General features: G+C 72.1%; 49 protein-coding genes. 20 read left to right on the top strand and 29 right to left on the bottom strand.

Annotated features, from left to right (window positions below; genetic code table 11):
* Positions 1 to 50: 50 nt before the first annotated feature.
* From ACWF79_RS29375 to ACWF79_RS29360, 4 genes are all read right to left on the bottom strand, one after another.
* Positions 51 to 602: a SixA phosphatase family protein gene (locus ACWF79_RS29375; RefSeq protein WP_453731191.1), complete on the bottom strand. Its 552-nt coding sequence runs from the start codon at positions 600 to 602 to the stop codon at positions 51 to 53.
* A gap of 77 nt (positions 603 to 679) precedes the next feature.
* Complete coding sequence (locus tag ACWF79_RS29370; protein ID WP_453731190.1) at positions 680 to 886, bottom strand: hypothetical protein; 207 nt, start codon at positions 884 to 886, stop codon at positions 680 to 682.
* A gap of 186 nt (positions 887 to 1,072) precedes the next feature.
* Positions 1,073 to 1,189 carry an SGM_5486 family transporter-associated protein gene (locus tag ACWF79_RS29365; RefSeq protein WP_261992078.1) on the bottom strand — a complete coding sequence of 39 codons (117 nt, stop codon included), beginning with the start codon at positions 1,187 to 1,189 and terminating at the stop codon, positions 1,073 to 1,075.
* A gap of 17 nt (positions 1,190 to 1,206) precedes the next feature.
* A complete protein-coding gene (locus ACWF79_RS29360; protein WP_453731189.1) occupies positions 1,207 to 2,559 on the bottom strand; it encodes a CynX/NimT family MFS transporter in 1,353 nt (450 codons plus the stop codon).
* Positions 2,560 to 2,695: 136 nt separating this feature from the next.
* Here ACWF79_RS29360 and ACWF79_RS29355 point away from each other — a divergent pair, with 136 nt between their 5' ends.
* The gene (locus ACWF79_RS29355) at positions 2,696 to 3,403 is read left to right on the top strand and encodes a FadR/GntR family transcriptional regulator (protein WP_453731188.1); all 708 of its coding nucleotides are present in this window, start codon (positions 2,696 to 2,698) and stop codon (positions 3,401 to 3,403) included.
* On the opposite strand, the gene ACWF79_RS29350 is transcribed toward ACWF79_RS29355, so the two are convergent.
* From ACWF79_RS29350 to fabG, 3 genes are all read right to left on the bottom strand, one after another.
* Positions 3,345 to 3,752 carry a hypothetical protein gene (locus tag ACWF79_RS29350; RefSeq protein WP_453731187.1) on the bottom strand — a complete coding sequence of 136 codons (408 nt, stop codon included), beginning with the start codon at positions 3,750 to 3,752 and terminating at the stop codon, positions 3,345 to 3,347. The genes ACWF79_RS29355 and ACWF79_RS29350 overlap by 59 nt on opposite strands.
* Positions 3,753 to 3,914: 162 nt before the next feature.
* Positions 3,915 to 4,691 (bottom strand): enoyl-ACP reductase FabI, encoded by a 777-nt coding sequence (gene fabI / locus ACWF79_RS29345; protein WP_453731186.1) that lies wholly within the window; start codon positions 4,689 to 4,691, stop codon positions 3,915 to 3,917.
* A gap of 5 nt (positions 4,692 to 4,696) precedes the next feature.
* Positions 4,697 to 5,401 carry a 3-oxoacyl-[acyl-carrier-protein] reductase gene (gene fabG, locus ACWF79_RS29340; protein WP_453731185.1) on the bottom strand — a complete coding sequence of 235 codons (705 nt, stop codon included), beginning with the start codon at positions 5,399 to 5,401 and terminating at the stop codon, positions 4,697 to 4,699.
* A 205-nt stretch (positions 5,402 to 5,606) separates the two neighbouring features.
* Here fabG and ACWF79_RS29335 point away from each other — a divergent pair, with 205 nt between their 5' ends.
* From ACWF79_RS29335 to tyrS, 3 genes are all read left to right on the top strand, one after another.
* Positions 5,607 to 7,127 (top strand): TldD/PmbA family protein, encoded by a 1,521-nt coding sequence (locus tag ACWF79_RS29335; protein ID WP_453731192.1) that lies wholly within the window; start codon positions 5,607 to 5,609, stop codon positions 7,125 to 7,127.
* Between the two features lie 82 nt (positions 7,128 to 7,209).
* The gene (locus ACWF79_RS29330; protein WP_453731184.1) at positions 7,210 to 8,604 is read left to right on the top strand and encodes a metallopeptidase TldD-related protein; all 1,395 of its coding nucleotides are present in this window, start codon (positions 7,210 to 7,212) and stop codon (positions 8,602 to 8,604) included.
* 53 nt (positions 8,605 to 8,657) lie between these two features.
* On the top strand, positions 8,658 to 9,935 hold the full coding sequence (gene tyrS / locus ACWF79_RS29325) for a tyrosine--tRNA ligase (RefSeq protein ID WP_453731183.1): 1,278 nt from the start codon (positions 8,658 to 8,660) through the stop codon (positions 9,933 to 9,935).
* A gap of 142 nt (positions 9,936 to 10,077) precedes the next feature.
* Here tyrS and ACWF79_RS29320 read toward each other — a convergent pair whose 3' ends face one another.
* Positions 10,078 to 10,353: a GlsB/YeaQ/YmgE family stress response membrane protein gene (locus ACWF79_RS29320; RefSeq protein WP_453731182.1), complete on the bottom strand. Its 276-nt coding sequence runs from the start codon at positions 10,351 to 10,353 to the stop codon at positions 10,078 to 10,080.
* Between the two features lie 180 nt (positions 10,354 to 10,533).
* Here ACWF79_RS29320 and ACWF79_RS29315 point away from each other — a divergent pair, with 180 nt between their 5' ends.
* Both ACWF79_RS29315 and ACWF79_RS29310 read left to right on the top strand, forming a co-directional pair.
* Positions 10,534 to 10,878, top strand: coding sequence for a DUF3099 domain-containing protein (locus tag ACWF79_RS29315; RefSeq protein ID WP_453731181.1), 345 nt, complete (start codon positions 10,534 to 10,536; stop codon positions 10,876 to 10,878).
* A 191-nt stretch (positions 10,879 to 11,069) separates the two neighbouring features.
* A complete protein-coding gene (locus ACWF79_RS29310) occupies positions 11,070 to 11,336 on the top strand; it encodes a hypothetical protein (protein WP_453731180.1) in 267 nt (88 codons plus the stop codon).
* On the opposite strand, the gene moaA is transcribed toward ACWF79_RS29310, so the two are convergent.
* From moaA to ACWF79_RS29295, 3 genes are all read right to left on the bottom strand, one after another.
* A complete protein-coding gene (moaA, locus tag ACWF79_RS29305; RefSeq protein WP_453731179.1) occupies positions 11,319 to 12,308 on the bottom strand; it encodes a GTP 3',8-cyclase MoaA in 990 nt (329 codons plus the stop codon). The genes ACWF79_RS29310 and moaA overlap by 18 nt on opposite strands.
* A gap of 149 nt (positions 12,309 to 12,457) precedes the next feature.
* Positions 12,458 to 14,086, bottom strand: a complete 1,629-nt coding sequence (locus ACWF79_RS29300; protein ID WP_453731178.1) for a solute symporter family protein — start codon at positions 14,084 to 14,086, stop codon at positions 12,458 to 12,460.
* Positions 14,083 to 14,454: a DUF485 domain-containing protein gene (locus tag ACWF79_RS29295; RefSeq protein WP_453731177.1), complete on the bottom strand. Its 372-nt coding sequence runs from the start codon at positions 14,452 to 14,454 to the stop codon at positions 14,083 to 14,085. The genes ACWF79_RS29300 and ACWF79_RS29295 overlap by 4 nt, the downstream gene beginning before the upstream one ends.
* Before the next feature lie 282 nt (positions 14,455 to 14,736).
* On the opposite strand from ACWF79_RS29295, the gene ACWF79_RS29290 reads away from it, so the two are divergent.
* Together ACWF79_RS29290 and ACWF79_RS29285 are read left to right on the top strand one after the other, a co-directional pair.
* Positions 14,737 to 16,275, top strand: a complete 1,539-nt coding sequence (locus ACWF79_RS29290) for a S8 family serine peptidase (protein WP_453731176.1) — start codon at positions 14,737 to 14,739, stop codon at positions 16,273 to 16,275.
* Between the two features lie 80 nt (positions 16,276 to 16,355).
* The gene (locus ACWF79_RS29285) at positions 16,356 to 17,687 is read left to right on the top strand and encodes a CoA transferase (protein ID WP_453731175.1); all 1,332 of its coding nucleotides are present in this window, start codon (positions 16,356 to 16,358) and stop codon (positions 17,685 to 17,687) included.
* Here ACWF79_RS29285 and ACWF79_RS29280 read toward each other — a convergent pair.
* Genes ACWF79_RS29280 through ACWF79_RS29270 form a run of 3 tightly spaced genes read right to left on the bottom strand, consistent with a single transcriptional unit; the run spans position 17,677 to position 20,309 of the window.
* Positions 17,677 to 18,720: a zinc-dependent alcohol dehydrogenase family protein gene (locus ACWF79_RS29280; protein WP_453731174.1), complete on the bottom strand. Its 1,044-nt coding sequence runs from the start codon at positions 18,718 to 18,720 to the stop codon at positions 17,677 to 17,679. The two genes, ACWF79_RS29285 and ACWF79_RS29280, sit on opposite strands and share 11 nt — an antisense overlap.
* An 18-nt stretch (positions 18,721 to 18,738) precedes the next feature.
* A complete protein-coding gene (locus tag ACWF79_RS29275) occupies positions 18,739 to 19,431 on the bottom strand; it encodes a lysoplasmalogenase (protein ID WP_453731173.1) in 693 nt (230 codons plus the stop codon).
* On the bottom strand, positions 19,428 to 20,309 hold the full coding sequence (locus ACWF79_RS29270; RefSeq protein ID WP_453731172.1) for a sterol desaturase family protein: 882 nt from the start codon (positions 20,307 to 20,309) through the stop codon (positions 19,428 to 19,430). Before ACWF79_RS29270 ends, ACWF79_RS29275 begins: the two co-directional genes overlap by 4 nt.
* Before the next feature lie 150 nt (positions 20,310 to 20,459).
* Here ACWF79_RS29270 and ACWF79_RS29265 point away from each other — a divergent pair, with 150 nt between their 5' ends.
* Positions 20,460 to 23,489 carry an NACHT domain-containing protein gene (locus ACWF79_RS29265; protein ID WP_453731171.1) on the top strand — a complete coding sequence of 1,010 codons (3,030 nt, stop codon included), beginning with the start codon at positions 20,460 to 20,462 and terminating at the stop codon, positions 23,487 to 23,489.
* An 8-nt stretch (positions 23,490 to 23,497) separates the two neighbouring features.
* Here the strand turns inward: ACWF79_RS29265 and ACWF79_RS29260 are convergent, their stop codons facing one another.
* Genes ACWF79_RS29260 through ACWF79_RS29240 form a run of 5 tightly spaced genes read right to left on the bottom strand, consistent with a single transcriptional unit; the run spans position 23,498 to position 28,456 of the window.
* Positions 23,498 to 24,211, bottom strand: coding sequence for a VIT1/CCC1 transporter family protein (locus ACWF79_RS29260; protein ID WP_453731170.1), 714 nt, complete (start codon positions 24,209 to 24,211; stop codon positions 23,498 to 23,500).
* Positions 24,212 to 24,235: 24 nt separating this feature from the next.
* On the bottom strand, positions 24,236 to 25,459 hold the full coding sequence (locus ACWF79_RS29255) for an amidohydrolase family protein (RefSeq protein WP_453731169.1): 1,224 nt from the start codon (positions 25,457 to 25,459) through the stop codon (positions 24,236 to 24,238).
* Positions 25,459 to 26,751, bottom strand: coding sequence for an amidohydrolase family protein (locus ACWF79_RS29250; RefSeq protein WP_453731168.1), 1,293 nt, complete (start codon positions 26,749 to 26,751; stop codon positions 25,459 to 25,461). Before ACWF79_RS29250 ends, ACWF79_RS29255 begins: the two co-directional genes overlap by 1 nt.
* Before the next feature lie 11 nt (positions 26,752 to 26,762).
* Positions 26,763 to 27,647: an SDR family NAD(P)-dependent oxidoreductase gene (locus ACWF79_RS29245; protein ID WP_453731167.1), complete on the bottom strand. Its 885-nt coding sequence runs from the start codon at positions 27,645 to 27,647 to the stop codon at positions 26,763 to 26,765.
* The gene (locus ACWF79_RS29240) at positions 27,647 to 28,456 is read right to left on the bottom strand and encodes an acetoacetate decarboxylase family protein (protein ID WP_453731166.1); all 810 of its coding nucleotides are present in this window, start codon (positions 28,454 to 28,456) and stop codon (positions 27,647 to 27,649) included. Before ACWF79_RS29240 ends, ACWF79_RS29245 begins: the two co-directional genes overlap by 1 nt.
* Before the next feature lie 97 nt (positions 28,457 to 28,553).
* Between ACWF79_RS29240 and ACWF79_RS29235 the strand changes: the two genes are divergently transcribed.
* The 6 genes from ACWF79_RS29235 to ACWF79_RS29210 all read left to right on the top strand — a co-directional run bounded on the left by ACWF79_RS29235 (position 28,554) and on the right by ACWF79_RS29210 (position 34,022).
* Positions 28,554 to 29,189 (top strand): TetR/AcrR family transcriptional regulator, encoded by a 636-nt coding sequence (locus ACWF79_RS29235; RefSeq protein ID WP_453731165.1) that lies wholly within the window; start codon positions 28,554 to 28,556, stop codon positions 29,187 to 29,189.
* 122 nt (positions 29,190 to 29,311) lie between these two features.
* Complete coding sequence (locus tag ACWF79_RS29230) at positions 29,312 to 30,286, top strand: DEDDh family exonuclease (protein ID WP_453731164.1); 975 nt, start codon at positions 29,312 to 29,314, stop codon at positions 30,284 to 30,286.
* A gap of 54 nt (positions 30,287 to 30,340) precedes the next feature.
* The gene (locus ACWF79_RS29225; RefSeq protein ID WP_315894602.1) at positions 30,341 to 30,574 is read left to right on the top strand and encodes a hypothetical protein; all 234 of its coding nucleotides are present in this window, start codon (positions 30,341 to 30,343) and stop codon (positions 30,572 to 30,574) included.
* A gap of 49 nt (positions 30,575 to 30,623) precedes the next feature.
* Complete coding sequence (locus ACWF79_RS29220; protein WP_453731163.1) at positions 30,624 to 31,424, top strand: SURF1 family cytochrome oxidase biogenesis protein; 801 nt, start codon at positions 30,624 to 30,626, stop codon at positions 31,422 to 31,424.
* Positions 31,425 to 31,476: 52 nt separating this feature from the next.
* A complete protein-coding gene (locus ACWF79_RS29215) occupies positions 31,477 to 33,261 on the top strand; it encodes a glycoside hydrolase family 15 protein (protein ID WP_453731162.1) in 1,785 nt (594 codons plus the stop codon).
* A gap of 5 nt (positions 33,262 to 33,266) precedes the next feature.
* A complete protein-coding gene (locus tag ACWF79_RS29210) occupies positions 33,267 to 34,022 on the top strand; it encodes an SDR family NAD(P)-dependent oxidoreductase (RefSeq protein WP_453731161.1) in 756 nt (251 codons plus the stop codon).
* 77 nt (positions 34,023 to 34,099) lie between these two features.
* Here the strand turns inward: ACWF79_RS29210 and amaP are convergent, their stop codons facing one another.
* The 5 genes from amaP to ACWF79_RS29185 are packed head-to-tail and all read right to left on the bottom strand — an operon-like array spanning position 34,100 to position 36,341.
* Positions 34,100 to 34,687, bottom strand: coding sequence for an alkaline shock response membrane anchor protein AmaP (amaP, locus tag ACWF79_RS29205; RefSeq protein WP_453731160.1), 588 nt, complete (start codon positions 34,685 to 34,687; stop codon positions 34,100 to 34,102).
* Positions 34,684 to 35,313, bottom strand: a complete 630-nt coding sequence (locus ACWF79_RS29200) for a DUF6286 domain-containing protein (protein ID WP_453731159.1) — start codon at positions 35,311 to 35,313, stop codon at positions 34,684 to 34,686. Before ACWF79_RS29200 ends, amaP begins: the two co-directional genes overlap by 4 nt.
* A complete protein-coding gene (locus ACWF79_RS29195; RefSeq protein WP_453731158.1) occupies positions 35,310 to 35,660 on the bottom strand; it encodes an Asp23/Gls24 family envelope stress response protein in 351 nt (116 codons plus the stop codon). Before ACWF79_RS29195 ends, ACWF79_RS29200 begins: the two co-directional genes overlap by 4 nt.
* Positions 35,661 to 35,666: 6 nt before the next feature.
* Positions 35,667 to 35,858, bottom strand: a complete 192-nt coding sequence (locus ACWF79_RS29190) for a hypothetical protein (protein ID WP_453731157.1) — start codon at positions 35,856 to 35,858, stop codon at positions 35,667 to 35,669.
* A 30-nt stretch (positions 35,859 to 35,888) separates the two neighbouring features.
* Complete coding sequence (locus ACWF79_RS29185; RefSeq protein WP_453731156.1) at positions 35,889 to 36,341, bottom strand: Asp23/Gls24 family envelope stress response protein; 453 nt, start codon at positions 36,339 to 36,341, stop codon at positions 35,889 to 35,891.
* 57 nt (positions 36,342 to 36,398) lie between these two features.
* Here ACWF79_RS29185 and ACWF79_RS29180 point away from each other — a divergent pair, with 57 nt between their 5' ends.
* Positions 36,399 to 37,100: a hypothetical protein gene (locus ACWF79_RS29180; RefSeq protein WP_453731155.1), complete on the top strand. Its 702-nt coding sequence runs from the start codon at positions 36,399 to 36,401 to the stop codon at positions 37,098 to 37,100.
* 54 nt (positions 37,101 to 37,154) lie between these two features.
* On the opposite strand, the gene ACWF79_RS29175 is transcribed toward ACWF79_RS29180, so the two are convergent.
* The 3 genes from ACWF79_RS29175 to ACWF79_RS29165 form a co-directional block, all read right to left on the bottom strand.
* Positions 37,155 to 37,952 carry an enoyl-CoA hydratase/isomerase family protein gene (locus tag ACWF79_RS29175; RefSeq protein ID WP_453731154.1) on the bottom strand — a complete coding sequence of 266 codons (798 nt, stop codon included), beginning with the start codon at positions 37,950 to 37,952 and terminating at the stop codon, positions 37,155 to 37,157.
* A 120-nt stretch (positions 37,953 to 38,072) separates the two neighbouring features.
* Entirely contained in the window at positions 38,073 to 38,294 is a 222-nt protein-coding gene (locus ACWF79_RS29170) for a helix-turn-helix domain-containing protein (protein ID WP_006123601.1), read from the bottom strand.
* 322 nt (positions 38,295 to 38,616) lie between these two features.
* Positions 38,617 to 40,215 carry an ABC-F family ATP-binding cassette domain-containing protein gene (locus tag ACWF79_RS29165; protein WP_453731153.1) on the bottom strand — a complete coding sequence of 533 codons (1,599 nt, stop codon included), beginning with the start codon at positions 40,213 to 40,215 and terminating at the stop codon, positions 38,617 to 38,619.
* Between the two features lie 265 nt (positions 40,216 to 40,480).
* On the opposite strand from ACWF79_RS29165, the gene ypfJ reads away from it, so the two are divergent.
* Together ypfJ and ACWF79_RS29155 are read left to right on the top strand one after the other, a co-directional pair.
* Positions 40,481 to 41,371 carry a KPN_02809 family neutral zinc metallopeptidase gene (gene ypfJ / locus ACWF79_RS29160; RefSeq protein WP_453731152.1) on the top strand — a complete coding sequence of 297 codons (891 nt, stop codon included), beginning with the start codon at positions 40,481 to 40,483 and terminating at the stop codon, positions 41,369 to 41,371.
* Positions 41,372 to 41,444: 73 nt separating this feature from the next.
* The gene (locus tag ACWF79_RS29155; RefSeq protein WP_453731151.1) at positions 41,445 to 41,846 is read left to right on the top strand and encodes a VOC family protein; all 402 of its coding nucleotides are present in this window, start codon (positions 41,445 to 41,447) and stop codon (positions 41,844 to 41,846) included.
* A gap of 75 nt (positions 41,847 to 41,921) precedes the next feature.
* Here the strand turns inward: ACWF79_RS29155 and ACWF79_RS29150 are convergent, their stop codons facing one another.
* Positions 41,922 to 43,430: a hypothetical protein gene (locus ACWF79_RS29150; protein ID WP_453731150.1), complete on the bottom strand. Its 1,509-nt coding sequence runs from the start codon at positions 43,428 to 43,430 to the stop codon at positions 41,922 to 41,924.
* A 157-nt stretch (positions 43,431 to 43,587) separates the two neighbouring features.
* Entirely contained in the window at positions 43,588 to 44,715 is a 1,128-nt protein-coding gene (locus ACWF79_RS29145) for an alpha/beta hydrolase (protein WP_453731149.1), read from the bottom strand.
* Positions 44,716 to 45,091: 376 nt separating this feature from the next.
* Between ACWF79_RS29145 and ACWF79_RS29140 the strand changes: the two genes are divergently transcribed.
* Together ACWF79_RS29140 and ACWF79_RS29135 are read left to right on the top strand one after the other, a co-directional pair.
* On the top strand, positions 45,092 to 46,357 hold the full coding sequence (locus ACWF79_RS29140) for an anion permease (protein ID WP_453731148.1): 1,266 nt from the start codon (positions 45,092 to 45,094) through the stop codon (positions 46,355 to 46,357).
* Between the two features lie 13 nt (positions 46,358 to 46,370).
* Positions 46,371 to 46,592, top strand: a complete 222-nt coding sequence (locus ACWF79_RS29135; protein ID WP_453731147.1) for a hypothetical protein — start codon at positions 46,371 to 46,373, stop codon at positions 46,590 to 46,592.
* The last annotated feature ends 48 nt before the right edge of the window (positions 46,593 to 46,640 follow it).

Raw genomic sequence — 46,640 nt, 5'->3', positions numbered from 1 at the left:
GGTCACCTCTCGGTGACCGGGCCTTCCGCCGTCCGCGAGGGGTGTACGGATCAGCTGTGCGGTGCCCAGTAGTCGACGAGGGTGCCCACGCCGTGCTCCACGGACTTCCAGGAGCCGTCGAAGGTGAGGACGGAGAAGGCGGCGGTCGGGAAGCCGCCCCGGTTCATCCGGGCCAGCGCGTCGCCCTCGGCCGAGCCCGCGAGGGCGTCGGAGAGCGCGTGCATTCCGGGGTTGTGGCCGATGACGACGAGGGACCGCACCTCGTCGGGGACCTCGTTGACCAAGGCGATCAGATCGCCGAGCGAGGCATCGTACAGCCGCTCCTCGTACACGGTCCTGGGGCGGTGCGGCAGCTCGTGCACGGCCAGCTTCCAGGTCTCACGGGTCCTGACGGCGGTCGAGCAGAGGGCCAGATCGAAGGTGATCCCTGTGTCGGCGAGCTTGCGGCCGGCCACGGGCGCGTCCGTGCGGCCGCGCTCGGCGAGCGGTCGCTCATGGTCGGACACCTGGGGCCAGTCGGCCTTGGCATGCCGGAGCAGCACCATCGTGCGGGGTTCGGGGGGTCCGGGGGGTGTCCCCCCGGAAGTCGCTGCGACGCTCATGCGCTCCAGCTTCCCATGAAACGGGCTGCCGGGCGCAGGGTGTTGGGCCGGACCGCGGGCGGTGGGCGGACGGAGGGTCAGTGGGGCAGCGACTGCTGGATCTGCACCAGGAGGCGGCCGACCGTGGGCTCGCCACCGGTCGCGGAGGCGCCGCTCGAGCCCGCTATGAGCAGGAAGAGGGCGACGAACGCGGCCACGGGCAGAGCCAGCGCCCACCAGGGCAGCCGGGTGTCGACACCGCCGACGGACGGGGACGGGGTCCGGGTGTGCGTACGGGCCGACATGGCCGCCTCCGGGGGTCGGGACAACGTCCGCAGCGGGTGACTGCGGCGATGTCTCCACGCTACGGAGCGGCTCGCGGCGGGCCCATCCGGTGATCCACCTACTTCACCCTGACACTCACCCCCTAGGGGATGGTGGGGTTGACCCCACCCCGTGCCGGGCGCCGACGGACGGTCACCCGGCGGGGGTCACGGGGAGGCGATGGTGGCGATGACGGCGATCACGACCGAGATTCCGAGCATCGCGCCGAGCACGAGCAGGAGCTTCTTCTGGCCGTTCTGGGGGTTCGGGTCGAGCACTGGCATGGAGACAGTCTCGCATCTCAGCATTCGTCCTCAACGGTCCGGTCCCGTCCGGCGAGGGTGCCGATGATCATCTGCGGGACCATCAGTCCGGCCATCAGCGCGATGGGCAGGCCCCAGCCGCCGCTGTGCTGGTAGAGCACGCCGACCAGGAGCGGCCCGGGGATGGAGATGAGGTAGCCGACGCTCTGCGCGAAGGCGGAGAGCCGGACGACACCGGCGCCGGTGCGCGAGCGCAGCCCGATCATGGTCAGCGCGAGCGGGAAGGCGCAGTTGGAGACGCCGAGGAGCAGCGCCCAGGCCCAGGCGCCCGCCGCCGGGGCGAGGTAGAGGCCGCTGTAGCCGACGAGGCCGCACAGGCCCAGCGCGATGACGATCGGGCCCTGGGTCTTGAGGCGGGTCGCGAGGCCGGGGATGACGAAGGCGAGCGGGACGCCCATGACCATCGTGACGGCGAGCAGCACACCGGCCGTGCCGGCGGGGACTCCGGCGTCGCGGAAGATCTGCGGCATCCAGCCCATGGTGATGTACGCGCCGGTGGCCTGGAGGCCGAAGAAGGCGCCGAGGGCCCACGCGGTGCGGCTGCGGGTGATCCGGAGCGGGGCGCTCGCGGAAGCCGGGGCGGCGGGGCCCTGGGCGCTCCGGGACCCCTTGGCGGCGGTCTCCGTGGCGGTGCTGTCCGTGGCGGGGCCGGTCGTCGACGTGGTCGCCCGGTCGCGTACGAGCGGGATCCAGGGCAGGACCGCGAGAGCCGCGAGGGCCGCCCAGACGCCGAGTCCGGTGCGCCAACTGCCGCCCAGCGCCTCGGTCATGGGCACGGTCGCGGCGGCGGCCAGGGAGGTGCCGAGGGCGAGCGCCATCGAGTAGAGCCCGGTCATGGTGCCGACGCGGCCGGGGAAGTACCGCTTGACGATGACGGGCATGAGGACGTTGCTGACGGCGATGCCCATGAGGGCGAGGGCGCTGGCGGCGAGGAAGCCGACGGTGCCGGAGGCGAAGGGGCGGACCGCGAGGCCCGCGAAGATCGCCGCCATGCCGGCGCAGACGACGGCCGTGGGGCCGAAGCGGCGGGCGAGGCGGGGTGCGGTGATGCCGAAGATCGCGAAGCAGAGCGGGGGGACGGAGGTGAGGACGCCGGCCACGCTGCCGCTCATGTGGAGCCCGTCGCGGACCTCTTCGAGGAGGGCGCCGAGGCTGGTGATGGCGGGGCGGAGGTTGAGCGCTGCGAGGACGAGAGCGACGACGACGAGCCGGGTCACCCACAGGGCCGGGCGGTCCGGTGCGGGAGAATGCGCGGTGGTGGCGGCCGTGCTGGGGGCGTGGGTACGGGCCGGTGGTACGGCGGTCGTCAGGGTCTTCGGCTCGTCAGGCATGGCGCCATCATAGAATCATGGGATGATTGGTTGTCCAATCCTGAACCAATCACGAACCCCTCTCGACCCGTCTCGAACCCCATCCGGGACCAACTCGAACGACCGGAGCAGATCCGGAACGAATGGAAGGTGCTCCATGGTGCTCGGCTCTCCCCGGCGTTCCGGGCTCTCCGATCAGGTGATCACCGAGCTGCGGAACCAGATCACCTCCGGTGAATGGCCGGTCGGGTCCCGGATCCCGACCGAACCGGAGCTGGTCGACCAGCTGGGCGTGGCCCGCAACACCGTGCGCGAGGCGGTGCGGGCGCTCGCGCACAACGGGCTGCTCGACATCCGGCAGGGCTCGGGGACCTACGTGGTCGCGACGAGCGAGCTGGCCGGGGTCATGCACCGCCGGTTCGCCGATTCCGACCCCCGGCACATCGCGGAGCTGCGCTCCACGCTGGAGTCGTCGGCGGCGCGGCTCGCGGCGCACCGGCGCACCGACCGTGACATGAAGCAGCTGGACGCCCTGCTCGCGGGCCGCGAGGAGGCCTGGGCCTCGGGCGACGCCGAGCGGTTCGTGACGGCGGACGGCGCCTTCCACCACGCGGTGGTGGTCGCCTCGCACAACGAGGTGCTGACCGAGCTCTACGCGGACCTCGGCCACGTCCTGCGGCAGTGGCTGCGCGACGACCTGGGCCAGGAGCTGCGGCCGGAGCACCACATGGACCATGGGCGCCTGGTGGAGGCGATCCGGTCCGGCGACGCGGAGACGGCGGCGGCGGAGGCGGCCGGGTATCCCTTCATGTGCGTCCGGGACCTGGGGCCGGTGACGGGGGCTGTCCGACCGGCTGGTGGGTGAGCCAGGCGGAGCGGACCTCCTTCCAGCAGCGGCCGCTGAGCTGGGCGTAGGCGGTCGGGCCGACGTCGACGGGGGCGCTGTCGGTGTCGACGTCCCACCAGCGGTCGCACTCGACGTGCAGCCGGACGCGGTCGGTGGTGGGGTACGGGTTCTGGCAGTAGGCGCTGACGTGGGAGCCGTCGACGACCGTGCGGCAGGAGGCCCCGAACTCCTCGTCGTCCCGTGCCACCGGCGCCGGGGTCTCGTCCGTCGGGGCGGGAGCGGCACGGACCTCGGCGGCGACACAGAGCCCGGCGAGGAGTGCGGCGGCCGAGGCGAGAGCGGCGGCCCTGCGGTGCGACACGCGCATGCCCGTACCTCCTCCCCACCAGTAGCCGGATGTCACGCTCTGACCCAGTTTGGGGCGGGTGGCCGGAGTTTTCGACTCGGGCCGAGGGCTCCGGTACGACGAAGGCCGGGCGCCCCCTGACAGGGGCGACCCGGCCTTTCGTACGGCCGTACGGGTGAGTGCTTACGCGCCGATCGCGTGCAGACCGCCGTCGACGTGGATGATCTCGCCGGTCGTCTTCGGGAACCAGTCGGAGAGCAGCGCGACGATGGCGCGGCCGGTCGGCTCCGGGTCCTGCAGGTCCCACTCCAGCGGGGAGCGGGAGTCCCACACCGAGGCCAGATCGCCGAAGCCGGGGATCGACTTCGCGGCCATCGAGCCGAGCGGACCCGCCGAGACCAGGTTGCAGCGGATGTTCTGCTTGCCGAGGTCGCGCGCCATGTAGCGGCTGGTGGCCTCCAGGGCGGCCTTGGCCGGGCCCATCCAGTCGTACTGCGGCCAGGCGAACTTCGCGTCGAAGGTCAGGCCGACGACCGCGCCGCCCTCGCTCATCAGCGGCAGCAGCGCCATCGTCAGCGACTTCAGGGAGAAGGCGGAGATGTGCATGGCCGTCGCGACGGACTCGAACGGCGTGTTCAGGAAGTTGCCGCCGAGCGCGTCCTGCGGCGCGAAGCCGATGGAGTGCACGATGCCGTCGAGCCGGTCGCCGAGGTGCTCGCGGACCTGGCCCTCGAGGCGCGCGAGGTGCTCGTCGTTGGAGACGTCGAGCTCCAGGACCTTGACCTTGTCGGGCTCGGGCAGCTTCTTGGCGATGCGCTCCGTCAGCGTCGGCCGCGGCCAGGCGGTGAGGATGATCTCCGCGCCCTGCTCCTGGGCCAGCTTGGCGGCGTGGAAGGCGATGGAGGACTCCATCAGCACACCGGTGATCAGGATGCGCTTGCCCTCGAGAATTCCGCTCATGGTGATCAGTGACCCATGCCCAATCCGCCGTCAACCGGGATGACGGCTCCAGTGATGTACGAGGCGTCGTCCGAGGCGAGGAACTTCACCGCGGCGGCGATCTCCTCGGGCTGCGCGTAGCGGCCCAGCGGCACCTGGGACACGATGCCCGCGCGCTGCTCCTCGGTCAGAACCGCGGTCATGTCGGTGTCGACGAAACCGGGGGCGACGACATTGAACGTGATGTTGCGCGAGCCGAGCTCACGGGCCAGGGAGCGGGCGAAGCCGACCAGGCCGGCCTTGGAGGCGGCGTAGTTCGCCTGCCCCGCCGAGCCGAGGAGGCCCACGACCGAGGAGATCAGGACGACGCGGCCCTTCTTGGCCCGCAGCATGCCGCGGTTGGCGCGCTTGACGACCCGGAAGGTGCCGGTCAGGTTGGTGTCGAGGACGGTGGTGAAGTCGTCCTCGCTCATGCGCATCAGGAGCTGGTCCTTGGTGACCCCGGCGTTCGCCACCAGGACCTCCACCGGACCGTGCTTCTCCTCGATCTCCTTGTACGCCTGCTCCACCTGCTCGCCGTCGGTGATGTCGCACTTGACGGCAAGGAAGCCGGCCGGCGGCTCACCCGACCGGTACGTGATCGCGACCTTGTCGCCGGCCTCGGCGAACGCGCGGGCGATGGCGAGGCCGATGCCCCGGTTGCCTCCGGTGACGAGAACCGAGCGGCTCAACGGATCACCCTTTCGATCTTTCAACAGCGGTCTGGATACCGAAAACCTATCGGTCCGGCCTCGGGCACGAGGGATCGGCCCCTGACAGTGGCGTACGAATGTCACTGTCGGGTCCCTACATAAAGCTCTGGGCGTGGCGGCCCCAAGCGCGACATGATCGGGGGCGACCGGTCTCATACGACAGGAGACAGCTGTGCCCTCAGGGATCCATTCGATCGACGCGGCCTTCACGGCGCTGCCGCTGCGGGCGCTGGCCGACGCGGCGCTCGCACGCGCGCGTGCCCTCGGCTGCGACCACGCGGACTTCCGGCTGGAGCGGGTGCGCAGCGCCACGTGGCGGCTGCGGGACGCCAAGCCCTCGGGTTCCTCGGACACCACGGACCTCGGCTACGCGGTGCGGGTGGTGCACGGCGGGGCGTGGGGGTTCGCCTCCGGGGTGGATCTGACCATGGACGGGGCGGCGCGGGTCGCCTCGCAGGCCGTCGCCATGGCCAAGCTGTCCGCGAAGGTGATCGCGGCGGCCGGCTCGGACGAGAGGGTGGAGCTGGCCGAGGAGCCGGTGCACGCCGAGAAGACCTGGATCTCCTCGTACGAGATCAACCCCTTCGACGTCCCGGACGCCGACAAGAGCGCGCTGCTCGCCGACTGGAGCGACCGGCTGCTGCGGGCGGACGGCGTGGCGCACGTGGACGCCTCGCTGATGACCGTCCAGGAGAACAAGTTCTACGCGGACACGGCGGGCACGGTCACCACCCAGCAGCGGGTCCGGCTGCACCCGCAGCTCACGGCGGTCGCCGTGGACGGGACGACGGGCGAGTTCGACTCGATGCGGACGATCGCGCCGCCGGTCGGTCGGGGCTGGGAGTACCTGACCGGCACGGGCTGGGACTGGGACGCGGAGCTGGAACAGATCCCGGGGCTGCTCGCGGAGAAGATGCGGGCGCCGAGCGTGGAGGCAGGGACGTACGACCTGGTGGTCGACCCGTCGAACCTCTGGCTGACTATCCACGAGTCGATCGGCCACGCCACGGAGCTGGACCGGGCGCTCGGCTACGAGGCGGCGTACGCGGGGACCTCGTTCGCCACCTTCGACCAGCTGGGGAAGCTGGCGTACGGCTCGTCCATCATGAACGTGACGGGTGACCGCACCGCCGAGCACGGCCTCGCGACGATCGGGTACGACGACGAGGGCGTCGAGGCGCAGAGCTGGGACCTGGTGAAGGACGGCACGCTCGTCGGGTACCAGCTGGACCGGCGGATCGCGAAGCTGACGGGCCTGGGCCGGTCGAACGGCTGCGCGTTCGCCGACTCGCCCGGGCATGTGCCGGTGCAGCGGATGGCGAACGTCTCGCTCCAGCCGGATCCGGGCGGTCTGTCCACGGAGGATCTGATCGGCGGGGTCGAGCGCGGGATCTACGTGGTCGGCGACCGCTCGTGGTCGATCGACATGCAGCGCTACAACTTCCAGTTCACCGGTCAGCGCTTCTTCCGCATCGAGAACGGCCGGCTGGCCGGGCAGCTGCGGGACGTCGCGTACCAGGCGACGACGACGGACTTCTGGGGCTCGATGGAGAAGGTCGGCGGCCCGCAGACGTACGTCCTGGGCGGCGCGTTCAACTGCGGCAAGGCCCAGCCGGGCCAGGTCGCGGCCGTCTCCCACGGCTGCCCCTCCGCCCTCTTCCGGGGCGTCAACATTCTGAACACGACGCAGGAGGCCGGTCGATGAGCTCGCGCCACATGATCTGCCGGGGGTCCGGGGGTCGCCCCCCGGGCAAGCACAGTCTGAACACCACGCAGGAGGCCGGTCGATGAGCTCGCGTTCCACCAAGCCGTACGAGATCGTCGAGCGGGCGCTCGAGCTGTCCCGGGCCGACGGGTGTGTCGTCATCGCCGACGAGGAGTCCTCGGCCAACCTGCGCTGGGCGGGCAACGCGCTGACGACGAACGGGGTGACCCGCGGCCGTACGCTCACCGTCGTCGCCACCGTGGACGGCGCCCAGGGCACCGCGTCGGGGGTCGTCTCGCGCTCGGCGGTGACCGCCGAGGACCTGGAGCCGCTGGTGCGGGCCGCGGAGGCCGCCGCCCGGGCCGCGGGGCCCGCCGAGGACGCGCAGCCGCTGATCGAAGGCGTGGACGCCTCGCCGGACTTCACGGACGCTCCGGCCGAGACCGGCTCCGCCGTCTTCACGGACTTCGCGCCCGCGCTCGGCGAGGCCTTCGCCCGCGCCCGGGCCGGTGGCCGCGAGCTGTACGGCTTCGCCCACCACGAGCTGACCTCGACCTACCTCGGTACGTCGACGGGGCTGCGGCTGCGGCACGACCAGCCCACGGGCACGCTGGAGCTCAACGCCAAGTCCCCGGACCGCTCGCGGTCCGCGTGGGCCGGGCGCTCCACGCGGGACTTCAAGGACGTCGACCCGGCGGCGCTCGACGCCGACCTGGCCAAGCGGCTCGGCTGGGCGGAGCGCAGGATCGAGCTGCCGGCCGGGCGGTACGAGACGCTGCTGCCGCCGACCGCGGTGGCCGACCTGCTGATCTACCAGCTGTGGTCCTCGGCGGCGCGGGACGCGGTGGAGGGCCGGACGGTCTTCTCCAAGCCGGGCGGCGGCACGCGCCTCGGCGAGACGCTCTCCCCGCTGCCGCTGACACTGCGCAGCGACCCGAACGAGCCGGGCCTCGAATCCGCGCCGTTCGTGATCGCGCACTCCTCGGGCGACGACACCTCCGTCTTCGACAACGGTCTGCCGGTGGGCCGGACGGACTGGGTCCGGGAGGGCAGGCTGGAGCAGCTCATCACCACGCGGCACACGGCGGCGCTCACGCGCCTGCCCGTGGCGCCCGGGGCGGGGAACCTGATCCTGGAGGGCGGCGGGGAGCGGTCCCTGGACGAGATGGTCGCCGCCACCGAGCGCGGGCTGCTGCTCACCTGCCTCTGGTACATCCGCGAGGTCGACCCGGCGACGCTGCTGCTGACCGGTCTGACCCGGGACGGCGTCTACCTCGTGGAGAACGGCGAGGTGGTGGGCGAGGTGAACAACTTCCGGTTCAACGAGTCGCCGGTGGACCTGCTGTCGCGGGCCTCGGAGGCGGGCCGGACCGAGAAGACGCTGCCGCGCGAGTGGAGCGACTGGTTCACCAGGGCCGCGATGCCGGCGCTGCGGGTGCCGGACTTCAACATGAGCTCGGTCAGCAAGGGTGTCTGACCCCCATAGACTGAGCACGGCGTGACAACCATCAACCAAGGAGACCGAGAATCGTGACGGACATCGTCGACGAGCTCAAGTGGCGCGGGCTGTTCGCCCAGTCCACCGACGAGGACGCACTGCGCAAGGCTCTCGCGGACGGTCCTGTCACGTTCTATTGCGGTTTCGACCCGACCGCGGCCAGCCTCCACGTCGGTCACCTGGTCCAGGTGCTCACCGTCCGCCGGCTCCAGCAGGCCGGTCACCGGCCGCTGGCGCTGGTCGGCGGGGCCACGGGCCAGATCGGCGACCCGCGCCCGACGGCCGAGCGCACCCTGAACGACCCGGAGACGGTCGCGAACTGGGTGAACCGGCTGCGGAGCCAGATCGAGCCGTTCCTCTCCTTCGAGGGGGAGAACGCGGCGGTCATGGTGAACAACCTGGACTGGACCGCGGGCCTGTCCGCGATCGAGTTCCTGCGGGACATCGGCAAGCACTTCCGGGTCAACAAGATGCTGACCAAGGATTCCGTGGCCCGGCGCCTGGAGTCCGAGCAGGGCATCAGCTACACCGAGTTCAGCTACCAGCTGCTGCAGGGCATGGACTTCCTGGAGCTGTACCGGCGGTACGGCTGCACCCTCCAGCAGGGCGGTTCGGACCAGTGGGGCAACCTGGTGGCGGGGCTCGACCTGATCCACAAGCTGGAGCCGGGGGCGCAGGTCCACGCGCTGGCGACGCCGCTGATGGTCAAGGCCGACGGCACGAAGTTCGGCAAGACCGAGGGCGGGGCCGTCTGGCTCGACGCGGAGATGACGACGCCGTACGCGTTCTACCAGTTCTGGCTGAACGTGGACGACCGGGACATCTCCACGTACATGCGGATCCTGTCCTTCAAGTCCCGCGAGGAGCTGGAGGAGCTGGAGCAGCTCACCGCCGAGCGGCCGCAGGCACGGACCGCGCAGCGGGCCCTTGCCGAGGAGCTGACGACGCTGGTGCACGGCGCCGAGCAGTGCGCGGCCGTCATCAACGCCTCGAAGGCGCTGTTCGGACAGGGTGACCTGGCCGAACTGGACGAGGCGACGCTGGCGGCGGCGCTCTCGGAGCTGCCGCACGCGCGCGTGAGCGCGCTCGGGCAGGTCGTGGACCTGTTCACGGAGGTCGGCCTGGCGCCGAGCAAGTCGGCGGCGCGCCGGACGATGAAGGAGGGCGGGGCCTACGTGAACAACGCGAAGGTGACCGCCGAGGACGCCGAGGTGGCGGCGGACGAGCTGCTGCACGGCCGCTGGCTCGTGCTGCGCCGGGGCAAGAAGAACCTGGCGGCGATCGAGCTCGTGACCGGCGCGGAGGGCTGACGCCCCCGAGGTGAAGAACACGGCGGAGGCCGGTACCCGCGCGTGACGCGCGTACCGGCCTCCGTCCTGTCCGGGCGCCGACGTCGGCACCGTCACCGCGGCCGGTCGCGCGGGTGCGTACCGGACTGCGCCGCGTCCCGGCTCAGGCTCGTTGCCGGTTGCCGCGGATCGCGTTCCACAGCATGTCGCCGAGGCCCACCACGACGATCGCGCCGACGAGTTGGAGCAGGTGGCGGATCCAGTCGATGCCCTTGGTGTCCTCGACCCCGATCCAGCCGGCGACGGAGTTGCCGAGAATGCTGCCGAGAATGCCGCACACGGTCGTCAGCCACAGCGGGATCTGCTGCTTGCCCGGAATGATCGCCTTGGCGATCAGACCGAGGACCAGGCCCACGATGATTGCCCACAACCAACTCATAGTCGCCTCCTCATGCGGCGCGATCTGCGCATGTGGGCCCAGTCTCATCCCGGCGGCCGTACACCGCATGTCGGACGGATCCATACGTGACCCGACATCCTCGCCGTCGGACGTCAGGCGTACCGTGGAGGCAGGTCCGGAACGGGGAGTGTCCGGCGTGGACGCTGGCGGTGGAATGTGATGCGGAAGCATGGCGGCCCCGAGGTCTTCCGAATCACCGGGGCCCGGCAGGGCCTCGCCGAGGACGTGCGCGGCCGGGAACGGCGGTACGTGATCTCGATGACGATACGGACGCTGTCCGTCATCGCCGCGGTCGTCCTGTGGAACGTCGAACGTCACGTGGCCATCGTGGCTCTGGTGCTCGGTGGGCTGCTCCCCTACATCGCCGTGGTGATCGCCAACGCGGGACGGGAGAAGCCGCCGACCCTCCCCTCGACGTTCGTACCGGGGCCGAGCCGGCCCGAGCTCCCGCTCGGGGGCGCCCCGGCGGAACCGGGTACGGAACGTCCACCCGGTCAGAGTTGATCATCGCGGCAATCCAAGGCGACCTAAAAGCTCAGGAAAAGCTCAGATCAATCATGAAGTTCCGGTGCACCACACCCCAGTCCCCGTGACATACTTCCTACGCGCTCCGCATCCCCCGTCGGAGCGACGGACCGATGCCGGGCAGCTCCCCCCGTGGCTGCCCGGCATCGCCATTGCTGGACAATGATCGCGTGATCAATCCGGTGAGTGACGAGACCCCGATCGAGACGCCGATCTGCTCCGCCAAGGGCTGCCGCGCCGATGCCGTGTGGGTACTGGCATGGAACAACCCCAAGCTGCACACGCCCGAGCGCCGCAAGACCTGGCTCGCCTGCGAGGAGCACCGCGAGCACCTCTCCCAGTTCCTGGGGGTACGGGGCTTCCTCAAGGACGTCGTCCCGCTCGCGGACTGGGAGCCCCCGGCCGGGGGCTCGGGCGACTCAGCCGCCGATCGCTGACATCGGGCGCTCGGGCTGCAGGAAGCTCGGGTCGTCCAGGCCCGAGCCCGCCTTCTTGCCCCACATCGCCAGCTTCCAGATCCGGGCGATCTCCGCGTCCGGCGCGTCCGAGCGCAGCGCGGCCCGCAGGTCGGTCTCCTCGGTGGCGAACAGGCACGTGCGCACCTGGCCGTCGGCGGTCAGCCGGGTCCGGTCGCAGGCTCGGCAGAACGGGCGGGTGACGGAGGCTATGACGCCCACGGTGTGCGGTCCGCCGTCCACGACCCAGCGCTCGGCGGGGGCCGAACCACGCTCGTCCGAGCCCTCGGGCGTCAGGTCGAAGCGGGTGCGCAGCGACTCCAGGATGTCCCCGGCGGTGATCATGCCGTCGCGCTTCCAGCCGTGCTGGGCGTCCAGGGGCATCTGCTCGATGAACCGCAGTTCGTAGCCGTTCTCCACCGCCCAGGCCAGCAGGTCGGGGGCCTCGTCGTCGTTGAGCCCGGGCATCAGGACCGCGTTGACCTTGACCGGGGTGAGCCCGGCGTCACGGGCGGCGGCCATGCCGTCGATCACGTCGTGGTGGCGGTCGCGGCGGGTCAGGGTCTTGAAGACCTCCGGCCGCAGGGTGTCGAGCGAGACGTTGACCCGGTCCAGGCCGGCGGCCTTCAGGGCGGCGGCCGTCCGCTTCAGTCCGATGCCGTTCGTGGTCAGGGACATCTTGGGGCGGGGCTCCAGGGCCGCGCAGCGCTCGACGATGCCGACGAGGCCGGGGCGGAGCAGCGGCTCACCGCCGGTGAAGCGGACCTCGGTGACACCGAGATCGGTGACCGCGATCCGTACCAGCCGGACGATCTCGTCGTCGCTCAGCAGGTCGGGCTTGGCCAGCCACTGCAGACCTTCCTCCGGCATGCAGTACGTGCACCGCAGGTTGCACCGGTCGGTGAGCGAGACGCGCAGGTCGGTGGCGACTCGGCCGTACGTGTCGATGAGCACTGTGGCCCCCTCCCCGTCGTTCGGTGATTTATACAGCGAGCCTACGCGAGGACACCGACAACCTGGAGGGGCCGATTGGAACGGGACCGCGTCGGCCTCGTCGTAGGACCCTACGACGAGGCCGAGTAACGGTCACCGAGGGTTACGGGTCAGTGCGCTCCGACACCGGTGAGGGACTTGACCTCCAGTTCGGCGTACTTGCCCTTGTCCGGTCCCTCCTTGGAGAGGAGGGAGCCGAGCCAGCCGAGCAGGAAGCCCAGCGGGATCGAGACGAGGCCCGGGTTCTCCAGCGGGAACCAGTAGAAGTCGACGCCCTTGAACATCGAGGTCGGCTTGCCGGAGACGACCGGCGAGAAGAGCACCAGGACGACCGACGAGATCAGACCGCCGTAGATCGACCAGAGCGCGCCCTGCGTGGTGAACCGCTTCCAGAACAGGCTGTAGAGGATCGTCGGCAGGTTGGCGGAGGCCGCGACGGCGAAGGCGAGGGCGACCAGGCCGGCGACGTTGAGGTCGCGGGCGAGCGCGCCCAGGGCGATCGAGACGACGCCGATGAGGACGGTGGCCCAGCGCGCCGCGCGGACCTCCTCCTTCTCCGTGGCCTTTCCGCGCCGGATGACGTTGGCGTAGATGTCGTGCGCGAAGGAGGACGAGGAGGCCAGGGTCAGTCCGGCGACCACCGCGAGGATGGTGGCGAACGCGACGGCGGAGATCACGGCGAGCAGGATCGCGCCTCCGGTGGAGTCGGCTCCGCCGCCGATCTCCAGGGCCGCGAGCGGCGCGGCCGTGTTGCCCGCCTTGTTCGAGGCGATGATGTCGCTGTTCTTCAGCAGGGCGGCGGCGCCGAAGCCGAGGACGATCGTCATCAGGTAGAAGGCGCCGATGATGCCGATCGCCCAGTTGACCGACTTACGGGCGGCCTTGGCGGTCGGCACCGTGTAGAAGCGGATCAGGATGTGCGGCAGGCCGGCGGTGCCGAGGACGAGCGCGATGCCGAGCGAGAGGAAGTCCAGCTTGGAGATGCTGGTCGCGCCGTACCTGAGCCCGGGCTCCAGGAAGGCCTGGCCCTTGCCGCTGTTGGTGGCGGCCGCGCCGAGCAGGTCGGAGAGGTTGAAGTTGAACTTCAGCAGGATGAGGAAGGTGATCAGGAGCGTGCCCGCGATGAGCAGGACGGCCTTGACCATCTGCACCCAGGTGGTGCCCTTCATGCCGCCGATGGTGACGTACACGATCATCAGGACGCCGACCAGGGCGACGATGGCGATCTTGCCGCCGTCGCTGGTGATGCCGAGGAGCAGCGAGACGAGGACGCCCGCGCCGGCCATCTGTGCGAGCAGGTAGAAGATCGAGACGACGATCGTGGAGGTGCCGGCGGCGGTACGGACCGGGCGCTGGCGCATCCGGTAGGCGAGGACGTCGCCCATGGTGAACCGGCCGGAGTTGCGCAGCGGCTCGGCGACCAGGAGCAGGGCGACCAGCCAGGCGACCAGGAAGCCGATGGAGTACAGGAAGCCGTCGTAGCCGAAGAGCGCGATGGCTCCGGCGATGCCGAGGAAGGACGCGGCCGACATGTAGTCGCCCGAGATCGCCAGGCCGTTCTGGAAGCCGGTGAACTGGCGGCCGCCGGCGTAGAAGTCGGCGGCGCTCTTGGTCTGGCGGCCCGCCCAGACGGTGATGACGAGCGTGGCGACGACGAAGGCACCGAAGAGGGTGATGATCAGCGGCCGGTGCTCGGTGGTCGCGCTGTCCGCCGCCAGCAGGAGGGTGGAGCTGTTCACGCGTCGACCTCCATACGGGACTTGATGGCCTCGGCCTTCGGGTCGAGGCGGTCGGCCGCGTGGCGGGAGTAGAGCCAGGCGATGAGGAAGGTGGTGGCGAACTGGCCGAGGCCGAGGACGAGGGCCACGTTGATGTTGCCGAAGAGCTTGGTGCCCATGAAGCCGCCCGCGTAGTTGGAGAGCAGCACGTACAGCAGGTACCAGGCGATGAAGGCGACCGTCAGGGGGAAGGCGAAGGAGCGGTACGTACGGCGCAGTTCGCCGAATTCCGCACTTTCCTGCACCTCGACGAAAGCCTCGGTCGTGGGCTGGACGGGGCCGGCGGCGGCTTCGGGGCCGTCCGGGGGCGGCGGTGCTTCGGTGACCACGGAATCTCCTTGGGGCGCGGGTGCGGTGGGCATGGACAAAGGGGCCTCACTGGGGGTGGGCGACGGGGCTCCGACCGGAGCTCCTCCCCTGCACAACGGCACGGAGCGCACGGCGAAGCGGTTCACCGGGAGTGGTTTTCCTCCTGGATATTCCTCCGGATCCACATCAATCCGCCTCAACTCATTGATGGCACGGGAAGATCAGCGATAACTTCACTCGTCATGCACCTGCCCGTGCGCAAACGGCGTACGGGCAGTACATACGGATGATGTGGAGAACCCATGGCTCATCTGGGATCGAGGCGCGGCAGAGTACTCGCTCTGCCTGCCGGTCTCGCGCTCACGGCCTCGCTCGGCTTCCTTCCGGCGGGCGCGTCCGCCGCCGAACTGAGCGACGCCCCCGCGACGACCGCCGCCTCGACGAGCGCCCCCAAGCTGTCGTACGTCGTCAACATCGACGGGGGCCGCTCGACGGCCGCCTCGGTGAAGAAGGCGATAGCCGCGGCCGGAGGCACGGTGGTCATCTCCTATGACCAGATAGGCGTGATAGTCGTCCACTCGCAGAACCCTGAGTTCGCGACGACGATCCGTAAGGCCCGGGGTGTGGTGTCGGCCGGTTCGACGCGCACCGCCCCGCTCTCCGTCCAGAAGGACACCTCCGTCGGCGAGGGCGGTCAGGCGCTCACCGCGGCCGAGGCCACCTCCGCCGCGGCCCGTGCCACGGACGCCCAGGACGCGCTGGAGCCGCTGCAGTGGGACCTGCCCGCCATCAAGGCGGACCAGGCCCACAGGAAGACCCTCGGCAGCAGCAAGGTCACGGTCGCCGTGATCGACACGGGTGTCGACGACACCCACCCGGACCTGGCGCCGAACTTCGACGCCCGCGCCTCGGCCAACTGCGTCACCGGCAAGCCGGACACCACCCCCGGCTCGTGGCGTCCGCAGGCGGGCGAGAGCGACCACGGCACGCACGTCGCCGGCACCATCGCCGCCGCCAAGAACGGCACGGGCATCACCGGTGTCGCGCCGGGCGTGAAGGTCTCGGGCATCAAGGTGTCCACGACCGACGGCTTCTTCTACACCGAGGCCGTGGTCTGCGGCTTCATGTGGGCGGCCGAGCGCGGTGTCGAGATCACCAACAACAGCTACTACACCGACCCGTGGCTGTTCGCGTGCAAGAACGACGCCGACCAGAAGGCCCTGATCGAGGCCGTCACCCGTGCGACCCGCTACGCGGAGCGCAAGGGCACGGTCAACGTCGCGGCGGCCGGCAACTCCAAGATGGACCTGGCGGCGGACGAGCTCACGGACGTCACCAGCCCGAACGACACCACGCCGGTGACCCGGGTCATCGACCCGCAGGAGTGCCTCGACTACCCGGCGATGCTGCCGGGCGTGGTCACCGTCTCCGCGACGGGCGCCAAGGACCTGAAGGCCTCGTACTCCAACTACGGTCTCGGCGTCGTCGACATCTCGGCTCCCGGCGGCGACCGTACCGAGTACCAGACCCCGGACGCCCCGGCGGTCAACGGCCGGATCCTGTCGACCACGGTCAACGGCGGCTACAACTACAAGGCCGGTACGTCGATGGCCGCGCCGCACGCCGCCGGTGTGCTCGCGCTGCTGAAGTCGACGCACCCGAACGCGAGCCCGGCCGCGCTCAAGGCCCTGCTGTACGCGCAGGCCGACGACCGCGCCTGCACGAACCCGTACGACATCGAGGGTGACGGCAAGATCGACGCCGTCTGCGAGGGCGGCAAGAACAAGAACGGCTTCTACGGGGCCGGTCTCGTGGACGCGCTGGACGCGGTCCGCCGCTGACACGACGCGTGAGGAGGGGCCCTGGTGCGGTACGCCACACCAGGGCCCCTTCGCATGGCACGGAGTGCCATCATGCGCGGATGGACAACACAGTGCGTACGGGTACGGAGTTGTTGTGGTCGGAGCTGGGCGGCGATCCCGCCCTGGTCGACCGGGTGGCCTTCACCGGTCCCTCCGGGCTGTTGCCGGCCCGGCTGCCGGTGAGGGAGCTGGCGCGGGCGACGGTCGCGGTCGCGGGGCTCGCGGCGGTGGAGCGGGACGGTTCCGCGGGAAGGGTCCGCGTCGACGACGGGGCCGTGGCCACCGCCTTCGTGAGTGAGCGTCACCTCCGGGTGGACGGGCGGGCTCCGGTGGTCTTCGCGCCGCTGTCCCGCTTCTGGCGGTCCTCCGACGGCTGGGTCCGTACGCACGCCAACTACCCCCACCACCGGGGCGCGTTGCTGTCGGCTCTCGGTGTACGGGACGGGTCGGTGGAGGCCGTCGCGGCGGCGATCGCCGAGCGGAAGGCCGTCGAGGTCGAGACGGCGGTGTACGGGGCCGGGGGCCTGGCCGTCGCGCTGCGGACGCCCGAGGAGTGGGCGGCGCACGAGCAGGGCCGGGAGGTGGCCGCGCGGCCGCTGCTGACGCGGGAGCGGCTGGACGACGCGGCGCCGAGGCGGCGCTCGGGCGGCCCGCTGCGGGTCCTGGACCTGACCCGGGTCATCGCCGGGCCGGTCGCGACGCGGACGCTGGCGCTGCTCGGCGCGGACGTGCTGCGGATCGACCCGCCGGGCAACCCCGAACTGCCCGACCAGCACGCGGACACGGACATCGGCAAGCGGACGACCGCGCTCGACCTGGACAGCCCGTCGGACCGCAGGACGTTCGAGGAGCTCCTTGACGCGGCGGACGTCCTGGTCACCGGCTACCGCCCCGGCGCCCTGGACCGCTTCGGCCTCGACCGGCCCGGTCTGGTGACCGCCCGGCTCTCGGCCTGGGGTGACTACGGGCCCTGGCGCGAGCGGCGCGGCTTCGACAGCCTGGTGCAGGTGGCGACCGGGATCGCGGTGACCGAGGGCTCGCCGGAGCAGCCGGGCGCGCTGCCCGCCCAGGCCCTGGACCACGGCACGGGCTACCTCCTGGCGGCGGCGGTGCTGCGCTCCTTGACCGAGCAGGAGCGGGAGGGCGGGACCCGTCTCGTACGCCTGGCTCTGGCGCAGACCGGCCACTGGCTGACGCACGCGCTCCCCCACGGACCTTCGGCCGTGGGGGGCGCCCCTGACGAGCCGGAGCGGTACCTCACGGAGACGCACGGCCCGCTGGGCCTGCTGCGGCACGCGCGGTCGCCCGTCTCGTACGAGGGTGGCCCGGCGGGCTGGTCGCGTCCGCCGGGCCTTCAGGGCGGGGACGACCCTGTGTGGCTCAGGGCTTGACGAGGACCTTCAGGGCGGTGCGCTCGTCCATCGCCCGGTAGCCGCCCGGGACGCCGTCGAGGCCGACGGTCAGGTCGAAGACCGGGGAGGGGTCGATCGTGCCGTCGAGGACGTCCGGAAGCAGCTCCGGGATGTACGCGCGGACCGGGGCGACGCCGCCGCGCAGGGCGATGTTCCGGTCGAACATGACGGAGAGGTCGAGCCCCGTACCGGAGCCGTGCGGGACGCCGACGTAGCCGACGGAGCCACCGTCGCGGGCGATGGCGACGGCCGTGCGCATCGACTGCTCGGTGCCGACGGCCTCGATGACGGCGTGGGCGCCCTGGCCGCCGGTGAGTTCGAGGACGGCGGCCTCGGCGGCCTCGCCGCGCTCCGCGACGACGTCGGTGGCGCCGAAGGCGCGGGCGATGTCGGTACGGACGGTGTGGCGGCCGAGCGCGATGATCCGCTCGGCGCCGAGCCGCTTGGCGGCGAGCACGCCGCACAGGCCGACGGCGCCGTCACCGACGACCGCGACGGTGGAGCCCTTGCGGACGCCCGCGCCGAGGGCGGCGTGGTGGCCGGTGCCCAGGACGTCGGAGAGGGCGAGGAGGGCGGTCAGCAGGTGGTCGTCGGAGGCGGCCTCGGCGGGCAGCTTGACGAGGGTGCCGTCGGCGAAGGGCACGCGGACGGCTTCGCCCTGCCCGCCGTCGGAGCCGACCGAGCCCCAGAAGCCGCCGCGCGGGCAGGAGGTCTGGAGTCCTTCGGCGCAGTAGTCGCAGGTGCCGTCGGACCAGACGAACGGGGCGACGACGAGGTCACCGGCGGCGAAGCCGGCGACGTCCGCGCCCGCCTCCTCGACGATCCCCAGGAACTCGTGCCCGATCCGCTGACCGGGCTGCCGGGCCGACTCGCCTCGGTAGGCCCACAGGTCGCTCCCGCAGATGCAGGCGCGCAGGACCCGGACGACGACGTCGGTGGCGTCCTGGATCGCGGGGTCGGGCACGTCCTCCACGCGCATGTCGAACGGGGCGTGGATGGTGGTGGCGCGCATGGCGGACGTTCCTTGCTGTCAGGCGGCGGTACTCCGCTCACCGTACGCCTGCGCGAGCACGCCTGTGGTCAGGAGGTACTGGGCGGCGAGGTAGGTGGACATGACCCAGAAGTCGGGGGCGGGCAGCTGGGGCCACTGTGCGACCCCGGTCGCGATGAGGGTGTCGGAGAGCAGGAAGAGCGCGCCGCCGATGCCTGCGGTGAGCCCGAGGGACCCGGCGCGGTAGGCCATCGCGGTCAGGAGGAGGGAGTAGCCGGCGACGGGGATCCGCAGGTCGGCGGGGAGGTCGGGCCACAGGAGCGCGACGGTGGTGACGAGGGCGGCGGTGTAGACGATCCCGAGCGGGACGGACGTACGCCGTCGTCCGAAGAGGGCCAGGTAGCAGACGTGTCCTGCGGCGAAGGAGCTCATGCCGACGAGGAAGGCCCAGTCGGCGTCGAACAGCAGGAAGACGTCACCGCCCCAGCCGAAGAGCAGTGCGGCGATCAGGAGCTTGGGGGCGCCCCGGGTGGCGGCGTACGCGGCGAGCAGCGGCATCAGGAGCGGTTTGGCGATCCGGTGGCCGAGTTCGGCGCCGGCGTGGGCTTCGGTGAGGAGGAGCGAGACCAGGTCGACGGCGACGGCGAGCGCGAAGGCGACGAGGAGGGCGCGGGAGAGCGCGCCGGCGGCGGGGGCCGCGGTCCGCGCGGTACCGGCGGTACGGGCGCTCACGCGACGGGCTCCGCGGCGGTGGCAGGGCCGGTGCTCTTCGGCGGTTGCGGCCCGGGCTGCCATCCCGGCCCCCGGAAGACCCGTCCGGCGCGCTCGCGCCAGCTGGTCGCGGCGCGGACGTCGCGGGCGATGGCGGCGTACTCGTGGGTGGCGACGCGCAGCGGGTTGTACGTCTCGATGTTCTTGGTGAGCCCGAACACGGGCCTCTCGGTCTCACCGACCCAGGAGCCGAAGAGCCGGTCCCAGACGATCAGGATCCCGCCGAAGTTCCGGTCCAGGTAGCCGCCCTGGGAGGCGTGGTGGACGCGGTGGTGGGAGGGGGTGTTGAGGACGTACTCGAAGGGCCGGGGCAGCCTGTCGATGCGCTCGGTGTGGATCCAGAACTGGTACACGAGGTTGACCGAGTAGCAGAAGGCGATGGCGGCCGGGTGCACGCCGAGGGCGATCATCGGCAGATAGAACGGCCAGGACGTGAAGCTGGTCCAGGGCTGGCGCAACGCGGTGGTGAAGTTGAACTTGCGGCTGCTGTGATGCACGACGTGGCAGGCCCACAGGACCCGGATGACGTGGTGGCCGCGGTGCTGCCAGTAGTAGAAGAAGTCCTGGGCGAGCAGCATCAGCGGGATCGTCCACCACAGGACGGGGACGCGGAGCGGGGTGAGCTCGTAGACCGCCGTATAGATCGCGACGACCGGAATCTTCCACAAGAGGTCGAAGACGAGGCTGCCGATCCCCATGCCGAGGCTGGTGGCGGCGTCCTTGACCTCGTACCCGGCGGAGTCCTCGTCGGGATGGAGTCGGTAGCTGACCATCTCCAGGACGGTGAGCAGGACGAACGCCGGTATGGACCAGAGCACGACATCGGGCAGGTTCGGCATGCCGACGACGGTAGAGGCGCGGGTCGGGGTGCGGCTAGACGCTGTTACCAACAAGTATGCGAGACGACTTGTCAGCAAGCTTTGGCACCTTCCCACAAGAGCGGTCGGCGTACGATCGGGTCGACGGCGGCCGTTGGGGGAGGAACTCCGTTGCAGAGTCTGGAAGTTGCGCTGGCACGCCTGGCGGGAACGGTGCTGGGCGCGGTCGTACGGTCGATGGTGGCGCCGCCCAAGGGCGCCGGGCTCGTCGCCTCCCCCGTCCGCCCGCTCCCCCGGCCGGCGAAGCCCGACCGCCTGGCGAAGGTCCTCGCCGCGCGGCTGGCCTCGGGCGTGTACGCCGCCCTGCCGGAGCACGAGCGGCTCGCGGCGGTCGACGGCGTACGGGACACGTTCGCGGCGGCGGGACCGGTGGACGCGAGCCGGCTCTTCGCGGTGGACCTCGACCCGGAGCGGCTGGGCCAAGAGCTGCGCGCCCCGGACGCGGGCCTGTCCGGACGCACGCTGGAGCTGTACGACGACCTGCTCGGGCTCTGCTGCGCCCACCTCGTGGAGCAGCTGACGGCCGAACCGTCGTTCGCGGCGCGGGCGGCCGTGGAGCACGCGCGCGTGGCGGGGCGGACGCGGGAGGCGGTGGAGAGCCTGAGCTCGGCGCTCCCCCGGCCGGAGGCGGAGGCGCTCGCCTTCGAGGAGCGGTACGCGCGGTACGTGGCGGCGACGCACGGGCGCCTGGAGCTGTTCGGGCTGACGCTGGGGCGGTCGGCGCGGGAGTGGCCGCTGGACACGGCGTACATCAGCCTGGCGGTGAGCGGAGAGTGGGAGGCCGCCGCCCATGGCCTCGCGCACGCGGGGCCGACCACGGTGAGCACGGAGGTGGCGCTCACGACGACGGACCGGCTGGTGCTGCGGGGCCCGGCGGGGTCCGGCAAGAGCACGTTGGTGCAGTGGCTGGCGCTGAACGCGGCGCGTCGCTCCTTCGACGGGGACCTGACGGACTGGAACCGCTGCGTCCCCTTCGTCCTGCGCCTGCGCGCCTTCACCTCGGCGGACGCGCTGCCGACGCCCGAGGAGTTCCTGCGCGCGTCGGGGGTGCCGCTGAGCCCGCCGGCGGGCTGGGCGGAGGACCTGCTCGCGAGCGGGCGGGCACTGGTGCTGGTCGACGGTGTGGACGAGGTCCCGGTACGGCTGCGGCAGCGGACGGAGACCTGGCTGAGGAACCTGGTCGCGGCCTTTCCCCAGGCCCGGTACGTCGTGACGACCCGCCCCTCGGCCGTGCCGGAGGAGTGGCTGGCCCGGCAGGGCTTCACCGCCCACTCCCTGTTGCCGATGGACCGCGACGGCATCCGCGCCTTCATCGCCCACTGGCACGAGGCGGCCCGGCTGGAGGACCCGGCGGACGGCGCGCTCGACACCTACGAGAAGTCCCTGCGCGACGCGGTCGGCACCCGCCGTGACCTCGGCCGCCTCGCCACCAACCCCTTGATGTGCGCGCTGCTCTGCGCCCTGAACCGGGACCGGCGGATGCAGCTGCCCCGGGCGCGGAAGGAACTGTACGACGCGGCGCTGGACATGCTGCTCGTGCGGCGCGACACGGAACGGGAGATCTGCGCGGTCGAGGGCGTCGACCTGACGCGGGAGGAACAGACGGCACTCCTGCAGCGGCTCGCGTACTGGCTGATCCGCAACGACCAGGTCCAGGCGGATCGTGGCGAGGCGGAGGAGATGGTCGCGGAGTGGCTGGCGTCGATGCCGCAGGTCGCGGGGACGGCTGAACAGGTCTTCGCGCACCTGCTGATCCGCAGCGGGCTGCTCCGCGAACCCGCCCCGGGCACCGTGGACTTCGTCCACCGGACGTTCCTCGACTACCTGGGCGCGAAGGCTGCGGTGGAGGCGCGGGACTTCGGCGTCCTGGTCAAGCACGCCCACGACGACACCTGGGACAACGTCGTCCAGATGGCGGTGGGCCACGCGCGCGTGGACGAGCGCGCCCGCCTCCTGAAGCAGCTGCTACGGCGCGCGGACCGGGCGCCGAAGCTGCGCCACCGGCTGGTGCTGCTGGCGGCGGCCTGCTTGGAGCAGGCTCCGGAGCTGGATCCGGCGATACGGGCGGAGGTGGAGGAGCGGACGCGGGAGCTGCTGCCGCCGCGCTCGATCCAGCAGGCGGAAGAACTCGCCAAGGTGGGCTCGCTGGTGCTCTCTCTGCTGCCGGGGCCCGCGGAGCTGTCGGAGCAGGAGGCGGAGGCCGTCGTGCGTACGGCGGCGCTCGTCGGCGGCGACGCGGGGCTGGGCGTCATCGCCCGGTTCCGCGCCGAGACCCGGCCCCGCGTCCGTTTCCAGCTGGGCCTGGCCTGGACGTCGTTCGACACGGCCGACTACGCCGAGGCGGTCCTCACGGACACCAGGGCGGCCGACTACACCGTCACCGTGCGCACTGCCGCGCAGCTGGAGTACCTGCCGCGCCTGCCCCATCTCGCCGCGGTGAACCTGGAGGGCGACCACGGGCTTCCTGAGAACATCCTGCGCCAGGACGTTCTCAGTTCCCTGTACCTCGTCGACAACTCGGTCAGGGACCTGGCACCGCTGCGCCGTCTGCCGCTGCTGAAGAACCTGTCCCTCACCCGCTGCCGGTTGCTCGACGGCCTGGACTCGCTGGCCGGACTTCCGCTGACCCACCTGCATCTCTACCAGCCGCCCGAGGCCACGGCCCTCACGCCCCTGCGCGAACTCCCTTGTCTCCGTCACCTGACGATCAGCCACACGCCGTGGGAGAAGGAGTTGGGCGACCTTCCCTTCGGCCCGGCGCTCACCGGACTCGGGCTCTTCCAGGGCGCGGGCACCGTTCGGCTCGACGGCATCGAGGCGTGGCGGGAGCTGACATGGCTCACCGTCTCCGGTGCCGACCAGTGGCGGCAGCTGCAGCGGACCTCCCTGTCCTCGTCCCTTCGCACCTTGCAGCTCCTGGGCGTCGACGAGCTCGACCTCTCCGGTGTCCTGCCCCACCAGGAGCTGACGGAGTTGTGGATCGGCTCCTGCCGGGACATCCGGAACCTGGCCGCGCTCGCCGAGCTGCCCGCGCTGGAGGTCGTGCGGTTCTCCTACTGCGGCCCGGTGGACCGAAGCTCCGCCGGCCTTCCGGAGGAGCTCCGCGTCGAGATCCACGCGGAGAACGTCACGTACCTCTGACGTACGGCTCACACCCCCGCCGCCCCCAGCAGCGACCCCGCCCCGTACGTCACCGCCATCGCCAGGGCGCCGCCGCCGACCGTGCGGAGGATTGCTCGGGTGGGTGGGGATGCGCCGAGGCGGGCGCTGGACCAGCCGGTGAGGGTGAGGGCTGCCAGGACGGAGAGGACCGTGATCCAGAGGCGGGTCGTGGCGGGTGGGAGGACGATCGCGAGGAGGGGCAGCAGGGCGCCGGCCGTGAAGGCGAGGAAGCTGGCGGCGGCCGCGTGCCAGGGGTTGGTCAGGGCGTCGGGGTCGATGCCCAGTTCCACGCGCGCGTGGGCGCGCAGGGCGTCGCGTTCGGTGAGTTGGACCGCGGCCTCGTGGGCCACGTCCGGGGTCAGGCCGCGGGCGGCGAGCAGGTCCGTCAGCTCCGTGAGTTCGGCCTCGGGATCCTCGCGCAGTTCACGTCTCTCCGTGGCCAGGGCCGCTTTCTCCGAGTCCCGTTGCGTGGAGACCGAGACGTACTCCCCCGCCGCCATCGACAGCGAACCGGCGAGCAGGCCCGCGAGGCCCGCGGTCAGGAGCGCGGAGCGCGACTCCGTCGCGCCGGCCACGCCGACGACGAGGCCCGCGGTGGAGACGATCCCGTCGTTGGCTCCGAGCACGGCGGCCCGGAGCCAGTTGAGACGGGCGCCGAGGCCGCCGCCGTGGGCCTCGTCGTGGGTGGGCGCGTCAGTCACCCCGGGAGGGTCTCACCCGGGCCCTCACCAGACGCGGACCGACCCGCCCGGGGCGAAGGCAGGGCTGGTGGCGGCCGCAGGGACCTCCTTCAGGGGTTCGGCGATCTCCTCGACGGTCGGGCCGTGCACGGCCGCGAGGGAGTCCAGGAAGGGCAGGTCGAAGCCGTAGACACGGGCCGCGTTGCCGCCGACCATCGCCGCGACCTCCTCCCTCGGCAGCCCCGCGTAGGCGACGCGGAGACCTTCGCGGGAGTACGGCGTCGTGCCCTCGTCGTGCGGGTAGTCGCTGCCCCACATGATCTTGTCGAGGCCGATCCGGTCGCGCAGCGGCACCTCGTGCGGGCGCATGAAGCTCGCGCCGACGAAGCAGTTGTCGCGCCAGACCTCGCTGGGGCCCTTGCCCATGGACTCCGCGAGGCCCGCCCCGAACTTGGACTCCGCCGTGGCCGCCCGCGAGGCCGCCGCGACCAGGCGCGCGTGGTAGTAGTCCAGCATCTCCACGACCCCGGGGATCCAGCCCGAGCCCTGCTCGGTGAGGACGAGCTTCAGCTCCGGGTGGCGGCGGAAGGCGCCGCCGAACACCAGGTGCCAGAGCGCCCGGTGCGAGAACCAGGTCGTCTCGACCATGAAGACCGCGCGCGCCGCCGGCTCGTCGCCCAGTGGCGGCGAGGCGGAGCCGCCGTGGTGGTTGACCGGGACGTCCAGCTCGGCGCAGGCCCCCCAGATCGGGTCGTACGTCTGCGAGTACAGCTCCGGGATCCCGCTGCCGGGCGGGGCGCCCGGCAGGAGGATGCCGCCGGTGAGCCCCGCCTCCTTGGTGCGGCGGATCTCCTTCACGGCCTCGTCGACGTCGTTGAGGAGGATCTGCGCGACGCCCGCCCGGCGGCCGGGCGCGTCCGCGCAGAAGTCGGCCAGCCACCGGTTGTGCGCCCGCAGCCCGGCCCAGCGCTGTTCGAATTCCTCGCGGGTCGGCGCGGGGGCCATGAGGGACGCCGAAGGGAAGAACGGCGGGATGGTGTTGGGAAAGACGACCTCGGCGACGATGCCGTCCGCCTCCAGCTCGCGCAGCCTCCGCCCGGAGTTCCAGTTGCGGTCGGCGGTGTCGGCGAGCAGGTCCTCGTACGGGTTGACGTAGCCGGCCGCCCAGGCGTCGAAGGCGTCGTGGTGCTTCTTCTCCAGGTACGGCTTGTAGTCCAGGAGGTCGGCGCCCGCGTGACAGTCGGCGGAGATGACGGTGTAGCGGTCCATCAGCTCACCGCCGGGGTCGGGCCCAGGGCGGGGAAGTCGTGGTCCGTCAGCCAGTGGCGGCCGACCTCGCGCGAGCGCGCCCAGGAGGCCTCCACCGCCGCCTGGTCGGGCGACTGGCCGAGGTCGGCCGGGGTCGGACCGATGCGACGGGCGATCGGATCCAATATTCGAATATTGAATCCAAAGACCTCCGCCGCCGCGAGACCCAGCATCCGACGCGTCTCCTCCACCGGGATGTCGTGGAAGGTGTTCCGCAGCCACGCGCGCGTGTGGGGCCAGGTCCCCTCCGGATGCGGGAAGTCCGAGCCCCACAGGATGTTGTCCACGCCGATCTCGTACCGCTGCGCCAGCTCGCGCCGCTTCGTGTTGGTGGCGCAGACGAAGACCTGGCGGTCCAGGTACTCGCTCGGCGGCCGCTTCAGCTCCGCGAACGGGGACAGCTTCTTGCCGCCGTGGGCGCCGAGGTAGAGCCGGTCCATGAACCAGAGCAGGTTCGGCAACCACCAGCAGCCGGACTCGGCCACGCCGAACTTCAGCCCCGGGTGCCGCTCGAAGACACCGGACCAGAGCAGGAACCACAGCGGCCGGGCCGGCCACCACGTCACCTCGCTGACGTAGATGCCGAGGTGGTCGCCGTACTCCTCGCGCGGCGCCGCGCCCGAGTGGGTGACGAGCGGCATGCCCGTCTCGGCGGCGGCCGCCCAGATCGGGTCGTAACGCCGGTCGTGGTACGGCTCCTTGTCCACCCACATGGAGGGGATCATCAGCGCCCCGAGCCCGGACTCCTTCGCCCGGTGGATCTCGGCGACCACCTTCGACGGCTCGGCCGTGATCGGCAGCAGCGCCACCCCGCAGTGCCGCTCGGGGTTCTGCCCCACGAACTCGGCGAGCCAGCGGTTGTGCGCCTGCGCCCCCGCCATGCCCAGCTCCGGGTCCTGGTCGCCGGAGAGCCCGAGGCCCACCCCGAACGGCGCGGCGGTCCGGCTGTCGACGGCGTCCGCGTCGGGGAAGACGACCTCGGCCGCGACCCCGTCGCCGTCGAGCTCCTTGAGCCGCTGGGCGGCGTCCCAGCCACCCCGCAGCCCTTCCTCGTTGTCGCTGAACCACTTGGTCGCGAATTCCTCGTTGCGCACCCCGAGCCGGGTCATGGCCTCGCGGCGGGCCTCGCGTCCGGCGAGGAACTCGTCGAAGTCACGGTGGAACCGCGAGTCGAGATAGGGCCGGTAGCGCTCGGTGGGCAGACCGGCATGACAGTCGGAGGAGATGATCAGATACGGGTCCTCATAGGCCATGGCTGAGCCCCTCAGTCGAGAATGAAGTTCTCCAGGTAGGACGGGTTGGCGCGGTCGAGCATCGACTGCGAGCGCGCCCGGATCTGCCGGTCGCTGTGCTCGCTCGGCGGCAGCATCCAGAACCGGTCGGCACGGATGCCGTCGACGACGTGCTCCGCGACCTCCTCGACGGGCGTGAAGGCGACCTCGTGCCCGGCCTCCTTCATCGCCGCCTCCCACTGGTCGAGGCTGCGGTACGGGGTCCTGCGGGGCCGCTCCTTGGCGTACCGCTCGGGCCGGTTGCGGTGCGACTCCCACAGGCCGGTGCGCAGCATGTGCGGGCCGGGGAAGAGCACGGACGCCCCCACGCGCGCGTGCTCGGCCTTCAGATGCGCGTACAGCGACTCGGTCATGGTGACGACGGCCGCCTTGGTGACCGCGTAGACGGAGGCGGTGGGCAGCGGGGCGATCCCGCCGTCGCCGGAGGAGGTGTTGACGACGTGGCCGGGTTCGCCGCCCGCGATCATGCGCGGGACGAAGGCCTGGATGCCGTGGAAGACGCCCCAGACGTTGACGGAGAAGGCCCATTTCCAGTCGTTGGGCTCGTGCTCCCACATCCGGCCTTCGGCGCCCGAGCCGACGCCCGCGTTGTTGCAGAGGACGTGCACGCCGCCGAAGGTGTCGAAGGCCGCGTCCGCGAAGGCGCGTACGGAGTCCGCGTCGCCGACGTCGACCGTACGGGCGAGGACCTGCGCCCCGCCCTCCATCAGCTCCTCGGCCGCCTGGGCGAGCGCGGCCTCCTCCACGTCGCCGAGGACGACGGCGAGCCCCTCGGCGGCGAACCGGCGGGCCATCGCGAGCCCGATGCCGCTCGCCGCGCCCGTGACCACGGCGACCTGTCCCTGGCGCAGCTCCATCACACGCCCCCTGCTGTCGATCCCGCCGGGGGTGCGTCGAGGATCTGCTGCGGGTCGTCGTACCGCTGGTGGATGTACGGCAGGAGGGCCTGGGCGCTCACCCGTTCCACGACCCGGCCCTTCTGGTCGGTGGTCTTCTCGCCGATCGTGATCTCGACGATCCGGCGTACGGGGAGGTCGGCGACGGGGTCGTACATGGACTCGCGCAGGACGATGTCGCCGGTGACCTGCTCCAGCTTGCGGACCTTCTCGTTGCGCAGGCAGTGCACGAGGACGGGGTCCGCGTCGAAGCCCGTGCCGTCCACGCCCGGCAGGAACTTGAAGTAGAAGTCGGTCTTCTCGGTGGGCTCGGGCAGCGGGAGCGGCCCGGAGACCGCGCCGCGCACCTCGACGAAGTCGATGCCGTGCCGGCCGAGGGAGGCGCGGACGACGAGTCCGTCGCGTTCGACGACGACCTGGCCGAGCTTCTTCGGCTCACCGAAGACCTCGCGGCCGCCGATGAGGGCCCGCTCCAGGGTCATCGGCATGACCAGCGGGTACCAGCCCTCCTGGTCGCCGTGGGCGGCGGCCACGGCGACCGAGCCGGCGCCGAGGGGGTAGCCGGGCAGGTCGACCTGGCTGATGTTGGCCCGGACCAGGGGCCGCTCGGTGGGTTTCAGCGGGGGCGGCAGGACCGCCGCGACGACGTGCGGATCGGTCTCCCAGACGGCGACGACTCCGGTGGACCAGATGTCGGGAAGGTTGCTGCTCCTGGCGCGGGCCGCCGTGATCTCGGCGTCGGTGCGCGCCCCGTACCGTACTCGTGCCATGACGTACCACCCTTCAGGGACCGTCGGCCTGTAACACAGTTACACCGGCGGCGATGAAGGGTAAAGGGCCGTGCACCGACGAGAACGAGGGGGACGGATGGCGCGCAGCGCACTCACCCGCGACGAGGTCCTGGCGGCCGCCGCCGCGCTCGTGAAGCAGCACGGCCCGGACGCCCTCACCATGCGCAAGCTCGCCGCCGAGCTCGGCACGGCGGTGACCTCGATCTACTGGCACGTCGGCAACCGCGAGTCGCTCCTCGACGCGCTGGTCGAGCGGACGGTCGCCGACCTCTCCGCGATCACGGCGCGCGGCCGGACCCCTGCCGAGCGGATCGTCTCGGTGGCCCGGGCGCTCCGCCGCGAACTGCGGGACCGGCCGCACCTGGTGGCGATGGTCCACGAACGGGGCCTGACGGAGCGCATGTTCCTTCCCGCGCAGCGCGCGCTGGCCCACGAGGTCCACGCGGCCGGGCTGCGCGGCGCACGGGCCGCGGAGGTGGTCCGCGCGGTGCAGGTGCAGGTCGTCGGCTACGTCCTGGTGGAGCGCAACCGTGAGCGGGCGCCGGTCCAGTCCCCCGCCGAGGAGGAGCTCTGGGAGACGGAGACGACCGACCCGGACGACCCGGCCCTCACCCGCGCGCTGGCCCGCCCGATCGACACGGAGCGCCTCTTCGCCGCCTCCGTACGCGCCCTGGTGGACGGCCTCCTGGCCACTGCCCGCCGGACCCGGTGAACTCCCGTGCGGGGCACAGCCGCTGACGCCCGCGCGACGGGTCACCGTCCGCCGGATGGCCGGTTCCGACGGGTGGGAGGGGCACCGGGGGGTCGAGGTGTCGGTCGGGGCCCGTATTCTCAGTGACCATGCTCGACGACCGTACGACAGCAGCAGCGTGGCCGACCGCCTACCCACAGGGGTACGCGGTCGTCGACGTGGAGACCACCGGACTCGCCCGCGACGACCGGATAGTGTCGGCTGCCGTCTACCGCCTGGACGCCCAGGGGAACGTCGAGGACCACTGGTACACGCTGGTCAATCCGGAGCGCGACCCCGGGCCGGTCTGGATCCACGGGCTGACCAGTGAGGCGCTGGAGGGCGCGCCGCTCTTCCCCGAGATCGCCGCCGAGTTCTCCGCGCGGCTCGACGGCCGGGTCCTGGTGGCGCACAACGCGCTCTTCGACTGGTCGATGATCGCCCGCGAGTACGCGCGGGCCGACCGCACCGCGCCCGTGCGGCAGCGGCTCTGCACGATCGCCCTGGCGAAGGAGCTGTCGCTCCCGTTGCCCAACCACAAGCTGGAGTCGCTGGCCGCGCACTTCGGTGTCGTCCAGCAGCGGGCGCACCACGCGCTGGACGACGCGCGGGTGCTGGCCGAGGCGTTCCGGCCGAGCCTGCACGCGGCGGCCGAGCGGAACGTACGGCTGCCGCTCCTGGAGTGCCGGCCGCTGACCGAGTGGGTGTCCACGCCCGCCCCGGCCCGGATCGGCCGGCAGGCCTCGTACGCCACGAACGGCTGGCGCCCCTCGCGGAAGCGGCCGCCGTGCCCGTACCCGAACCCCGGACGTTACGAAGCGGACAAACCGCTCAAGCAGGGCATGCGGGTGGCGTTCTCGGGCGACACCTCCATCGACCGCGAGCTGCTGGAGGACCGCGCGGTAGAGGCGGGGCTCCATGTCGCCACCAGCGTCTCCCGGCTGACGAGCCTGCTGGTGACGAACGATCCGGACGCCGCCACCTCCAAGACGGTGAAGGCGAAGTCCTTCGCCACCCCGATCGTCGACGAGGCCGCCTTCACCCAACTGCTGCGGGACGTGACCCCGGCAGACGGGTGACGCCCCGGGCGTGCCGCCCGCGGCTCGTCCGCCGCGGGCAGCACCCTGTGGCGCATGGCACGTTGTGAGGTCTGCGGAAACGACTACGGCATGTCCTTCGAGGTGCACGCGCAGGGCGCGGTGCACGTCTTCGACTGCTTCTCGTGCGCCATTCACCGCATGGCGCCCATCTGTGAGCACTGCCGGGTCTCGATCATCGGCCAGGGTGTCGAGGTCGAGGGGAACTGGTACTGCGGCGCCCACTGCGCCCGTGCGGAGGGAAAGGCGGGCATCGTCGACAGAGTGTGACCACAACCCCCGTGCGTGCACCTCATGACCACAGTTGTACGGTCATGGGGTGTACCGCTTCCTGTTGTCCCGGCAGTGGGTGATCCTCACCCTCGTCGCCCTCGTCCTCGTCCCGACGATGATCGAGCTGGGCTTCTGGCAGTTCCACCGGCACGAGCGCCGGGTCGCCCAGAACGCCCTGATCGCGGACAACCTCAAGGCGAAGCCGGTCCCCGTCGAGCAGCTGACCTCCCCCGGCCACACCGTCCCGCGCGCCGACTACTGGCGTACGGTCACGGCCACCGGCACCTTCGACACCGCGCACGAGGTCGTCGTCCGGCGGCGCACCAACGCCGACGACCAGCAGGGCGTCATGGTCCTCACCCCGCTGGTCCTGAAGGACGGCCGGGCCGTCGTCGTCAACCGCGGCTGGGTCCCCGCCGCGCCCGACCAGAAGGCGTACCCCGAGGTCCCGCCCGCGCCGAAGGGCGAGGTGACCGTGACCGGCCGGCTCAAGGCCGACGAGACGACCGGCGCCAGCGGCATCAAGGACCTGCGCGGGCTGCCGGACCGTCAGGTGATGCTGATCAACAGCGCCCAGCAGGCCGAGCTGACCGGCCTCACCGTGCTCGGCGGGTACGTCGAGCAGACCGCGCCGGACTCTCCCGGCGGCTCCCCCGAGCTGGTCCCCGAGCCGGACCACGACTCGATCGGCGCGCACATGGCGTACGCCGTGCAGTGGTGGCTCTTCACGGCCGGTGTGCCTGTCGGCTGGGTGATCCTGGTCCGCCGCGAGAAGCGGGACCAGGAGGCGGCGGCGCGTACGGACGGTGGCGCGGGGACTCCCGAACCCGAACCGGCAGCGGTGTAGGCCACAGCGTTCTTCTGATTGACCGTCGGTCTCGGCGGGAACACGCCAAGGCGTGACGCAACGTATCGACGACTACGCCCTCATCGGCGATCTCCAGACCGCCGCGCTCGTCGGACGCGACGGGTCGATCGACTGGCTGTGTCTACCGCGCTTCGACTCGGCCGCCTGCTTCGCCGCGATCCTCGGCGACGAGGAGAACGGCCACTGGCGGCTGGCCCCCAAGGGCGCCAAGACCTGCACGACCCGGGGCTACGCCGGTGACTCGCTGGTCCTGGAGACGTACTGGGAGACCCGCACGGGCACGGTCAAGGTCGTCGACTTCATGCCGCAGCGTGACGAGTCCCCCGATCTGATGCGGATCGTGGAGGGCGTCAGCGGCAGCGTCGAGATGAGCGGGGTGCTGCGGCTGCGCTTCGACTACGGCTCGGTCGTGCCGTGGGTCCGGCGCAGCGACGGCCACCGGGTGGCCGTCGCCGGTCCCGACTCGGTCTGGCTGCGCAGCGAGCCGGAGGTGAAGACCTGGGGGCAGCAGTTCTCGACCTGTTCGTCGTTCACCGTCGACGCGGGCCAGAAGGTGGCCTTCGTGCTCACCTGGCACCCCTCGCACCGGCCGCGCCCGGAGCTGATCGACCCCTTCGGGGCGCTCGACGAGTGCCTGACGGACTGGCGGGACTGGGCGGCGCGCTGCACCTACCAGGGCCCGTACCGCGAGGCGGTGCTGCGCTCGCTGATCACGCTGAAGGCGCTCACCTACGCGCCGACCGGCGGCATCGTCGCCGCGCCCACCACCTCGCTCCCGGAGGAGCTGGGCGGCGTACGGAACTGGGACTACCGCTCCTGCTGGCTGCGCGACTCCACCCTCACCCTGAACGCGCTGCTGTCGGCCGGCTATGTCGAGGAGGCGGGGGCCTGGCGCGACTGGCTGCTGCGGGCGGTCGCGGGCGACCCGGCGGATCTGCAGATCATGTACGGCCCGGGCGGCGAGCGGCGGCTGCCGGAGACGGTGCTGCCCTGGCTGCGCGGGTACGCGGACTCGGCGCCGGTGCGGATCGGGAACGCGGCGGTGGATCAGTTCCAGCTCGACGTGTACGGCGAGGTCATGGACTCGCTCTACATGGCGCGGGAGGCCGGGATCCCGCCGGTCGTGCACGCCTGGAACCTGCAGCTGAGCCTGCTCGGGTTCCTGGAGTCGACCTGGCGGGCGCCGGACGAGGGGCTGTGGGAGGTGCGCGGCCCGCGCCGCCACTTCGTCCACTCGAAGGTGATGGCCTGGGTGGCCGCCGACCGGGCGGTGCGCACGCTGGAGGCCGACCCCTCGCTGCGGGGCGATGCGGCGCGCTGGCGGGCGATGCGGGACGAGATCCACGCGGAGGTGTGCGACCGGGGGTACGACCCCGTGCGCAACACCTTCACCCAGTCCTACGGCTCACGGGAGCTGGACGCGGCGACGCTGCTGATCCCCCGGGTCGGGTTCCTGCCGCCGGACGATCCCCGCGTGGTGGGGACGGTGGACGCGGTGCGGGAGGAGCTGACGCACGGCGGCTTCGTCCGTCGCTACAGCACCGAGGGCGTCTCCGTGGACGGCCTGCCCGGCGGGGAGGGAACGTTTCTCGTCTGCTCCTTCTGGATGGCGGACGCGCTGCGGATGACGGGCCGTGAGGAGGAGGCGCGGGAGCTCTTCGAGCACCTCCTGAAGCTCCGTAACGACGTCGGGCTGCTCGCGGAGGAGTACGACCCGGTCGCGGGGCGGCAGCTGGGCAACTTTCCGCAGGCGTTCAGCCACATCGGCCTGGTGGGGACCGCTCTCGCGCTGGGCGCGGAGGACGCGGCAGGATAGGGCCCATGGATCTTGGACTGAAGGACCGTGTGTACGTGGTGACCGGCGGGACCCGGGGGCTCGGCCGTGCCTCGGCCGAGGCGCTGCTCGCCGAGGGCGCGAAGGTGCTGGTCACCGGGCGCGAGGAGAAGACGGTCGCCGAGGCGGTCGCGGAGCTGGGCCCGGACGCGGCGGGGCTCGCCGCCGACAACGCGGACCCGGAGGCGCCCGCCCGGCTGATCGCGGAGGCGCGGGCCCGCTTCGGGCGCTTCGACGGCATCCTCGTGAGCGTGGGCGGACCGGCGCCGGGCTTCGGCGCGGACAACACCGACGAGCAGTGGGCGGCGGCCTTCGACAGCGTCTTCCTCGGCGCGGTACGGATGGCCAGGGCGGCGGCGGAGGCGCTGACCGAGGGCGGGGTCATCGGCTTCGTCCTGTCGGGCTCCGTCCACGAGCCGATCCCGGGCCTGACGATCTCCAACGGCCTGCGCCCGGGGCTCGCCGGCTTCGCGAAGTCCCTCGCATCGGACCTGGGGCCGCGGGGCATCCGGGTGGTCGGCGTGCTGCCGGGGCGGATCGACACGGACCGGGTGCGCCAGCTGGACGCCCTGTCGGGCGACGCGGAGGCCACGCGCGCGGCGTCCGAGGCCCGTATCCCGCTGCGGCGCTACGGCACCCCGGAGGAGTACGGCCGCACGGCGGCGTTCCTGCTGTCGCCGGCGGCCTCGTACATGACGGGTGTGATGGTCTCGGTGGACGGCGGCGCCCGGCACGGCTTCTGACGACGGCCGGGTGGCGGGACCTGACCGGACCGGCGTGACCGGTCGGCCGAACGTGGCCGGACCCGGTCGGCCGGGCGTCAGGTCACGCGGCGGGCTCGGTGTCTGACCGCGCGGAGGCGGGCTTCGGTCGGGAGGGCGCCCAGGCCCGTCGAGGTGCGGGCGTTGGCCAGGGCCTCGGTGGACAGGGAGGCGAGGGCGGCGCCCGGCGAGGCGTGCGGCTCCAGGAGCAGTGCCATGCGCGTGCGGGGGGCCGTGCGGCGGCCCGTCAGGGCGACCCGGGCGCGTGCCACGCCGCCCTGGGCCGTCGCGTCCGCCTCCAGGACGCTCTCCAGGGTCCGGCCCCGGACCGTCGCCGCCTCACCGTCGCCGGTGTCGATCACGATCTCCGTGAGCCGGGCGCGGCGGAACTGGGCGAGCAGCCACCACAGGGCCAGCAGCACGATCACGCCGAGGACGGCGATCACCACCGGCCACCACCAGCCCTCGTCGCGCCGGCGCAGCCGGTCCGCCCGGCTCACCAGGACGTCGGTGGGGCCCGACCACGGCCACCACGAGGGCACCGCCAGGTCCAGCCCGGCGGCCAGGACCGCCCCGCCGCCGGCGACGAGCGCCAGGCCGATCAGGGCGAGCAGGACGCGGTTGACGCGGCGCAGGACGGCGGTCACGCCCGTCCTCCCTTCTTCGGCGGGCGGCCCACGCGGACCGTCAGCTCGGGTGGGCGGGCCAGGCCCAGGTCGTCGATGCCGGTGCCGAGGACGCTCTCCAGGTCGGCGCGGACCTGGTCCAGTTCACGGAAGTGGGAGACCGCCCGGACCGCCACCTTCCTCCGGCCCATCCGTACCCGTGCCGACTGCACGCCCGAGACCTCCATCGCCCGGTCCCGCAGGGCCAGCTCGGCGGCCTCGCGGTCGAGCCCGGCCCGTACGTCGGTGTGGTCACGCCGCATCGGGAGGACGGAGCGCAGCCCCGGGGTGGCCGCCAGGATCAGAAGCCAGACGCCGAGGACGACGGCGAGGGCCGCGCCGGCCAGCACCCAGGCGTTGTCGAGGGGCCGGGTCGCCAGGTCGTCGGCGAGTTCCCGGCGCCAGCTCATGGCCGTACGGCCGGCCCGGACGGCGGCCACGTCGTAGAGCAGCAGGCCGGTGCCGCCGAGGAGGATCAGGGCGATCAGCGCCGCGGGGATGCGCCGCACCGCCCAGAAGCGGCGCGCGTCGGGCGTGGCCGGCGGCTCCTTCAGTACGGGTACGTCCTTGGCGCCCGCGCCGGCTCCGGTCTCCGTCTCCGTGGTCATCGCAGCCTCCGCCCGTCCGACTCGCGCGCCGTGCGCGGGGAGTGCAGACGCTCGACGTGGACGGCCACCTCGGGGACCTCCATGCCCGCCAGCTCGCGCACCCGTTTCCTCACCTGGCTGCGCACCTCGCGGCACTGTCGGCCGAGGTCGACGGGGTATCCCAGCTCCAGGCTGACCGAGACCCGCGCCGTGTCACGCTGCACGTGGACCGAGGCGTGCGGCGGCGAGCCGCCCTGGGGCACCGCGTCGAGTGCCTCCCGCGCGGCGCGCGCGGCGATCTTCGCGACGACCCGGTCGGCGATCGTGGTCGCCCCACGGCCGGCCGGGCCCACCCGGTCGAGTGTCACCCCCGGTCACCGCCGCCGCTCGCCGCGCTCGCGACCCCGGAAGAAGTCGCCGGGTTCGAGGTCCCCCTCCAGGAACCGCCCGACGACGAAGCCGATCGCGCCCAACGCCGCGACCAGCACGAACGCCCCGAAGCCGCCGAAGTATCCGGCGAAGCCGAGGGCCATTCCGGCCACCAGGCCGACCATCGCCATGCTCATGCTGAGCCCTTTCAGTCGGACCGCCGACGGCTACTGGAGCCGCGACTCCGGCTCCTCTTCCTCGTCCTCCGGCAGCTTCACGTCGCTCACCGCGATGTTGACCTCGACGACCTCCAGACCGGTCATCCGCTCGACCTCCGCGATGACGTTCTCGCGCACGGCTCCGGCCACCTCGGCGATGGCGGCGCCGTACTCGACCACGATCTCGAGGTCGAGCGCGGTCTGCACCTCGCCGACTTCGGCCTTGACGCCTCGGGTGGCGCCCGCCTTGGTGCCCCCGCCGCCCGGGACCCGCTCGCGCACGGCGCCGAGCGTGCGGGACAAGCCGCTTCCCATGGCGTGGACGCCGTCGACCTCACGTGCGGCCAGTCCGGCGATCTTCTCGACGACGCCGTCGGCGATGGTGGTCCGACCACGGCTGGCGGGGTCGCCGCCGCCGCGCTTGATCACGGACGGGTCACGGGGGTGTGCAGGATCATTCATCACCATTCATCCCTTCTCTGCGCCTATATCCACCTTTGCCCACATTAGGCTGGGGCAATGACGACGACATCTGGGGCGGGACGGGCGGAGGCGCTCCGCGGGCGATTCAGGCTGGGTCGGCTGCTGCCCCTGGGAGAGGCCACGGACGGTGCGTGGCTGGCGGAGAGCGCGGCACGCAGGGTGCTGCTGCGAGCAGCGGCGACGGTACGGGGCGTGGTGCCGGGAAAGCTCCGGGTGGGGCTCGCGGAGGAGCGGCCGGACGCGCCGTTCCCCGTGCCGCCGGGCGGGCTGCCGCCGGGGACGCTGCGGATCACTGGGGACTTCGCGGCCGAGTGGGCCGCGGGGGACGCACGAGTGGCGGGCAGGCCGCTGCCGGTTCTTGCCGAGGAGGTACGCGAGGCGCTGTTCGCCTCGGCGGATCGGGATCTGGGCCTTGTGGTCACTGCGGTGGACCTGCGGGTGACCGGTCTCGCGGAGGCCGCCCCGGATTCACCGGCCCCCACTCCGCCACCCGGGCGAACCCCCGCTCCGGCGGCCGACGATCCGGTGGCGTTCGCCGTGCTCGGCGTGCCGGGCGTGGTGGGGCTGACGTCCGTCCTGGGCACCCCGGTCCACCGGGCCCCCGGGGCGCTGCGCGTGGAACTGGCGGTCGGCGTCAACCACCGCTCCCTGGACGTGGCCCGTGCCGTCCGCGCCCGGGTGGCCGAAACGGCCCCCGGGGCGACGGCGGTCACGGTTCTGGTCGCGGAGATCCGCTGAGACGCGGCCGCGGGCGACGCACACCGAAGGGGGCGGCCTCCGGCGCACGCGGAATCAGTCGCCGAGCCCCGCCAGGTCGCGCAGACGGCGGGCCTGCGCGGCGCGCTCGGCGGTGCGCTGCTCCTCGTACGAACGGCCGGCGGCGCCCTGGAGCAGCGCCTTGGTCTCGATCACGGCGTCGCGCGGGGCGGAGAGCAGGGCGGCGCTCAAGTCCCGTACGGCGCCGTCGAGTTCGTCGACGGGCACGGCGATGTTGGCGAGGCCGATGCGCTCGGCCTCCTGCGCGTGGACGAAGCGGCCCGTGGCGCAGATCTCCAGCGCACGGGCGTAGCCGACAAGCCCCACGAGCGGGTGCGTGCCGGTGAGGTCGGGGACGAGTCCCAGGCTGGTCTCGCGCATGGCGAACTGCACGTCGTCGGCGACGACCCGCAGGTCGCAGGCGAGGGCGAGCTGGAACCCGGCACCGATGGCGTGCCCCTGGACAGCCGCGATCGACACGATGTCGCTACGGCGCCACCAGGTGAACGCCTCCTGGTACTCGGCGATGACCGCGTCCAGGTCCTCGTCCGAACCCCGTGCCATGTCCAGGAAGGACGGCTCTCCGTCGAAGCCCTCGGGCGTGAACGCCTGCCGGTCGAGCCCGGCGGAGAAGGACTTGCCCTCACCGCGCAGGACGACGACCCGCACGCTGCCCGGCAGTGACCGGCCGGCCTCCGTCAACGCCCGCCACAGAGCGGGAGACTGGGCGTTGCGCTTCGCCGGATTGGTCAGGGCCACCGTGGCAACGGCGTCCTCGACGGTGAGCCGTACACCGTCCTTGTCGAACACGAGCACAGAGTCGAGCGAAGTCATGGGGCGCCTCCGGTTCCGGTGCAGCACTGCTTAAGTGACTGCACAGTAACCACCCGGCCGGCCGCATGGGCGACCGGGTGGCCACCGCGAGAACCGATGGACCCGACGAACCGCGCCCGCTCAGGCCGAGGCGGCCTTCTTGCCCCGTGTCGCTCCGCCGCGTCCACGCAGCGTGACTCCGGATTCACTGAGCATCCGGTGGACGAATCCGTAGGAGCGGCCGGTTTCCTCGGCCAGCGCCCGGATGCTCGCACCGGAGTCGTACTTCTTCTTCAGGTCTGCCGCGAGCTTGTCGCGCGCGGCGCCGGTCACCCGGCTGCCCTTCTTCAGAGTCTCGGCCACCCGTGCCTCCTCATGGGAAGTGCGCTCTGGACTTCTCATGATCACCCCTCCCGGACGTCCTGGCCACCCATTCGACAAGGTCCGTGGCACCAGGTTTGCGCCCCGGCAGGCTCTCGCCACGAGCGGAGTCTTCGATTCCGGTCGGTGTGATCCACGCTCCGGGGCCCGCCGGACCAGGAAGTGCCTGGTCAGCGCCGCAGGGGGTGCACAAAGGCGGCGCGGCCCCTGCGGAAGGATTCCGCACAGAGCCGCGCCGGGGGTACGAGACGCCCTCACTCAGATGAAGGATCACCCATGAGCCGAATGATCCATACCGAGATGATCAGGCGAGTGCCACGAGGTCCTTGTAGTCCGGGCCCCACAGGTCCTCGACGCCGTCCGGGAGCAGGATGATCCGCTCCGGCTCCAGCGCGTCGACCGCGCCCTCGTCGTGCGTGACGAGGACGACCGCGCCCTTGTAGGTGCGCAGCGCGCCGAGGATCTCCTCACGGCTGGCCGGGTCGAGGTTGTTGGTCGGCTCGTCCAGGAGCAGCACGTTCGCCGAGGAGACGACCAGGGTCGCCAGGGCGAGCCGGGTCTTCTCGCCACCGGAGAGGACTCCGGCCGGCTTGTCGACGTCGTCGCCGGAGAAGAGGAAGGATCCGAGCGTCTTGCGCACCTCGACGAGGTCGAGGTCGGGCGCGGAGGAGCGCATGTTCTCCAGGACGGTGCGCTCCGGATCGAGCGTCTCGTGCTCCTGGGCGTAGTAGCCGAGCTTGAGGCCGTGGCCCGGGGTCACCTCGCCGGTGTCGGGCTTCTCGGCCCCGGCGAGCAGACGCAGCAGCGTGGTCTTGCCCGCGCCGTTGAGGCCGAGGATGACGACGCGCGAGCCCTTGTCGATGGCGAGGTTCACATCGGTGAAGATCTCGAGCGAGCCGTACGACTTCGACAGACCTTCCGCCGTCAGCGGGGTCTTGCCGCAGGGCGCGGGCTCCGGGAAGCGGAGCTTGGCGACCTTGTCGTTGACCCGGACCGCCTCCAGGCCCGAGAGCAGGCGCTCGGCGCGCTTGGCCATGTTCTGCGCGGCGACGGTCTTGGTGGCCTTGGCGCGCATCTTGTCGGCCTGCGAGTTGAGGGCGGCGGCCTTCTTCTCGGCGTTCTGGCGCTCGCGCCTGCGGCGCTTCTCGTCGGCCTCGCGCTGCTGCTGGTAGAGCTTCCAGCCCATGTTGTAGACGTCGATCGCCGAGCGGTTGGCGTCCAGGTAGAAGACCTTGTTCACGACGGTCTCGACGAGGTCGACGTCGTGGGAGATGACGATGAAGCCGCCGCGGTAGGTCTTCAGGTAGTCGCGCAGCCAGACGATGGAGTCGGCGTCGAGGTGGTTGGTGGGCTCGTCGAGGAGCAGGGTGTCGGCGTCGGAGAAGAGGATCCGGGCCAGTTCGACGCGGCGGCGCTGGCCGCCGGAGAGGGTGTGCAGCGGCTGCCCGAGGACCCGGTCGGGGAGCCCGAGGGCGGCGGCGATGGTCGACGCCTCGGCCTCGGCGGCGTACCCGCCCTTGGTGAGGAACTCGGTCTCCTGGCGCTCGTACTGCTTCATCGCCTTGTCGCGCGTGGCGCCGGTGCCGGTCGCGATGCGCTCCTCGTTCATCCGCATCTTCTTGATGAGGACGTCCAGGCCACGGGCGGAGAGGATGCGGTCGCGGGCCAGGACGTCGAGGTCGCCGGTGCGCGGGTCCTGCGGGAGGTAGCCGACCTCGCCGGAGCGGGCGATCTGGCCGGCGGCGGGCATGCCCTCGCCCGCGAGGCACTTGGTGAGCGTGGTCTTGCCCGCTCCGTTGCGGCCGACGAGGCCGATGCGGTCGCCCTTGGCGATGCGGAAGGAAGCGGACTCGATGAGGATGCGGGCGCCGGCGCGCAGCTCGATGCCGGAAGCGGTGATCACGGACAGACTCCAGGGCGGACGGTTCGGCGGAAAGGGCTGAGAGCGGATTCGACGCCGCTAGTCATGCGCGCGGAGAATGGCCATACGGCCAGTCTAACGGGCGCATGCAACTGCTTTTCGGCCACAGTCCGGGGCCTGCCCTCCACCACCCCTTTCCCTCACCCCCGCACATGCCCGACAAAAGGGGCGAGCCCTGTTGTATTCGCCGATACTCGGGCGCAGGGCGGCGGTCACCGCCGCGGCGAGACGGCAGAGGCGGTGGCCCATGCAGTTCGACGACGACGCCAACCTGGACACCTCGGAGGTCAAGGACGTCCGCGGCAGCCGTGTCCCCGGCGGGAAGGCGACCGTCGGCGGCGGCATCGTCGGATTCATCGCGCTGATCCTGGGGGTGCTGTTCGGGGTGGGCCCCGAACAGCTGGGGCTCTCCTCCGGCGACCCCGAGCCGGTCGCGACCTCCTCCTCGCTGGCCCAGGTCGAGCGGACCTGCCGGACCGGCGCGGACGCGAACACCCGCGAGGACTGCCGGATCGTGGCGGTCGTCAACAGCGTGCAGGACTTCTGGCGGGCGGAGTACGCGCGGCGCGGCGGCCGGTACGGGGACGCGCGCACGGTCATGTTCTCCCACCAGGTCGCGACCGGCTGCGGCTCGGCCACCTCGGCGGTCGGGCCGTTCTACTGCCCCGGCGACCGGCAGGTCTATCTGGACCTGGGCTTCTTCGACGAGCTGCGGACCACGTTCGGGGCGAGCGGCGGCCCCTTCGCCCAGGCCTACGTGGTGGCGCACGAGTACGGCCACCACGTGCAGAACATGATGGGCACCCTGGCCCGCTCCCAGGACGGTCGGGCCGGCGCGAACTCCAACGCCGTGCGGGTCGAGCTGCAGGCCGACTGCTACGCGGGCGTCTGGGCGCGCCACGCGACGACCACGCCGGACGAGAAGACCGGGCGGCCCCTGCTGACCCGCTTGACGGAGGCCGACATCCAAGACGGTCTGGACGCGGCGGCGGCCGTGGGCGACGACCGGATCCAGGAGAGGTTCCAGGGCCGGGTGACACCGGAGAACTGGACGCACGGCTCGGCGGCGCAGCGCCGGCAGTGGTTCTCCACCGGGTTCAGGAGCGGGGACATGGCGCAGTGCAACACCTTCCGCTGAGGCGCCCCGATGTCAGTGGCGGATGCCAGACTGAGACCCAGGTCACATTCCGCCATGAGAAGGAGTGATCGGGATGGCTGAGGCACCCCATATCTGTCCGACCCTGACCTACCACGACGCGCAGACGGCGATCAGACAGCTCACGGAGGCCTTCGGCTTCACCCGCACCGCGGTGTACGAGAGCGAGGACGGCAAGGTCATGCACGCCGAGCTGTCGTACGGGAACGGGACGGTGATGCTCGGCAGCAAGGGCACGGGCACCGAGTTCGACAAGCTGGTCGAGGGCTCCGGGCCCAGCGGGGTGTACGTCCACGTGGACGACGTGGACGAACACCACGCGCGGGCGGTGGCCCACGGCGTCGAGATCGTGATGCCGCCGACGGACCAGGACTACGGCTCGCGGGACTACATCGCCCGCGACGGCGAGGGCAACGTCTGGAGCTTCGGCACCTACCTGCCGGGGGCCACCGGCTGAGATCGGGCCAGGAGGGCGGGCGGGAGGTGCGACGGGCCCGGGCGGGGCGCCTCGGCGGGTGCCCGGGCGGGTGTCTCAGGATCCTCCGGTGTGGACCTGGAAGGCCGCTCGGCGGACCGCCTTGGCAAGGGCGGGGTCCGGGTGGGCGGCGGCGAGCGCGACCAGGACCTGCACCGTACGGGGGTGGCCGACGGCGCGGACCTCGTCCAGGAGCGCCGGGACCGTGCCCTGGACGGCCGACTCCAGATGCCGCACGAGGAGAGTGCTCTCACCGTGGTCGGCGACGGCCGCGGCGGTGTCCACCCAGAGCCAGGTGGCCTCCTCGCGGGTGAGCACCTCCGGAGCGTCGTCGGGGTCGGCACCTTCGTACTCGGCGAGCCAGAGCAGGGCGTACGGCCGGAGGGAGACCTCCTCGGCCGCGGCCCGGACCTCCGCCTCGGCCGGCGCTCCGACGACCCGGAGCGCCTCGAAGGCGAGGCCGCGCAGCAGGGCGTCCTCCCCCCGGGCGACGGCGAGGAGTTCGGCGACCGCGCTGGAGAGGGTGCGGGCGGCGAGCCAGGCGCGGTACTCGTCACGCGCGGGGCCGGGGGTGAGGCCCGCGCAGCCGCGGAGCATGTCCTCGGCCGACTGCTCGATGTTGCCGGCCGGGCTCTGGGCGGCGACGCAGATCTGCTCCAGCTTGACCCAGACCGCCCAGTTGCCGAGCGGGGTCAGGGTGGCCTGCCGGCCGTCCGGCCCCTCGCCGAGGGTCAGGGCGCCGACGGCGGCGAGCCCCTCCAGGGCCCAGTCGAGCAGTGCGGCGAGCCCGTCGGGCCCGGCGGTGGGCGGGGCGTCGGTGCCGGACGCCGTCGCGGTGTCGGCGGCGCCCTCGACGGGCACCTCGCAGCGCTCCTCGCGCAGTTCGTCGACCCGCTGCCCGAGCAGGTCGAGCAGGGCCGGGACCGCCACGGGACCGGCGGAGAGCTGGAGGAGGGAGAGCACCTGGGGGACGGCCTCGACGACCTCGGCGACGGCGCCGGGGGCGACGTCCTCGGGGGCCGGGTGGACCAGGGACCAGGCGTCGAAGAGGGCGACCCAGCCGCGCAGCACGGCGGAGTCGTCGCGGTCCCAGGCGTGCAGCCGCCAGCCGGGGCGGGCGGTGTCCCCGTGGAGTTCCACGAGCCCGGCGAGCCGGGCCCGGTCCCACCCGGCCCGGACCTGGCCGGGCGTCAGGTCCAGCGCGGCGGCGGCCCGTTCCTGGTCGGGAACGGCGCGGGCCGCGGGGTCGGTCGCGGCGACGTGCGCGGGGCCGGTCGCGTCGCGGGTCGTGGGGTGGGTCGCCGGGACGGCCTTCGGGCGGAGCCCGGCGGAGGTCCGGGGCGCGCCGTCGAGGGCGGCCCAGCGGGCGATCCGCACGGCGTCGGCGAGGACGGTCCGTGCCTGGCGGGCCAGTTCCGCGCGAGGCGGAGTGCCCTCCGGCGGGCGCGGGGCCGGGCGGGTGCGCCGGGTCGTCACGGCCCGTCGGGCGGTGGCGAGTGCCCGCGGACGGACAAGTCGGAGTCTGGAGTTGCGCGCCAATTGCTCATCGGGCTTTCGAGACGTCACGGGGGCAGTCTTCCCGTTGGCGGCCCGAAAGCCCAATCGGAATCGGAGGCGCCGTCACCTGCCCCCGGCCGAGGCCCGCCGCCCCACCGCCGCAACGCGCGCGGCCGACCTGCGGAAGAGGCTTGCGGAAGGCCTGCTCAGGGAACTCGCGGGCGGTCTACAGAAGAGGGGTGAGGAAGCGGCGCAGGGCCTCTTCGTAGCGGACCGGGTCGGCGTTCCACATCGCGGCGTGCGGGGCGCCCCTGACGGTGTGGAGAGTGACCAGTTCCGGTCGCCGCGCGGCCAGTTCGAGGGAGGGCTCCCAGGGGGCGATCGTGTCGTCGGGGCCGTGCAGGACGAGCGTCTGCACGCGCAGGGCGCCCGGGTCGGTGGCCTGGGGCAGCCGGTCGCCGTGCGGCCAGCCCCGGCCCGTCGCGGCGCGCACGGCGAGCGGAAGCAGCGGGCCTGGCACGCGGCGGGCGGCGGCGAGGTTGCGCAAGGTGGCCTCCCGGTCGAGGACAGGGGAGTCGAGGACGAGGCCGCGGATGGCGTCCCGTACGCCGGATTCGGCGGCGGCGTGCAGGGCCATCGAGGCGCCGGTCCCCCAGCCGAGCAGCACGACGTGCGCGGCGCCCCTGCGCAGCGCGTAGCGGACGGCGGCGTCGACGTCCCGCCATTCGGAGTCGCCGAGGTGGCCGAGGCCGTCCGGGGACGGGGGCGCGCCCTCGTCCCCCCGGTAGGAGAGACAGAGGACGGGGACCGACCGGCGGGAGAGGAAGGGGACGAGGTTCAGGGCGTGCCGGCGGGTGGTGCCGATGCCGTGCAGGGCGATGACCCAGGTGGGGCGAGCCCCCGGGACCAGCCACGCCGGCAGGGAGCCGAGCTCGCCGGGGATCTCCACGTCCTCCTGGACCACGCCGAGGGCCGTCTCCGGGGTGCCGCTGTGCAGCTCGGGGGTGAAGCGGACCCGGGCGCCGGGCCCCAGGTCGCCGTGCTCGACGCGTACCAGGCGGCGTACGACCGTGTCCGCGGTGTGCGGGACGCGGTCGAGGACCGGGCCGACCACCGCGTGGACGCCGCCGCCCTCGATCCCGTACGTGCCGGGGCGCAGGGAGGCGAGGCTGCGGGTGAGGCTGACCCGGTCGGGGGCCGTGGCGTGCACGGTGAGCCGGGGGTCGCCGGGCAGGGGCCGTCCGGACGTCGCCTTGAGGGCGACGTCGCCGGCGTACCGGCCGGCCGCGAGCACGGCCGCTCCGGCACCGAGCAGAGTGGTGACGGCCGCTGCCGTCGCTGTAGCCGGGCGCACGCTCCCAGTGTCGACAGGTCGGGCCCGGGCTGCCACCGGGCGAACCCACCCGTGGCCGTCACCGGTGAGAGTGACGTGGATCTCCTTCCGGGGTCCCCCGGTGGGCTGACAGGGCCGCTCGGCCCGTCCACGGGCTGACACGGGCGAGCGGGGGCGAAGCGGACGATGTCCCCTGTGTCCCGTGACGGCACGGATTACCCGGGGTCGCACCGTGACCACATCGTGGACAGGGGGTCCACGGAAGGCGCCCCGACCACACAAGCGGAATGCCCCGAACCCGGTTGAGGACACCACTGCGCCCGACCCAGTTCATCTTCCGTTCACTCAGGTTGCCTACGTTCGTCGAGCCACTGACGTCAAACGATTGCCTGGGTAAATGGAACACATCACGCTGCTGCTCGCGATTGTGGTCGTGACAGCTCTCGTGTTCGATTTCACGAACGGTTTCCACGACACCGCCAACGCGATGGCGACGACCATCTCGACCGGTGCCCTCAAGCCCAAGACGGCGGTGGCCATGTCCGCCGTGCTCAACCTGGTCGGCGCGTTCCTGTCCGTCGAGGTCGCCAAGACGATCTCCGGCGGGATCATCAACGAACAGGGCATTCGTACCGAAGTGATCTTCGCGGCGCTCGTCGGCGCCATCCTCTGGAACCTGCTGACCTGGCTCATGGGTCTGCCGTCCAGCTCCTCCCACGCCCTCTTCGGCGGCCTCATCGGCGCGGCCGTGATGTCGGCCGGCTGGTCGGCGGTCAACGGCGGCACCATCGTCACCAAGGTGCTCATCCCCGCGATCGCCGCGCCGCTCGTCGCCGGCCTCGCCGCGATGGCGGCCACCCGGCTGACGTACAAGATCAGCTCGAAGACCAGCACGAAGTCCACGGCCAAGGGCTACCGGGCCGGCCAGATCGCCTCCGCCGGTCTCGTCTCCCTCGCGCACGGCACCAACGACGCGCAGAAGACGATGGGTGTCATCACCCTCGCCCTGGTCACCGGCGGCGTCCTCGTCCCCGGCTCCAACCCTCCGATGTGGGTCGTCGTCTCCGCCGGTGTCGCCATCGCGCTCGGCACCTACCTCGGCGGCTGGCGCATCATCCGCACCATGGGCAAGGGGCTCACCGACCTCCAGCCGCAGCAGGGCTTCGCCGCCCAGACCAGCGCCGCGACGGTCATCCTGGCCTCGTCCAACCTGGGCTTCTCCCTCTCCACCACGCAGTCCTGCTCCGGCGCGGTGATGGGCGCGGGCCTCGGCCGCAAGGGCGGTGTCGTCCGCTGGTCGACCGCGACCCGGATGTTCGTCGCCTGGGGTCTGACCCTGCCCGCCGCGGGTCTGGTCGGCGCCGGCGCCGAGTTCCTCACCAAGCAGGGCACCTGGGGCGTCGCCGCCGTCGCGGTCCTCCTCGTCGCGGGCTCGGCCGTCATCTGGGCGCTGTCCCGCCGCAAGCCGGTCGATCACCACAACGTGACCGCCGACGAGATCGACGGCGAGCCCGCGGGCGTCGTGACCACCGCCATGGCGGCCGTCGCCCCGCCGGCCCCGGCCGGTTCCGTGGCCGCCGTCGCGGACGAGCACCTCAAGACCACCATCCCCGCGCCGGCCCCTGCGGACCCGGCAGCTCCCGCAGCCCCGGCCGCGGTGTAAGGAACGAAACGACATGAAGATCGACTGGGCAGCTCTCGGCTCCGTCTTCGGAGTCAGCCTCGTGGCGACCGTCGCCCTCGTGGGCCTCTTCACCCTCGGCATCGTCGGCCTCTCCAAGCAGGAGCAGGCCGCGTCCCAGGGCGGCTCGGCCGCGATGGCGCGCACCGGCGCGTACGCCTGCTTCGCGCTGTGCGCGGCGGCCGTCGCGTACGGCATCTATCTGATCGTCGTCTGACGACGGTCCCTCTGCGAGACGGCCGGGCGGGTCGCACCTTCGGGTGCC

The organism is Streptomyces sp. NPDC054975 (assembly GCF_053609105.1).
Note: the sequence above shows the minus strand (reverse complement) of the source record. Positions and strands in the feature narration are given on the sequence as shown.

What these genes read in the sequence shown, in the direction of transcription:
- ACWF79_RS29235 (WP_453731165.1), top strand. Translation starts at nt 28,554, where the DNA reads ATGGCGCGCAGCGCACTCACCCGCGACGAGGTCCTGGCGGCCGCCGCC.
- ACWF79_RS29180 (WP_453731155.1), top strand. Translation starts at nt 36,399, where the DNA reads ATGACGACGACATCTGGGGCGGGACGGGCGGAGGCGCTCCGCGGGCGA.
- ypfJ (WP_453731152.1), top strand. Translation starts at nt 40,481, where the DNA reads ATGCAGTTCGACGACGACGCCAACCTGGACACCTCGGAGGTCAAGGAC.
- ACWF79_RS29285 (WP_453731175.1), top strand. Translation starts at nt 16,356, where the DNA reads ATGGACAACACAGTGCGTACGGGTACGGAGTTGTTGTGGTCGGAGCTG.
- ACWF79_RS29370 (WP_453731190.1), bottom strand. Translation starts at nt 886, where the DNA reads ATGTCGGCCCGTACGCACACCCGGACCCCGTCCCCGTCCGTCGGCGGT.
- ACWF79_RS29135 (WP_453731147.1), top strand. Translation starts at nt 46,371, where the DNA reads ATGAAGATCGACTGGGCAGCTCTCGGCTCCGTCTTCGGAGTCAGCCTC.
- ACWF79_RS29225 (WP_315894602.1), top strand. Translation starts at nt 30,341, where the DNA reads ATGGCACGTTGTGAGGTCTGCGGAAACGACTACGGCATGTCCTTCGAG.
- ACWF79_RS29240 (WP_453731166.1), bottom strand. Translation starts at nt 28,456, where the DNA reads ATGGCACGAGTACGGTACGGGGCGCGCACCGACGCCGAGATCACGGCG.
- ACWF79_RS29270 (WP_453731172.1), bottom strand. Translation starts at nt 20,309, where the DNA reads ATGCCGAACCTGCCCGATGTCGTGCTCTGGTCCATACCGGCGTTCGTC.
- ACWF79_RS29175 (WP_453731154.1), bottom strand. Translation starts at nt 37,952, where the DNA reads ATGACTTCGCTCGACTCTGTGCTCGTGTTCGACAAGGACGGTGTACGG.
- ACWF79_RS29245 (WP_453731167.1), bottom strand. Translation starts at nt 27,647, where the DNA reads ATGGAGCTGCGCCAGGGACAGGTCGCCGTGGTCACGGGCGCGGCGAGC.
- ACWF79_RS29190 (WP_453731157.1), bottom strand. Translation starts at nt 35,858, where the DNA reads ATGAGCATGGCGATGGTCGGCCTGGTGGCCGGAATGGCCCTCGGCTTC.
- ACWF79_RS29315 (WP_453731181.1), top strand. Translation starts at nt 10,534, where the DNA reads ATGCGGAAGCATGGCGGCCCCGAGGTCTTCCGAATCACCGGGGCCCGG.
- ACWF79_RS29330 (WP_453731184.1), top strand. Translation starts at nt 7,210, where the DNA reads ATGAGCTCGCGTTCCACCAAGCCGTACGAGATCGTCGAGCGGGCGCTC.
- ACWF79_RS29350 (WP_453731187.1), bottom strand. Translation starts at nt 3,752, where the DNA reads ATGCGCGTGTCGCACCGCAGGGCCGCCGCTCTCGCCTCGGCCGCCGCA.
- ACWF79_RS29255 (WP_453731169.1), bottom strand. Translation starts at nt 25,459, where the DNA reads ATGGACCGCTACACCGTCATCTCCGCCGACTGTCACGCGGGCGCCGAC.
- ACWF79_RS29280 (WP_453731174.1), bottom strand. Translation starts at nt 18,720, where the DNA reads ATGCGCGCCACCACCATCCACGCCCCGTTCGACATGCGCGTGGAGGAC.
- fabI (WP_453731186.1), bottom strand. Translation starts at nt 4,691, where the DNA reads ATGAGCGGAATTCTCGAGGGCAAGCGCATCCTGATCACCGGTGTGCTG.
- ACWF79_RS29185 (WP_453731156.1), bottom strand. Translation starts at nt 36,341, where the DNA reads ATGAATGATCCTGCACACCCCCGTGACCCGTCCGTGATCAAGCGCGGC.
- ACWF79_RS29365 (WP_261992078.1), bottom strand. Translation starts at nt 1,189, where the DNA reads ATGCCAGTGCTCGACCCGAACCCCCAGAACGGCCAGAAGAAGCTCCTG.
- ACWF79_RS29355 (WP_453731188.1), top strand. Translation starts at nt 2,696, where the DNA reads ATGGTGCTCGGCTCTCCCCGGCGTTCCGGGCTCTCCGATCAGGTGATC.
- ACWF79_RS29250 (WP_453731168.1), bottom strand. Translation starts at nt 26,751, where the DNA reads ATGGCCTATGAGGACCCGTATCTGATCATCTCCTCCGACTGTCATGCC.
- ACWF79_RS29200 (WP_453731159.1), bottom strand. Translation starts at nt 35,313, where the DNA reads ATGACCACGGAGACGGAGACCGGAGCCGGCGCGGGCGCCAAGGACGTA.
- ACWF79_RS29210 (WP_453731161.1), top strand. Translation starts at nt 33,267, where the DNA reads ATGGATCTTGGACTGAAGGACCGTGTGTACGTGGTGACCGGCGGGACC.
- ACWF79_RS29375 (WP_453731191.1), bottom strand. Translation starts at nt 602, where the DNA reads ATGAGCGTCGCAGCGACTTCCGGGGGGACACCCCCCGGACCCCCCGAA.
- ACWF79_RS29320 (WP_453731182.1), bottom strand. Translation starts at nt 10,353, where the DNA reads ATGAGTTGGTTGTGGGCAATCATCGTGGGCCTGGTCCTCGGTCTGATC.
- ACWF79_RS29360 (WP_453731189.1), bottom strand. Translation starts at nt 2,559, where the DNA reads ATGCCTGACGAGCCGAAGACCCTGACGACCGCCGTACCACCGGCCCGT.
- ACWF79_RS29155 (WP_453731151.1), top strand. Translation starts at nt 41,445, where the DNA reads ATGGCTGAGGCACCCCATATCTGTCCGACCCTGACCTACCACGACGCG.
- ACWF79_RS29140 (WP_453731148.1), top strand. Translation starts at nt 45,092, where the DNA reads ATGGAACACATCACGCTGCTGCTCGCGATTGTGGTCGTGACAGCTCTC.
- ACWF79_RS29290 (WP_453731176.1), top strand. Translation starts at nt 14,737, where the DNA reads ATGGCTCATCTGGGATCGAGGCGCGGCAGAGTACTCGCTCTGCCTGCC.